Source organism: Serratia sp. CY83965 (assembly GCF_052166375.1).
In the GTDB taxonomy this organism is placed as follows: domain Bacteria; phylum Pseudomonadota; class Gammaproteobacteria; order Enterobacterales; family Enterobacteriaceae; genus Serratia; species Serratia marcescens.
Map to the genome: position 1 here is coordinate 1 of NZ_JBJNOV010000019.1, position 54873 is coordinate 54873.

58 protein-coding genes (1 of these 58 only partly in view) are annotated in these 54873 nt (G+C 60.5%); 17 read left to right on the plus strand and 41 right to left on the minus strand.

Annotated features, from left to right (window positions below):
• The 9 genes from ACJ8PL_RS23490 to fkpA all read right to left on the minus strand — a co-directional run.
• On the minus strand, positions 1-417 hold a 417-nt coding region (locus tag ACJ8PL_RS23490), incomplete at its 3' end, for a GTP-binding protein (RefSeq protein WP_154609674.1).
• Between the two features lie 70 nt (positions 418-487).
• Positions 488-2602, minus strand: a complete 2115-nt coding sequence (fusA, locus tag ACJ8PL_RS23495) for an elongation factor G (protein ID WP_028127620.1) — start codon at positions 2600-2602, stop codon at positions 488-490.
• A gap of 93 nt (positions 2603-2695) precedes the next feature.
• Positions 2696-3166 (minus strand): 30S ribosomal protein S7, encoded by a 471-nt coding sequence (rpsG, locus tag ACJ8PL_RS23500; protein ID WP_004956203.1) that lies wholly within the window; start codon positions 3164-3166, stop codon positions 2696-2698.
• Positions 3167-3262: 96 nt separating this feature from the next.
• Positions 3263-3637, minus strand: coding sequence for a 30S ribosomal protein S12 (gene rpsL / locus ACJ8PL_RS23505; protein WP_004930426.1), 375 nt, complete (start codon positions 3635-3637; stop codon positions 3263-3265).
• A 143-nt stretch (positions 3638-3780) separates the two neighbouring features.
• On the minus strand, positions 3781-4068 hold the full coding sequence (tusB, locus tag ACJ8PL_RS23510; RefSeq protein ID WP_016930327.1) for a sulfurtransferase complex subunit TusB: 288 nt from the start codon (positions 4066-4068) through the stop codon (positions 3781-3783).
• A 9-nt stretch (positions 4069-4077) separates the two neighbouring features.
• Positions 4078-4437, minus strand: a complete 360-nt coding sequence (tusC, locus tag ACJ8PL_RS23515) for a sulfurtransferase complex subunit TusC (RefSeq protein WP_016930328.1) — start codon at positions 4435-4437, stop codon at positions 4078-4080.
• A gap of 7 nt (positions 4438-4444) precedes the next feature.
• Positions 4445-4834 carry a sulfurtransferase complex subunit TusD gene (gene tusD / locus ACJ8PL_RS23520; protein WP_016930329.1) on the minus strand — a complete coding sequence of 130 codons (390 nt, stop codon included), beginning with the start codon at positions 4832-4834 and terminating at the stop codon, positions 4445-4447.
• The gene (locus ACJ8PL_RS23525) at positions 4834-5556 is read right to left on the minus strand and encodes a helix-turn-helix transcriptional regulator (RefSeq protein ID WP_004930418.1); all 723 of its coding nucleotides are present in this window, start codon (positions 5554-5556) and stop codon (positions 4834-4836) included. The genes tusD and ACJ8PL_RS23525 overlap by 1 nt, the downstream gene beginning before the upstream one ends.
• 372 nt (positions 5557-5928) lie before the next feature.
• On the minus strand, positions 5929-6768 hold the full coding sequence (gene fkpA / locus ACJ8PL_RS23530; protein WP_016930330.1) for an FKBP-type peptidyl-prolyl cis-trans isomerase: 840 nt from the start codon (positions 6766-6768) through the stop codon (positions 5929-5931).
• A gap of 356 nt (positions 6769-7124) precedes the next feature.
• On the opposite strand from fkpA, the gene ACJ8PL_RS23535 reads away from it, so the two are divergent.
• Positions 7125-7352 carry a SlyX family protein gene (locus ACJ8PL_RS23535; protein ID WP_004930414.1) on the plus strand — a complete coding sequence of 76 codons (228 nt, stop codon included), beginning with the start codon at positions 7125-7127 and terminating at the stop codon, positions 7350-7352.
• Positions 7353-7367: 15 nt separating this feature from the next.
• Here ACJ8PL_RS23535 and ACJ8PL_RS23540 read toward each other — a convergent pair whose 3' ends face one another.
• The 7 genes from ACJ8PL_RS23540 to kefG form a co-directional block, all read right to left on the minus strand.
• Positions 7368-8540 carry a MalY/PatB family protein gene (locus ACJ8PL_RS23540; RefSeq protein ID WP_049300702.1) on the minus strand — a complete coding sequence of 391 codons (1173 nt, stop codon included), beginning with the start codon at positions 8538-8540 and terminating at the stop codon, positions 7368-7370.
• Position 8541: 1 nt separating this feature from the next.
• Entirely contained in the window at positions 8542-9981 is a 1440-nt protein-coding gene (gene nhaC, locus ACJ8PL_RS23545) for a Na+/H+ antiporter NhaC (RefSeq protein WP_016930332.1), read from the minus strand.
• Between the two features lie 122 nt (positions 9982-10103).
• Positions 10104-11132, minus strand: a complete 1029-nt coding sequence (locus ACJ8PL_RS23550) for a LacI family DNA-binding transcriptional regulator (protein WP_116404060.1) — start codon at positions 11130-11132, stop codon at positions 10104-10106.
• 92 nt (positions 11133-11224) lie between these two features.
• Entirely contained in the window at positions 11225-11812 is a 588-nt protein-coding gene (gene slyD / locus ACJ8PL_RS23555; RefSeq protein ID WP_004930407.1) for a peptidylprolyl isomerase, read from the minus strand.
• Positions 11813-11924: 112 nt separating this feature from the next.
• Positions 11925-12128, minus strand: a complete 204-nt coding sequence (locus tag ACJ8PL_RS23560) for a YheV family putative zinc ribbon protein (protein WP_015379274.1) — start codon at positions 12126-12128, stop codon at positions 11925-11927.
• A gap of 14 nt (positions 12129-12142) precedes the next feature.
• Complete coding sequence (kefB, locus tag ACJ8PL_RS23565) at positions 12143-13951, minus strand: glutathione-regulated potassium-efflux system protein KefB (RefSeq protein ID WP_015379275.1); 1809 nt, start codon at positions 13949-13951, stop codon at positions 12143-12145.
• Positions 13952-13953: 2 nt separating this feature from the next.
• Positions 13954-14505, minus strand: a complete 552-nt coding sequence (kefG, locus tag ACJ8PL_RS23570; protein WP_028127618.1) for a glutathione-regulated potassium-efflux system ancillary protein KefG — start codon at positions 14503-14505, stop codon at positions 13954-13956.
• A 129-nt stretch (positions 14506-14634) separates the two neighbouring features.
• Between kefG and ACJ8PL_RS23575 the strand changes: the two genes are divergently transcribed.
• Positions 14635-16548, plus strand: coding sequence for an ABC transporter ATP-binding protein (locus ACJ8PL_RS23575; protein ID WP_016930336.1), 1914 nt, complete (start codon positions 14635-14637; stop codon positions 16546-16548).
• 3 nt (positions 16549-16551) lie between these two features.
• Here the strand turns inward: ACJ8PL_RS23575 and tauD are convergent, their stop codons facing one another.
• From tauD to ACJ8PL_RS23605, 6 genes are all read right to left on the minus strand, one after another.
• On the minus strand, positions 16552-17400 hold the full coding sequence (gene tauD, locus ACJ8PL_RS23580) for a taurine dioxygenase (RefSeq protein WP_016930337.1): 849 nt from the start codon (positions 17398-17400) through the stop codon (positions 16552-16554).
• On the minus strand, positions 17397-18233 hold the full coding sequence (gene tauC, locus ACJ8PL_RS23585; protein WP_117287521.1) for a taurine ABC transporter permease TauC: 837 nt from the start codon (positions 18231-18233) through the stop codon (positions 17397-17399). The genes tauD and tauC overlap by 4 nt, the downstream gene beginning before the upstream one ends.
• Positions 18230-18997 carry a taurine ABC transporter ATP-binding subunit gene (tauB, locus tag ACJ8PL_RS23590; RefSeq protein WP_079452452.1) on the minus strand — a complete coding sequence of 256 codons (768 nt, stop codon included), beginning with the start codon at positions 18995-18997 and terminating at the stop codon, positions 18230-18232. The genes tauC and tauB overlap by 4 nt, the downstream gene beginning before the upstream one ends.
• Before the next feature lie 9 nt (positions 18998-19006).
• Positions 19007-20002: a taurine ABC transporter substrate-binding protein gene (gene tauA, locus ACJ8PL_RS23595; protein ID WP_079452451.1), complete on the minus strand. Its 996-nt coding sequence runs from the start codon at positions 20000-20002 to the stop codon at positions 19007-19009.
• Positions 20003-20116: 114 nt separating this feature from the next.
• Entirely contained in the window at positions 20117-20899 is a 783-nt protein-coding gene (locus ACJ8PL_RS23600; protein WP_442531420.1) for a PhzF family phenazine biosynthesis protein, read from the minus strand.
• Positions 20900-20910: 11 nt separating this feature from the next.
• Positions 20911-21513, minus strand: a complete 603-nt coding sequence (locus ACJ8PL_RS23605) for a LysE family translocator (protein WP_033639232.1) — start codon at positions 21511-21513, stop codon at positions 20911-20913.
• A gap of 118 nt (positions 21514-21631) precedes the next feature.
• Between ACJ8PL_RS23605 and ACJ8PL_RS23610 the strand changes: the two genes are divergently transcribed.
• The 3 genes from ACJ8PL_RS23610 to ACJ8PL_RS23620 all read left to right on the plus strand — a co-directional run bounded on the left by ACJ8PL_RS23610 (position 21632) and on the right by ACJ8PL_RS23620 (position 23863).
• Positions 21632-22612 (plus strand): hydrolase, encoded by a 981-nt coding sequence (locus ACJ8PL_RS23610; protein WP_016930342.1) that lies wholly within the window; start codon positions 21632-21634, stop codon positions 22610-22612.
• The gene (locus ACJ8PL_RS23615; protein ID WP_004930376.1) at positions 22609-22842 is read left to right on the plus strand and encodes a YheU family protein; all 234 of its coding nucleotides are present in this window, start codon (positions 22609-22611) and stop codon (positions 22840-22842) included. Before ACJ8PL_RS23610 ends, ACJ8PL_RS23615 begins: the two co-directional genes overlap by 4 nt.
• 151 nt (positions 22843-22993) lie before the next feature.
• Positions 22994-23863, plus strand: a complete 870-nt coding sequence (locus ACJ8PL_RS23620) for a phosphoribulokinase (protein WP_016930343.1) — start codon at positions 22994-22996, stop codon at positions 23861-23863.
• Positions 23864-23901: 38 nt separating this feature from the next.
• On the opposite strand, the gene ACJ8PL_RS23625 is transcribed toward ACJ8PL_RS23620, so the two are convergent.
• A complete protein-coding gene (locus tag ACJ8PL_RS23625) occupies positions 23902-24309 on the minus strand; it encodes an OsmC family protein (protein ID WP_004930372.1) in 408 nt (135 codons plus the stop codon).
• Positions 24310-24691: 382 nt separating this feature from the next.
• On the opposite strand from ACJ8PL_RS23625, the gene crp reads away from it, so the two are divergent.
• The gene (gene crp, locus ACJ8PL_RS23630; RefSeq protein ID WP_004090925.1) at positions 24692-25324 is read left to right on the plus strand and encodes a cAMP-activated global transcriptional regulator CRP; all 633 of its coding nucleotides are present in this window, start codon (positions 24692-24694) and stop codon (positions 25322-25324) included.
• A gap of 50 nt (positions 25325-25374) precedes the next feature.
• Entirely contained in the window at positions 25375-27453 is a 2079-nt protein-coding gene (locus ACJ8PL_RS23635) for a YccS/YhfK family putative transporter (RefSeq protein WP_049300707.1), read from the plus strand.
• A gap of 16 nt (positions 27454-27469) precedes the next feature.
• On the opposite strand, the gene argD is transcribed toward ACJ8PL_RS23635, so the two are convergent.
• The 6 genes from argD to ppiA all read right to left on the minus strand — a co-directional run bounded on the left by argD (position 27470) and on the right by ppiA (position 34277).
• Complete coding sequence (argD, locus tag ACJ8PL_RS23640) at positions 27470-28687, minus strand: bifunctional acetylornithine/succinyldiaminopimelate transaminase (RefSeq protein ID WP_049300709.1); 1218 nt, start codon at positions 28685-28687, stop codon at positions 27470-27472.
• Positions 28688-28818: 131 nt separating this feature from the next.
• Positions 28819-29394 (minus strand): aminodeoxychorismate synthase component II, encoded by a 576-nt coding sequence (locus tag ACJ8PL_RS23645; RefSeq protein WP_016930347.1) that lies wholly within the window; start codon positions 29392-29394, stop codon positions 28819-28821.
• 72 nt (positions 29395-29466) lie between these two features.
• Positions 29467-30990 carry a helicase HerA-like domain-containing protein gene (locus tag ACJ8PL_RS23650; RefSeq protein ID WP_016930348.1) on the minus strand — a complete coding sequence of 508 codons (1524 nt, stop codon included), beginning with the start codon at positions 30988-30990 and terminating at the stop codon, positions 29467-29469.
• 151 nt (positions 30991-31141) lie between these two features.
• Entirely contained in the window at positions 31142-31867 is a 726-nt protein-coding gene (btsR, locus tag ACJ8PL_RS23655) for a two-component system response regulator BtsR (protein WP_282677309.1), read from the minus strand.
• Positions 31867-33552, minus strand: a complete 1686-nt coding sequence (locus tag ACJ8PL_RS23660; RefSeq protein ID WP_016930350.1) for a sensor histidine kinase — start codon at positions 33550-33552, stop codon at positions 31867-31869. Before ACJ8PL_RS23660 ends, btsR begins: the two co-directional genes overlap by 1 nt.
• Positions 33553-33707: 155 nt before the next feature.
• On the minus strand, positions 33708-34277 hold the full coding sequence (gene ppiA / locus ACJ8PL_RS23665) for a peptidylprolyl isomerase A (protein WP_015379288.1): 570 nt from the start codon (positions 34275-34277) through the stop codon (positions 33708-33710).
• Positions 34278-34630: 353 nt separating this feature from the next.
• Between ppiA and ACJ8PL_RS23670 the strand changes: the two genes are divergently transcribed.
• The 6 genes from ACJ8PL_RS23670 to ACJ8PL_RS23695 all read left to right on the plus strand — a co-directional run bounded on the left by ACJ8PL_RS23670 (position 34631) and on the right by ACJ8PL_RS23695 (position 39403).
• Positions 34631-34969 carry a PTS lactose/cellobiose transporter subunit IIA gene (locus tag ACJ8PL_RS23670; RefSeq protein WP_016930352.1) on the plus strand — a complete coding sequence of 113 codons (339 nt, stop codon included), beginning with the start codon at positions 34631-34633 and terminating at the stop codon, positions 34967-34969.
• The gene (locus ACJ8PL_RS23675) at positions 34966-36273 is read left to right on the plus strand and encodes a 6-phospho-beta-glucosidase (protein ID WP_016930353.1); all 1308 of its coding nucleotides are present in this window, start codon (positions 34966-34968) and stop codon (positions 36271-36273) included. Before ACJ8PL_RS23670 ends, ACJ8PL_RS23675 begins: the two co-directional genes overlap by 4 nt.
• Positions 36274-36343: 70 nt before the next feature.
• Positions 36344-37324 (plus strand): LacI family DNA-binding transcriptional regulator, encoded by a 981-nt coding sequence (locus tag ACJ8PL_RS23680; protein ID WP_016930354.1) that lies wholly within the window; start codon positions 36344-36346, stop codon positions 37322-37324.
• Positions 37325-37515: 191 nt separating this feature from the next.
• The gene (gene tsgA, locus ACJ8PL_RS23685; protein ID WP_004930336.1) at positions 37516-38700 is read left to right on the plus strand and encodes an MFS transporter TsgA; all 1185 of its coding nucleotides are present in this window, start codon (positions 37516-37518) and stop codon (positions 38698-38700) included.
• 110 nt (positions 38701-38810) lie between these two features.
• On the plus strand, positions 38811-39059 hold the full coding sequence (locus ACJ8PL_RS23690) for an AbrB/MazE/SpoVT family DNA-binding domain-containing protein (protein WP_049300713.1): 249 nt from the start codon (positions 38811-38813) through the stop codon (positions 39057-39059).
• A complete protein-coding gene (locus tag ACJ8PL_RS23695; protein ID WP_016930358.1) occupies positions 39053-39403 on the plus strand; it encodes a type II toxin-antitoxin system ChpB family toxin in 351 nt (116 codons plus the stop codon). The genes ACJ8PL_RS23690 and ACJ8PL_RS23695 overlap by 7 nt, the downstream gene beginning before the upstream one ends.
• On the opposite strand, the gene ACJ8PL_RS23700 is transcribed toward ACJ8PL_RS23695, so the two are convergent.
• Positions 39400-40668 (minus strand): cytosine deaminase, encoded by a 1269-nt coding sequence (locus tag ACJ8PL_RS23700; protein ID WP_207188402.1) that lies wholly within the window; start codon positions 40666-40668, stop codon positions 39400-39402. The genes ACJ8PL_RS23695 and ACJ8PL_RS23700 overlap by 4 nt on opposite strands.
• Positions 40669-40971: 303 nt before the next feature.
• Between ACJ8PL_RS23700 and nirB the strand changes: the two genes are divergently transcribed.
• The 4 genes from nirB to cysG are packed head-to-tail and all read left to right on the plus strand — an operon-like array spanning position 40972 to position 46116.
• The gene (gene nirB, locus ACJ8PL_RS23705; protein WP_442531421.1) at positions 40972-43521 is read left to right on the plus strand and encodes a nitrite reductase large subunit NirB; all 2550 of its coding nucleotides are present in this window, start codon (positions 40972-40974) and stop codon (positions 43519-43521) included.
• A complete protein-coding gene (nirD, locus tag ACJ8PL_RS23710; RefSeq protein ID WP_016930361.1) occupies positions 43518-43844 on the plus strand; it encodes a nitrite reductase small subunit NirD in 327 nt (108 codons plus the stop codon). The genes nirB and nirD overlap by 4 nt, the downstream gene beginning before the upstream one ends.
• Positions 43845-43860: 16 nt before the next feature.
• Positions 43861-44661 (plus strand): nitrite transporter NirC, encoded by an 801-nt coding sequence (gene nirC, locus ACJ8PL_RS23715; RefSeq protein WP_016930362.1) that lies wholly within the window; start codon positions 43861-43863, stop codon positions 44659-44661.
• Between the two features lie 51 nt (positions 44662-44712).
• The gene (cysG, locus tag ACJ8PL_RS23720) at positions 44713-46116 is read left to right on the plus strand and encodes a siroheme synthase CysG (RefSeq protein ID WP_049300719.1); all 1404 of its coding nucleotides are present in this window, start codon (positions 44713-44715) and stop codon (positions 46114-46116) included.
• A gap of 50 nt (positions 46117-46166) precedes the next feature.
• On the opposite strand, the gene trpS is transcribed toward cysG, so the two are convergent.
• The 11 genes from trpS to ACJ8PL_RS23775 form a co-directional block, all read right to left on the minus strand.
• Entirely contained in the window at positions 46167-47174 is a 1008-nt protein-coding gene (trpS, locus tag ACJ8PL_RS23725) for a tryptophan--tRNA ligase (RefSeq protein WP_004930324.1), read from the minus strand.
• 2 nt (positions 47175-47176) lie between these two features.
• Positions 47177-47875 carry a phosphoglycolate phosphatase gene (locus ACJ8PL_RS23730; protein ID WP_033639220.1) on the minus strand — a complete coding sequence of 233 codons (699 nt, stop codon included), beginning with the start codon at positions 47873-47875 and terminating at the stop codon, positions 47177-47179.
• Positions 47868-48545, minus strand: coding sequence for a ribulose-phosphate 3-epimerase (gene rpe, locus ACJ8PL_RS23735; protein WP_004930320.1), 678 nt, complete (start codon positions 48543-48545; stop codon positions 47868-47870). The genes ACJ8PL_RS23730 and rpe overlap by 8 nt, the downstream gene beginning before the upstream one ends.
• A gap of 51 nt (positions 48546-48596) precedes the next feature.
• A complete protein-coding gene (gene dam, locus ACJ8PL_RS23740; protein ID WP_004930319.1) occupies positions 48597-49409 on the minus strand; it encodes an adenine-specific DNA-methyltransferase in 813 nt (270 codons plus the stop codon).
• Between the two features lie 84 nt (positions 49410-49493).
• Entirely contained in the window at positions 49494-50507 is a 1014-nt protein-coding gene (locus ACJ8PL_RS23745) for an SPOR domain-containing protein (protein ID WP_442531422.1), read from the minus strand.
• 156 nt (positions 50508-50663) lie between these two features.
• On the minus strand, positions 50664-51764 hold the full coding sequence (aroB, locus tag ACJ8PL_RS23750) for a 3-dehydroquinate synthase (RefSeq protein WP_016930366.1): 1101 nt from the start codon (positions 51762-51764) through the stop codon (positions 50664-50666).
• 106 nt (positions 51765-51870) lie between these two features.
• The gene (gene aroK, locus ACJ8PL_RS23755) at positions 51871-52392 is read right to left on the minus strand and encodes a shikimate kinase AroK (RefSeq protein WP_004391482.1); all 522 of its coding nucleotides are present in this window, start codon (positions 52390-52392) and stop codon (positions 51871-51873) included.
• 349 nt (positions 52393-52741) lie between these two features.
• Positions 52742-53986 carry a DNA uptake porin HofQ gene (gene hofQ, locus ACJ8PL_RS23760; RefSeq protein WP_049300722.1) on the minus strand — a complete coding sequence of 415 codons (1245 nt, stop codon included), beginning with the start codon at positions 53984-53986 and terminating at the stop codon, positions 52742-52744.
• The gene (locus ACJ8PL_RS23765; RefSeq protein ID WP_442531423.1) at positions 53983-54342 is read right to left on the minus strand and encodes a HofP DNA utilization family protein; all 360 of its coding nucleotides are present in this window, start codon (positions 54340-54342) and stop codon (positions 53983-53985) included. The genes hofQ and ACJ8PL_RS23765 overlap by 4 nt, the downstream gene beginning before the upstream one ends.
• Positions 54335-54829: a hypothetical protein gene (locus tag ACJ8PL_RS23770; protein ID WP_049300723.1), complete on the minus strand. Its 495-nt coding sequence runs from the start codon at positions 54827-54829 to the stop codon at positions 54335-54337. The genes ACJ8PL_RS23765 and ACJ8PL_RS23770 overlap by 8 nt, the downstream gene beginning before the upstream one ends.
• Positions 54822-54873 carry the end of a PilN domain-containing protein gene (locus ACJ8PL_RS23775; protein WP_442531424.1) on the minus strand. It continues 488 nt past the right edge of the window, so 52 of the gene's 540 nt are visible here — the last part of the coding sequence; its start codon lies beyond the right edge, outside the window; its stop codon occupies positions 54822-54824. Before ACJ8PL_RS23775 ends, ACJ8PL_RS23770 begins: the two co-directional genes overlap by 8 nt.

The window sequence follows — 54873 nt, forward strand, 5'->3', positions numbered from 1 at the left end:
GTCGCATTTGTTCATGAATACGATGATGAAAGGAACGCCAACCTGACGACCCAGCAGGATGTGCTCACGAGTCTGAGGCATTGGGCCGTCAGTCGCAGCTACTACCAGGATCGCGCCGTCCATCTGAGCAGCACCGGTGATCATGTTTTTCACGTAGTCGGCGTGCCCTGGGCAGTCAACGTGCGCGTAGTGACGAGTCGGGGTGTCATATTCAACGTGAGAGGTGTTGATGGTGATACCACGAGCTTTTTCTTCTGGCGCGTTATCGATCTGGTCGAAAGCACGTGCAGAACCGCCGTAGGTTTTAGCCAGTACGGTGGTGATCGCTGCAGTCAGGGTAGTTTTACCGTGGTCAACGTGGCCGATAGTACCAACGTTAACGTGCGGTTTTGTACGTTCAAATTTTTCTTTAGACACGGCTATATTCCTTACTATAGCGCTCTCCCCTTCTGGAGAGAGCACGGGACTTTGGTTTTAACCCTGCGGCTTATTTGCCACGGGCTTCGATTACGGCCTGAGCGACGTTGTTCGGTGCATCATCATACTTCAGGAATTCCATGGTGTATGATGCGCGACCTTTAGTCAGAGAACGCAGCTGAGTTGCGTAGCCGAACATTTCGGACAACGGTACTTCAGCGTGGATCTTAACGCCAGTCACTTCAGATTCCTGACCGCGCAGCATGCCGCGACGACGGCTCAAGTCACCGATAACGTCACCGGTGTTCTCTTCTGGAGTCTCAACTTCAACCTTCATGATAGGCTCAAGCAGAACTGGTTTCGCTTTCTTAAAGCCTTCTTTAAAGGCGATAGACGCGGCCAGTTTAAACGCCAGTTCAGAGGAGTCAACGTCGTGGTAAGAACCGAAGTGCAGACGAATACCCATGTCTACTACCGGGTAACCAGCCAACGGACCAGACTTCAGCTGCTCCTGGATGCCTTTATCAACGGCAGGGATGTATTCGCCAGGAATTACACCACCTTTGATGTCGTTGATGAACTCGTAACCTTTCGGGTTAGAGCCCGGCTCCAGTGGGTACATGTCGATCACAACGTGACCGTACTGACCGCGACCACCAGACTGCTTGGCGTGCTTACCTTCAACATCGGTAATCTTCGCGCGAATCGCTTCGCGGTAAGCTACCTGAGGTTTGCCCACGTTAGCTTCAACGTTGAATTCACGCTTCATGCGGTCAACGATGATGTCGAGGTGCAGTTCACCCATACCGGCGATGATGGTCTGGTTAGACTCTTCGTCAGTCCATACGCGGAATGACGGGTCTTCTTTAGCCAGACGGCCCAGAGCCAGACCCATTTTTTCTTGGTCAGCTTTGGTTTTTGGTTCAACGGCGATAGAGATTACCGGCTCAGGGAATTCCATACGCTCCAGGATGATTGGAGAGTCTGGATCACACAGGGTGTCCCCGGTGGTCACGTCTTTCAGACCGATCGCAGCGGCGATGTCACCTGCGCGAACTTCTTTGATCTCTTCACGCTTGTTGGCGTGCATCTGAACGATACGGCCGAAACGCTCGCGCGCAGCCTTAACGGAGTTCAGCACGGTGTCGCCGGAGTTAACAACGCCGGAGTACACGCGGAAGAAGGTCAGGTTACCCACGAACGGATCGGTAGCGATTTTGAACGCCAGCGCAGAGAACGGCTCGTCATCACTTGCGTGACGCTCAGCCGGAGTGTCTTTGCCATCGTCCAGGATACCGTTGATCGCAGGAACGTCAGTTGGTGCCGGCAGGTATTCGATTACCGCATCCAGCATCGCCTGTACGCCTTTGTTCTTGAACGCAGAACCACAGGTAACCAGGATGATTTCGTTGTTCAGCACGCGCTGACGCAGAGCGGATTTGATTTCTTCCTCGGTCAGCTCTTCGCCGCCCAGGTATTTTTCCATCAGCTCTTCGGAAGCTTCCGCAGCGGACTCGATCAGGTTCTGGCGCCATTCTTCAGCCAGATCCATCATGTCAGCCGGCACGTCTTCGTATTCGAAGGTTACGCCTGCGTCTTCTTCGTTCCAGTTGATCGCCTTCATCTTCACCAGGTCGATAACGCCGGTGAATTTGTCTTCTGCGCCGATAGCCAGCTGCAGAGGAACAGGGTTGGCGCCCAGACGAGATTTGATCTGGCCAACAACTTTCAGGAAGTTAGCGCCCATGCGGTCCATTTTGTTAACGAACGCGATACGTGGCACTTTGTATTTGTTAGCCTGACGCCATACGGTTTCAGACTGTGGCTGAACACCACCAACAGCACAGTAAACCATTACCGCGCCATCCAGCACACGCATGGAACGTTCTACTTCGATGGTGAAGTCAACGTGCCCTGGGGTGTCGATGATGTTTACGCGATGCGGTTCGAACTGCTTGGCCATACCAGACCAGAAGGCAGTAGTCGCTGCAGAAGTGATGGTAATACCACGCTCCTGCTCCTGTTCCATCCAGTCCATGGTGGCAGCGCCGTCATGAACTTCACCGATTTTGTGGTTTACACCGGTGTAGAACAGAATACGTTCGGTAGTGGTGGTTTTACCGGCGTCGATGTGAGCACTGATACCGATGTTACGGTAGCGTGCAATGGGTGTTGTACGAGCCATTTGATTCCTCTATTCCTAGGGCGTTCAAGTTCAGTTAACCCAAGCGGGCCGATTTGACGCGCCCGCTTGGTTAGCATGACTACAGCCGGGTGATTACCAGCGGTAGTGGGCGAACGCCTTGTTGGCTTCGGCCATACGGTGAACGTCTTCACGCTTCTTAACAGCAGAACCTTTGTTCTCTGCTGCGTCAGACAGCTCGTTCGCCAGGCGCAGAGCCATGGATTTATCACCGCGTTTACGTGCAGCATCAACGATCCAACGCATTGCCAGAGCATTACGACGAACCGGGCGGACTTCAACTGGTACCTGATAAGTAGAACCGCCAACGCGACGCGACTTAACTTCTACAGTCGGGCGAACGTTGTCGAGAGCGACTTCGAAAGCTTCCAGGTGATCTTTACCAGAACGCTGAGCCAGGGTCTCCAGCGCGGTATAGACGATTGCTTCTGCAGTAGATTTTTTACCGTCTACCATCAGGATATTTACAAATTTGGCCAGCAGCTCAGATCCGAACTTAGGATCTGGCAGGATTTTACGTTGGCCGATTACGCGACGACGTGGCATGGAAATACTCCGTTGTTAATTCAGGATTGTCCAAAACTCTACGAGTTTATTTTGACATTAAAGTTAAAACGTTTGGCCTTACTTAACGGAGAACCATTAAGCCTTTGGCTTCTTCACGCCGTACTTGGAACGAGCTTGCTTACGGTCTTTAACACCGGAGCAGTCAAGTGCACCACGGACGGTGTGGTAACGCACACCTGGCAAGTCTTTTACACGACCGCCACGGATCAGGATTACGGAGTGTTCCTGCAGGTTGTGGCCTTCGCCACCGATGTAGGAAGTCACTTCGAAACCGTTGGTCAAACGCACACGGCAAACTTTACGCAGTGCGGAGTTTGGTTTTTTCGGGGTAGTGGTGTATACGCGGGTGCATACGCCACGTTTCTGCGGGCAGGCTTCCAGCGCTGGAACGTTGCTTTTAGCAGCCTTCACAGAGCGTGGTTTGCGAACCAGCTGGTTAATTGTTGCCATTAAAAAAGCTCCTGGTTTTTGCTTCGTACTAGCTTCGTAAACATGTGATAAATCCCCTCGTATGCACTATTGGCAAAGTACGAGGACGCAGAATTTTAGGGCTGACCAGTATGGGTGTCAAGAAATATACAACATCACTCTCATTACCAAGCCATTTGGCTGCGGTGTTGTTCAGTTAATTCAACGAAGTGATTATAGCCGACGATAGTGATTTTGTGCGAAAAATGACCAACCAATCCCCGAGCTTCCAGGTCGTCCTGCAACGCATAAAGGGATATGGGGGCGGCGAGCAGCAATTCAAGATGGGCGCTGCCGGCAAGGCCTGCAAGCACGCCGTCCTGCAACAGCAGCAGCGCGTCGCCCTCCGCCGTCAGGCGCAGCAGCGCAGGTAAGTCACATTGGTTTGGCGAATGGCTCAGGGTATACAGCATCAGAGGATCCTAAAACGTCATCACGGCGTCGTAGCCGGCAAGCTCGCGGCGCAGTTCGTCCGGCGCCAGTACTTCCGCATCCAGCACCCAATCGTTCACCTGGCTCAATCCGCGTTCCTGCAGTGAAGCCTGGCACAGATAGCACCGCTCCACGTCATACAGCGGCAGCACGCCGAAGGTGGCAATGTAATTGCGCGCCAAAATCTTTTCCGGTTGCTGGCCCGGCAACAGCTGCAATACGCCATCGCCGACAAAAAACACCCCCACATCTTCACTGAGCGCCGACGTGGCGAGCAGCGCATCCAGCCCTTCCCTGCCGCTGGCGCCGCCGTGCGGCCCATGGGTGAAAACAAAAGCGACTCGTTTCATCCTATCCTCAGAACTGTACCAGACGGTCGCAACTTAGCGACGCTTCGGCCAGGGAACCCAGCCCGCTCAGGGTAAAACCGGGCTGCAGGTTGGCGCTTGCCAGCCCCTGCTGCGCCGCCTCCCGCTCGTCGGTGACGCCGCGGCGCAACGCGGCGGCCACGCAGACGTTGAGCGCCACGCCGTGTTGCTGAGCCAGCTGCGCCCAACCGCGCACCAGGTCGAACTCATCGCTGGCGGGCGCGGTCAGCTGGTTGGCGTTCAACACCCCTTCACGGTAGAAAAAGACGCTGGAAAGCCGGTGCCCTTTCGCCAGCAGGGCCAGCGCGAACTGATAGGCGCTGCTGGCCTGCTGCGTGCCGTAAGCCGGGCCGGTGACCAACAGACAATAATCGAGCATCAACGGTCGCTTCCCAACAGATCGCCGCTCTTGAACTGGCGGATGTACAAATACACGGTGTGTTTGGAGATATTCAGGCGATCCGCCACCTGATTGATCGCATCCTTGATGTCGAAGATGCCTTTCTCATAGAGGTTGAGCACTACCTGGCGGTTCTTGGCATTATTGGATACCGAGCGATCGGCATTCACCTCTTCGATGGTGAACTCCAGCGTCTGCGCCACCAGATCGTCGACTGAAGACGCGAAATTCACCGACGACGGCACGTCCTGCGTGGCCGGCGGCATAAAGGTCTGCATGATCTGCGAGAACGGCACATCGAGGTTCATGTTGATGCACAACAAACCGATTACCCGCTGTTCGCGATTGCGAATGGCGATGGTCACCGACTTCATCAGCACGCCGCTCTTGGCACGGGTGAAGTAGGCTTTCGACACGCTGCTGTCGTCGCCGGCCATGTCGTGCAGCATGCGCAGCGCCAGGTCGGTGATCGGCGAACCGATTTTACGCCCGGTATGTTCCCCGTTGGCGATGCGCACCGCTGAGCTGTTCAAATCTTCCAGCGCGTGCAATACGATCTCGCAGTGGCCGCCGATCAACATCGCCAGCCCATCGACCACCGCTTCATAGGATTTCAGGATTTCATGATCCGTTTGAGTAAACGGACGTTCATTCAGCAAATCAAGTTCGCTGGCTTCGCTGGATAAAAGCGAATTCGACATCGAAGATACCACCCTCATAGATCGCCTGTGCCAGGGGGCGCAGCTAAAACCGCTCGGACCGGATCGCTGCCGTCGTCGGCACGCCGCAGCGCGGCTGGCTGAGAGCAGCATAAACGGCACGATGACATCCGCGGGCGAGGCGGCCGGGAACAATTTTAGGTACACGCCCTAAGGGGCAGACGCATGACTGATAAGTCAGAATTATTAGTCTAGCAAAGCGACCGGAGCAAAGTCCTTGCGTTTGCGCGTGGTATTGACGTTAAGCCCGATGCCCGGCAGGCGTCAAGCGTTCAATGGAGAGAGAGGCGGCGGCGGCCGAAATGAAAACCGCCGCGGAGGGCATCCGCGGCGGTGGCAAACAGAGCGACGAGATTATTTCGCTTTGGCGTCTGCTTTCGCGTCAGCCGGTTTTTCGGCTTTAGCGTCGGCTTTCGGCGCCGCTTTCACGTCCAGCAGCTCAACGTCGAACACCAGCGTGGAGTTAGCCGGGATGCCCGGAACGCCGGTTTTGCCGTAGGCCAATGCCGGCGGGATCACCAGCTTGATTTTGCCGCCTTTCTTGATGTGCTTCAGGCCTTCGGTCCAGCCAGGGATCACGCCGTCCAGACGGAACGACAGCGGCTCGCCGCGGGTGTAGGAGTTATCGAACTCGGTACCGTCGGTCAGGGTGCCCTTGTAGTTTACTACCACGGTGTCGCTGTCTTTCGGCGCTTCACCCGCGCCCGGTTTCTCTACCTGGTACAGCAGGCCGGATTCGGTTTTCTTCACGCCCTTTTCTTTAGCGAAGCTGTCGCGGTACTTGGCGCCTTTGGTTTCGTTGTCCTTGGCGTCCTGTTCCATCTTCGCCTGAGCGGAAGCCTTCACGCGCGCTTCGAAGCCCTGCAGGGTCTTCTCGATGTCGGCGTCATTCAGCTTGCTCTTGTTGGCGAACGCGTCCTGAACGCCGGCGATCAGCTGATCTTTGTCCAGCTTGATGCCCAGCTTCTCTTGCTCTTTCAGAGAGTTGTCCATGTAACGGCCGAGAGACGCACCCAGTGCGTAAGCGGCTTGCTCGTCGTCGTTTTTGAACTTGCCGGTGCTCGGTGCTGCCGCCGCGTCCGCTGGTTTAGCGGCTTCTGCCGGTTTGGCGGCGTCGGCTGCCATGACCTGGGTCGCATTCAGAGCAAAAGCCATGGTGGTTGCCAGAAGCGTGACTTTAAACAAAGATTTCATCCATTTCTCCAGTGTCTGAAGCAATGCCCCAAACAATCATTAGGTAAGATAACCGGGCTACTATAGCTGCCTGAAACAAAACAAAACAGTCGCACAGGTAACCAATCGAGTCAAAGTGTGACTCCCGCTTTGCCAAGAAGTTTCCCCCTGCGTGCTACTCGCATGATAAATCAGATTTTTCTTGCAGAATATTCGGCGAGGTTAGCAAAAAACGGCGTATCGAGCGTGCAACTTTTCAGCACTTTACACTGCCGATCGCAACGTTGCGCGCCGCCTGGAGAAATAGCGCGAGCAAACCCGGCGTCAGCTGTTACCATAGCGCCGAATCAGGATTTTATCGCGTCAGAGGTAGCCTCATGCACAACGCCGACATTCAACGCCTGCTACAACGGCTTGAAGAACTGGAGAGCCGTCAGGCCTTCCAAGAGCTCACCATCGAAGAGCTCAACCAGACCGTCATCCAGCATCAAATGGAAATGCTGAAGATGCGCGAACACCTGCGCATGTTGACCGACAAGCTGCGCTCGACCCAAACCTCAATGATCGCCTCGCAATCGGAAGAAACCCCTCCGCCGCACTATTGAGGGCCCGCTGTACGGTTATTTCAGGCGTGCCAGCCCTTCGACGGCACGCTCGAGATACCGGCGCGGGCACCCCAGGTTGATGCGGATAAAACCGCTCCCCTGCGGGCCGAAACCGCTGCCCATCGACGGCGCCAGCTTCGCCACCGCCACCAGCGCCTGCTGTAAGTCAGCATCGTTCAAACCCAGTGCACGGCAATCCAGCCAGGCGAGATAGGTCCCTTCAGCCTGGGTCATCGAGCACCAGGGCGCGGCGGCCGCCAGCGCCCGCTCAAACCAACGCCGATTCTCCGCCAGGTAGCCGAGCAGCTCATCAAGCCAGGCAGCGCCCCGTTGATAGGCCGCGGTCGCCGCCGTCATCGACAGCGCGTTGAATACATCCAGCCCGTGGGCGTTCAGCCGATCGACAAACCCCTGCCGCAGCCGGGCGTTGGGGATCAGGAAATTCGAAATGCGCAGCGAGGAAAGGCCGAAGGTTTTGCTGGCGGACGTCGCCGCAATCGCTCGCTCGCGATATTTCTCGTCCAGGTGCAACACCGACGTAAACGTCTCGCCGGGCAGCAGCAGATCGGCCCAAATTTCATCGGAGATCACCGTGACGTCGTGGGCATGGCAAAGCGCCATGAGCCGCTCCAGTTCATCGCGGCGCCAGCAACGGCCTGTCGGATTGTGCGGATTGCACAGCAACAACAGCGGCGGTTTACGCTGCGCCAGACAGGCAGCCAACTGGTCGAAATCGATCCGATATCCCTGCGGAGTTTCCAACAGAGGATTCTCAAGCACCTCTCGGCCGTTCATGGTGACTATCTTGGCGAACGAGCCATAATACGGCCCCTGCACCACCACGCCGTCCCCCGGCTTGCTGAGCAGTTGGATCAGCATCGCCAATCCGGGCACCACCCCTTCAATCGACGTAAACCACTCGCGCCGCAGCGGCAAGTCGTGCCGCTTGGCGAACCAGTCGATCGCCGCCTGATAGTAGGCGTCGTCGCGTTCGCTGTAGCCAAAGACGCCGTGCTCCACCCGCTGATGCAGCGCCTGTTGCACCTCTGGCGGACATGGAAAATCGAAATCGGACACCCACATCGGCAACAGTTCGCTGCCATCCAGTTGCAGATAGCGGTCGATGAAGTCCCACTTCACGGAGCTGGTGTTGTGGCGATCGATGATGGCGTTGAAATGACTCGTCATGTCAGGCTTCCTTACGCTGCAAGTCGTTCTGAGGTTGAAGTTTGGCGATACCGAAGCCGGTGAACCCATAAATCAGGGCGAACACCACCGCGGCATAACATTGGATCGCCCACGGCAGCAGATCGAGCGTGCTGACTCCCAGCGTGGTCGCCATGTAAATACCGGCGGCCGTCCACGGGATCAGCGGCTCGATAACGGTGCCCGCATCTTCGACGGTGCGCGACAGGTTTTTGTTGTCCAGCCCCATGCGTCGATAGGCGCCTTTGAACAGCTCCGCCGGGATCAGCAGCGCCAGCTTGCCGTCACTGGTCGCGCCGGTCACCAGGATGGTGGTGGCAACGGTAGCGGCGATCAGTTGACCGGTGGTGTGCACCACTTTCAGCAGCCGGCTGATGATCACCGTCAGCGCGCCGGTCAGCGTCAAAGCGCCGGCGAAGGAAAAGGCGCAGAACACCAGCAGGATCGTACTCATCATCGAGAACATGCCGCCGCGGTTCAGCAGGCGCGGCACATCGGCGACGATCCCTTCGACGTTATGGCCCTGGCTGGCGAACATCGACAGATTGAAACCGTCCATCAACGCATTCAGCCCCTGTTGCAGGCTAAAACCCTGCAGCGCGACGCCGATGGCGATCGCCAGCGCGCAGGCGGCCAGCATGACGGGGATCACCGGCCGTTTAGTCACCGCGCCCCACAGCACCAGCACCGGCGGCAGGATCAACAGCAGATTGAAATGGTACAACCCCTCAAGCGCGCTGACGATTTCGGTCACTTTTTCCGGCGTTGCCACGCTGCCCACCGCGCCGGTGTGGCCGGCGATCAGGTACACCACGGCGGCCAGGATGAAGCTCGGCAGCGTCGTGTACATCAGATGCTGGATATGGCTGTAGAGATCGGTATCCGCGACGATAGCCGCGAAGTTCGTCGAATCGGACAACGGCGAAATTTTGTCGCCGAAGTAGGCGCCGGACACCACTGCCCCGGCCGCGGCGGCCAGCGGCACGTCCAGACCGGCGGCCACGCCCATCAGCGCCACGCCCACGGTGCCGGCCGCCCCCCACGAGGTGCCGGTGCACACCGAGATCACGCTGGTGATGAAGAACGCGGCGATCAGAATGTATTGCGGGCTAATCAGCTTCAGCCCCCAATACACCATGTAAGGGATTGTGCCGCTGATCATCCAGGTGCCGATCAGGCCGCCCACGCAGATCAGGATCATGATCACCGGCATCGCCTTAGCCAGCTTGGCCACGATGGCCTCGATGATGTCATCCCAGCGGTAGCCTTGCCACCAGGCCAACGCGGCAGCGATGGCGGCGGAAACCAGCAACAGCGGTTCAATGCGCAGGCCAAACTGGCCATAGCCGATGATGAGCAGCAACAGCATGGCCACAATCGGCAGCGTCGCCAGCCCAAGGTTGAGCGTTTTCTTATTATCCATATACGGCTCCTGTTGAAGAGGGGGTACTGCAACAGCGTAATGGCTTCGGTAATCGGAGGATGTGAGCGCAGGCCACTGGCCATGTAATCGGTTTCATGAGGTGGCGTTATGTGAACCGCCTCTCATTCGCCGCGCTTGCTTTGCTCAGGCCTCTCACCATCGGCGACGGAGTCTCGCAGGATAAGTTCGGCCGAAAAGCGGTTGTTCTGCGGCGCGACGTCGCTGCCGCTGTGGATTTGTAGCGCCAGACGCGCGGCACGTCGGGCCATTTTCTCTATGGGGTAATGCACGGTGGTCAACGCGGGGTGGAGGTATTTCGCCAGGGCAATGTCGTCAAAACCGACGATCGACAGCGCTTCAGGCAACGGAACTTGCCGTTGGTGGCAGGTGCGCATCATGCCGGCGGCCATCACGTCGTTGAACGTCACTGCGGCGGTGAAGCGTTGCTCGCTGGCCAGCACGCGCTCAGCCGCCAGTTCGCCCCCTCTTTCATTAAAGGGCACGCTGATGATCCAGCTGCCGGGCACCTCAATGCCGCCGGCGGCCATGGCCTGGCGGTAACCCGCTAACCGCTGCGCGCGGTCGTCGATCGGCAGATCCGTCGTCACGCAGGCGATTCTCCGATGCCCCTGACGAATGAGCAGCTTGGTCGCCGCCTGCGCCGCCTTGGCATTGTCGAGCCAAATACAACGATTGGCGATGGCCGGCAGGTAGCGATTGATCAGCACCAGCGCGGGCGTGTGGGCGGCGTAGCGCAGCAGCTCCTCTTCTCCCATGCGCGTGACGTGCGCCACAATGGCTTCGCATCCCTGATTGATGAGAAAGTCGAGGCCGCTTTTTTCCAGTTCGGCCTGATGCCCGCCGCTGCACAACATCAAACGCACGCCGGCCTGCCGCGTGATGTCTTCCACGCCCCGCGCCAGGCGTGAGAAAAACGGATCGTCGAGGTTGCCGGTCAGCAACCCCAGCATATTGCCGCTTCTTTTCGCCAGCGCCAGCGCGGCGGCGTTGCGGTGGTAGTTAAACTCGCGCATCGCTTTCTCGACGCGTTCGCGGGTCACCGGTTCAACGTAGGCGGTATTATTGATCACCCGGCTGACGGTGGCCGTGGAAACGCCGGCGCGGCGCGCAACGTCTTTCATGGTGGCCATGGCATGTCCTGTTGTGCCGTTCGGCGCCTGGTGCGCCGCGCATAAAAAAGGGCAGCCAATGGCCGCCCTCTTGTCTCGGGATTGCGTTCTGCTTAGTGGCAGCCGCAACCGCCGTTACCGCAACCGCCTTTACCGTGGTCGTGACCATGGTCGTGATCGTGGCTGTGGCCATGACCGCCGCAGCAGCCTTCACCGTGCTCGTGGTGATGGTCGTGCTCGCCGTGTACGTGACCGTGTGCCAGCTCTTCTGCGGTCGCTTCGCGGATCGCGACAACTTCCACGTTGAAGTTCAGGTTTTGGCCGGCCAGCATGTGGTTGCCGTCAACCACCACGTGGTCACCGTCAACTTCGGTGATTTCAACCGGTACCGGGCCCTGATCGGTGTCAGCCAGGAAACGCATGCCGACCTGCAGTTCGTCAACGCCCATGAAGACGTCTTTCGGTACGCGCTGCACCAGGTTTTCGTCGTAGTTGCCGTACGCGTCGTTCGCGCCGACGTGAACGTCAAAACGATCGCCAACGTCGTGGCCTTCGAGCGCTTTTTCCAGACCTGCGATCAGAGAACCATGCCCGTGCAGATAGTCCAGCGGTGCGCTCACCGGAGACTCATCAACCAAAACACCGTCTTCTGTACGTACTTGGTAAGCCAGGCTGACCACCAAGTCTTTTGCTACTTTCATGATATCTCCTACCGTTGGCTACTAGGACGCGCACCGTTATCGGGATGCGCGCCTTTTCCGGACAGATTGTAACGGAAATCTGCCTCGCTGTACCCTCCGGGATAAAAAAACGCTACTTCGGCTGGAAAATGCCGATCACCTGCTCTTGCGGGCGAACGTGTTTTTCCACCTGTTGTTCGGTCTGGCGCTGATGGTGGCCGCACTTGACGCACTCCACCACTTCCACCTGATCCTCCCGCCATACCGCCAATGTATCCATGGCGCTACAGCTCGGGCACACCGCCCCGGCGATAAATCTCTTACGTGTTGCAGACATAGTTATGCTCCCGCTTATTCGTATTCGTCCCAGCCGTCGAACTGGCGACTTTCTTTTTGCATTTCGCGATGGAACAGCTCTTCCAGCTCGCGCCGCGCCTCTTTCACGCGGGAAATTTGCGCCACGTCGCCCTGATGCGGCGGCATCAGTTCACGCAGCATGCGCATATCCAGGCGGCGGAAATGCTGCTGGGCGCGGAAGGCCTGATGCGGGTGCATGCCCAACTCCATCAACGCCTTGCGCCCCAGTTCCAGCGCGCTGGAGAAGGTTTCGCGGCTGAACTGTTTCACGCCCGCCTGCAGCAGCTCATGCGCCTCCACGCGGCCGCGTGCCCGCGCCAGAATGCTCAGATTCGGGAAGTGCTGTTGGCACAACCGCACGATCTCCATGGTGTCTTCCGGCTCATTGCAGGTGATCACGATCGACTTGGCCTTTTCGGCGCCCGCCGCGCGCAACAGCTCCAGCTCGGTGGCGTCGCCGTAATAAACCTGATATCCGTAACGCCGCAGCACGCCGACGGCGCTGACATCGCGTTCCAGTACGGTAATGCGCATTTTGTTGGCCATCAACAGGCGGCCGATCACCTGGCCGAAACGCCCGAAGCCAACGATGATCACCTGCGGATCGTCGTCCTCTACGTACGGCGTCTCCTCGTCTTCGCCTTTGGCGTTGTAGCGGCGCGCCAAAATGCGGTCGATGGCCTGCATGAGTAGCGGCGTGGTCATCATCGACAGCGTCACCACCACCAGCAGCAAAGAGAGTTGATCCGGCTGCAGCACCTTTTGCGCGCCCGCCGCAGAAAACAGCACGAAGGCAAACTCGCCGCCCTGGCTGAGCACGCCGGCAAACTGCAGGCGCACCGAACTACGCAGGCCGAACAGCCGCGACACCCCGTAGAGCACGCCGGATTTGACCGCCACCAGCGCCAACACGCCGATCAACACCTCGGCCAGATGGGTGTAGAGCACGCCGATATTCAACACCATGCCCACCGAGATAAAGAACAGCCCCAGCAGCAGCCCTTTAAACGGCTCGATAGAAATCTCCAGCTCGTGGCGGTATTCGCTCTCCGCCAACAGCACCCCGGCGATGAAGGTGCCGAGCGCCATCGACAGGCCAAGCGTCTCCATAAACAGCGCCGAGCCGAGCACCAACAACAGCGCCGCGGCAGTGAAGATCTCGCGCACGCCGGAAGCGGCGATATAGCGGAACAGCGGCCGCAGCAGGAAACGGCCGCCGATCAGCATGCCGCCAAACGCCGCCACCTTGAGCGCGATCTTCGCCCAGTCGTCGCTGGTGCCGCCGGCGCCGGCCAGAATGGGGATCAACGCCAGCGCCGGGATCACCGCCATATCCTGGAACAGCAGCACCGAGAAACCCAGCTGCCCGCCTTCGTTGCGGTTCATGCCCTTTTCGCGCATCAGCTGCAGCGCCATGGCGGTGGAAGACATCGCCAGGCCGATACCGCCGATCACCGCCGCCTGCCAGGCGAAGTGCGTCAGGTACAGCAGTGCGCCCAGCACCGCCGCGGTGATCAACACCTGGCCGGCGCCGGCGCCGAAAATCGAGCGCCGCAGCTCCCACAGCTTGCTGGGATTCAGCTCCAGGCCGATGATGAACATCAGGAACACCACGCCCAACTCGGAGAAGTGCAGGATCTCGTCGACGTCGCGAATGAAGCCCAACCCCCACGGGCCGATGGCGATGCCGGCGATCAGATAGCCCAGCACCGCGCCAATCCCCAGACGACGAGCGATCGGCACCGTCACCACCGCGGCGAACAGGAACAGCAAAATGGCGGTCAGTAAGGTCGATCCTTCCATGATCACCGCCCTCCATGCGGCAGCGGGTGGCTCAGCCACTCCCCGTAGGCGTCCGCGTGGCTGCGCAGCACCTCCGGCTTTTGCCGCCGCGCCCAATAGACCACGAACGGCGTCAACCAGTGCATATGGCACATCCCGGCGGTCAGCTCGAACGGCCGCAGGATATCTTCCATCGGATAGTGGTTATAACCGCCGGTGCGGTAGGCGCCTTCCGGCTCGCCGGTGGTGATCACCGAGCGCCAGTATTTGCCCGCCAGCGCATTGCCGCCCACGCCGCTGGCGAAGCCGCGCGCCAGCACGCGATCCAGCCACTCCTTCAGCAGCGCCGGGCAGCTGTAGGTGTACAGAGGGTGCTGAAACACGATGACCTGATGCTCACGCAGCAGCTGTTGTTCGTGATGGATATCGATAAAAAAATCAGGATAGTGCGCGTAGAGATCGTGCACGGTGACATGTTCCAACTGCTGCGCCGGTCGAAGCAAAACCCGGTTCGCCACCGAGTCATGAGATTCCGGATGGGCATACAGCAGCAAGACCTTGGGCGGCTGCGACATCATTCCCCTCCAAAGCGTCGTCAGGGTAGCGGTTTTCCGTTACCATGCATCGCAAAGACAAAAACAGCGCGCGGTGCGCGTTCTGTTACCTTAATGATAATTTAACATACTCTGAACATACGGCGCTTTATGATTGTATTCTCCTCGCTACAAATCCGACGCGGCATCCGCGTCCTGCTGGACAACGCCACGGCGACGGTTAATCCAGGTCAGAAGGTCGGCCTGGTGGGCAAAAACGGCTGTGGCAAATCCACGCTGTTGTCACTGCTGAAGGGCGAGATCGCGGCGGACGGCGGCAGCTTCACCTTCCCCGGCAACTGGGCGCTGGCCTGGGTCAACCAGGAGACGCCGGCGCTGGACGTGCCGGCGATCGAGTATGTTATCGACGGCGACCGCGAGTTTCGCCAGCTTGAAGCCGAGTTGCAGGCGGCCAACGATCGCAACGACGGCCACGCCATCGCCACCCTGCACGGCAAGCTGGACGCCATCGACGCCTGGACCATCCGCTCCCGCGCCGCCAGCCTGCTGCACGGTCTCGGCTTCTCCAACGAACAGCTGCAAAGCCCGGTGCGCGACTTTTCCGGCGGCTGGCGCATGCGTCTTAACCTGGCGCAGGCGCTGGTGTGCCGTTCCGACCTCCTGCTGCTCGACGAACCAACCAACCACCTGGATCTCGATGCGGTGATCTGGCTGGAGCGCTGGCTGAAAAACTATCCCGGCACGCTGGTGCTGATCTCGCACGATCGCGACTTCCTCGATCCGATTGTCGACAAAATCCTGCATATCGAACAGCAGACCCTGAACGAATACACCGGCAACTACTCGTCGTTCGAACGCCAGCGCGCCACCAAATTGGCGCAGCAACAGTCGCTTTATCAGCATCAGCAAGAAAAAGTGGCGCACCTGCAAAGCTATATCGACCGTTTCCGCGCGCAGGCCACCAAGGCCAAGCAGGCGCAGAGCCGCATCAAGATGCTGGAGCGCATGGAGCTGATCGCCCCGGCGCACGTCGACAACCCGTTCACCTTCAGCTTCCGTCCGCCGGAAAGCCTGCCGAACCCGCTGCTGCGCATGGAAAAAGTCAGCGCCGGATATGGCGATAAAGTGATCCTGAAATCAATCAAGCTGAACCTGGTGCCCGGCTCGCGCATTGGCCTGCTCGGCCGCAACGGCGCCGGGAAATCGACGCTGATCAAACTGCTGGCCGGCACCCTTGAGCCGCTGAGCGGCGAGATAGGTCTGGCGAAAGGCATCAAGCTGGGTTACTTCGCCCAGCACCAGCTGGAATTCCTGCGCGCCGACGAATCGCCGTTGCAGCACCTAAGCCGCATCGCCCCACGGGTGCTTGAGCAGCAGCTGCGGGATTACCTGGGCGGTTTCGGCTTCCAGGGCGACAAGGTCAGCGAAGTGACCGAACGTTTCTCCGGCGGCGAGAAGGCGCGGCTGGTGCTGGCGCTGATCGTCTGGCAGCGCCCTAACCTGCTGCTGCTCGATGAACCGACCAACCACCTGGATCTCGACATGCGTCAGGCGCTGACCGAGGCGCTGATCGATTTCGAAGGCGCGTTGGTGGTGGTATCGCACGACCGTCACCTGCTGCGTTCCACCACCGACGATCTGTACCTGGTGCACGACGGTCAGGTCGAGCCTTTCGAGGGCGATCTCGACGACTACCAGCAGTGGCTTGTCGACCTGCAGCGCCAGGAAAGCCAGCAGGACGCACCGGAAAAAGAGAGCGGCGGCAACAGCGCGCAGGCGCGCAAGGATCAAAAACGCCGCGAGGCGGAGTTCCGTACGCAAACCCAACCGCTGCGCAAGCAGATCGCCAAGCTGGAACAGCAGATGGAAAAACTGGGCGCCGAGCTGGCGGCGGTGGAAGAGCAGTTGGCGGATCCCGCGCTGTACGACATCAGCCGCAAGGCCGAACTGACCGACTGCCTGCAAAAGCAAAGCCAGGCCAAATCCGCGCTGGAAGAGACGGAAATGACCTGGCTGGATGCGCAGGAACAGCTGGAGCAGTTAACGCAGGCGTTCGACGCCTAAGCCTCAGGCTTTGTAAAAAGGCCTATCCCCCAGAATGGTCGCGCGGTGCATGATGCGCCGCTGCGGCAGATAATCCGCGTTGGCGTAGTGCTGCGTCACGCGGTTATCCCAGATCGCCACGTCATTTTCCTGCCATCGCCAGCGCACCTGAAACTCCGGTTTGGTGATGTGAGCAAACAGGAAGTTCAGCAAAGCGTCGCTCTCCTTCGGCGCCAGATCGACGATCCGCGTGGTGAACCCTTCATTGACGAACAGCGCCTGCCGGCCGCTGACCGGATGGGTACGCACCACCGGATGCAGCAGCGGCGGGTTTTTCTGCACCGCCAGTTGCCAGCGCTGATGCTCCTCTTCACTGCCGCGATGCTTGTGCTCCGGGAACGACTTGGTGAAATCATGCTCCGCGCGCAGCCCCGCGAGCAGCGTTCTGAACGGCGCCGACAGCGCCTCATAGGCGGCGATGCCGCTGGCCCACAGCGTATCGCCGCCGGTGGCAGGCAGCGTCTTGGCCGCCAGGATCGCTCCCAGTGGCGGGTTCTCGATAAAGGTCACGTCGGTGTGCCAGTTGTCGTTGTCCGGCGGGTTGTCGTCGTGGGTATCGAGCACGATGATCTCTTCCACGTCGGTGGCGTGCGGATAGACCGGATGGATGTGCAGATCGCCGAAGCGGCCGGCCAGATCGCGCTGCTGCAGCGGCGTGATCGGCTGGTTGCGGAAGAACAGCACCTGATGCTTGAGCAGCGCATGATAAAGCTGTTCAAACTGGCCGTCGCCCAGCGGCCGGGCCAACTCGACGTTTTCCACCAGCGCCCCGATGTAAGGCCCCAGCGGGGTGATATTCAGACGTTCGTTCATTGCTGTACTCCATGCCACGGGGTCAGTCGGCGCTGCAGGGCGCGCAGCCCCAGCTCCAACCCAAATGCAATCACCGCAATCACGCCGATGCCGGCCAACACTACGTCGGTCGCCAAAAACTCACCGGCGGATTGCACCATAAATCCCAGGCCGCGCGTGGCGGCGATCAGTTCGGCGGCCACCAGCGTCGACCAGCCGACGCCCAGCCCGATGCGGATGCCGGTCAGGATCTCCGGCAGCGCACTCGGCAGCACCACGAAGCGCAGCACCTGCCAGCGCGTGGCGCCCAACGCGCGGGCGGCGCGCACCCGCACCTGCGCCACGCTGCGCACGCCGGCCACGGCGGACAGCGTCACCGGCGCGAAGATCGCCAGATAAATCAGCAAGATTTTCGAGGTCTCGCCGATGCCGAACCAAATCACCATCAGCGGCAGATAGGCCAGCGGCGGCACCGGGCGATAGATCTCAATCAGCGGATCGAGGATGCCGCGCACCGTGTCGTTCAGTCCCATGGCGATGCCCACCGGAATGCCGACAATCACCGCCGCCAGCAGCGCCACCAAAATGCGCCCCAGGCTGGCCGCCAGATGCTGCCATAGCGTGGCGTCCATAAAGCCTTGCGGGCTGGCAATGGTGATCAGTTGGTGCAGCACCTGCTGCGGCGGCGGCAAAAATAGCGGGCTGATCAGCTGCAGCGCCGTCACGCCCCACCACACCGCCAGCACCGTCAACAGCGTGGCGCCGCTCAACCAAACGTTGCGCGGCACGCTGAAACGGCGCGCCGCTTTGCCCTGCGGCTGGGCCGCGGCCTTCATAGTGGAATGCAGGCTCATAGCAAGGCCTCGCGCTGTTGGAAAACTTTGCCCAGCACGTATTCGCGCTGCGCGATAAATTCAGGATCGGACTTAATTGAGCGGCAGGCTTCGCCGTCGGCATAGCGTTGGCCGAAGTTCAGCGACAGCCGCTCCACCACCTGCCCCGGCCCCGGCGACAGCAGCAACAGCTCGCTGGCGAGGAACACCGCCTCTTCAATATCGTGAGTGATCAGCAGCACCTGCTTGCCGGTGTCGCGCCAGATGGTCAGCAGCAGCTCCTGCATTTGCTCGCGCGTGAACGCGTCCAGCGCGCCGAATGGCTCATCCAGCAACAGCAGACGCGGATCGGCGGCCAGGGCGCGGGCAATGCCGACGCGTTGGCGCATGCCGCCGGAAAGCTGCCAGATGAAGTGCTGTTCATAGCCCGCCAGCCCCACGCGCTGCAGCATCTGCTCCGCCACCTGGCGGCGCTGCGCCTTGCCGATGCCGGCCAGTTGCAGGCCGAACTCGACGTTGTCCACCACGTTGCGCCACGGCAGTAAGCCCTCATGCTGGAACACCACGCCCCGTTCGGCCCCCGGGCCGTGAACGGGCGTTCCATCCAGCGTGATGCTGCCAGCTGAAGGCTCGATAAACCCGGCGATCAAATTCAGCAGCGTGGTCTTGCCGCAGCCCGATGGGCCGAGCACCACCACCAGTTGCCCGGCGGCGATCTGGAACGACACGTCACGCAGCGCGGGCCGCCCCTGATACTCTGCTGAAAGATGATTGACGTTTAGCATCCTGCTTCCTTACGACTGCGGCGCAGCCTGCACCTGTTTCACAAAACGGTCGGTGACGTAAGCGCTGTAGTCGCTGTCGACCTGCGGGATCTTGCCCTGCTGCTTGAGGAATTCGGCGGTATCGCGGATTGCCTTGTCCACCGGCTGGCCGAGTTGGGCAACCTGATCGGCCACCGGCAGATAACGGTTCCCCTTAACCAGTTCCGGCACCTGCGCTTCCGGTACGCCGCTCAGGCGCGCCAGCGTGCTGAGATGGCTCGGATCTTTCAGCCACTGTTCCGGCGCCGCCAGGTAGGCCTTTTGCGCCTGCAGGGCGCTGGCGGCAAAGGCGGTCACTACGTCGGGATGTTTCTCGGCGAAGTCTTTGCGCACCACCCACACGTCCAGCGTCGGTGAACCCCATTCGCCCACCTGCGCGGAGTCGGTCAGCACCTTGCCCTGTTTGGCCAGTTCGTTGACCACCGGCGCCCAGACATAAGCGCCGTCGATGTCGCCGCGCTGCCAGGCGGCGGCGATGGCCGGCGGCTGCAGATTGAGGATCTTCACCTGTTCAGGCTTGATGCCCCAATGTTTGAGCGAGGCCAGCAGGCTGTAATGGGTGGTGGAAATAAACGGCACCGCAATGCGCTTGCCGATCAGATCCTGCGGGGTTTTGATGTCATTTTTCACCACCAGCGCTTCGGAGCTGCCGAGCTGCGAGGCGATGAGGAACACTTCGATGGGGAGTTTTTGGCTGGCGGCCACCGCCAGCGGGCTGGAGCCGATATTGCCGATCTGCACGTCGCCGGAGGCCAGCGCGCGCAGCACGCTGGAACCGCTGTCGAACTTACGCCAGTCGACGGTCGCGCCGGACTGTTTGGCGAAGCTGTTTTCCGCCTGCGCCACCTTGGCCGGCTCCGCCGACGTCTGGTACGCCACGGTCACGTCCACCGCGTAGGCGCTGGCCGCGCTGAGCGACAACGCCAGCAGCGCCGCGTTACGTAAAGAAAAGAGTTTGCCCGCCATGTTGCGCTCCGTTGATAAAAATCTGTTCAGTTGCTGACAGTTTTATCTGAGCGATGACGGGCGATAAAAGAATAAAAAAGTCTTCTTTATTACCTTAGGTAATATTAAAGCGGATCACAGCGCGATCGTCCCCCGCAAGAACACGTGAGCGTAGCCGCCCAGCAGCGTGCGGTCCCCTTGCAGTTCGCAGAACAGCTCGCCGCCGCGCGCCGAAATCTGCCGGGCGTGCAACCGATGGCGGCCGAGACGCGCCGTCCAATAAGGCATCAACGTGCAGTGCGCGGAGCCGGTGACCGGATCCTCACCGCCGTCGAGCGTGAAATAGCGCGAAACGAAGTCCACGGTGTCACCGGGCGCGGTGACGATGACCGCACGCCCGGTCAGCGCGATCAACGCGGGAATGTCCGGCCGCAGCGCGCGCACCTGCGCCTCGTTTTCAAGCACCACCAGCAGCGCTTTCGCCTGCCACACTTCCTGCGGCTGCACGCCCAACAGCGCCGCGAGGCCTGCCGGTTCGGCGACTTTCTGCGGCGGCCGGGCGGGGAAATCAAGTACCAGCCGCTCCCCGTCCTGCGCATCGCGCTTGACGAGCAGCTCGCCGCCGGCCGAACGGAAGCGAATATCTCGCAGCGCCGGGTTAACCGCGCTGAACATCACATGCGCCGCCGCCAGGGTGCCGTGGCCGCAAAGATCGACCTCGCGTTCCGGGGTAAACCAGCGGATGGCGGTCATATCGCCGTCATCCCAGACAAAGCTGGTTTCCGGCAGGCCGATCTCGTTGGCGATCGCCTGCAGCCGCTCCGCCGGCAGCGGCTGCGTCAGCAGGCAAACCCCGGCCGGGTTGCCGCGCAACCCTTCGCCGGTAAAGGCGACCACGTGATAATAGTTTTCCGCCATCGTTCCGCTCCTTAATGCCAAATCAGTAATACGCAGGCTGCCGTCAGCAGCCCCATGGAAACGTTGAAGATAACCCAGGCCTTTTTACTGCGCAGCAGGCGGCCGATCAGGGTGCCGAACGCCAGCCAGATAATGCCGGCGACGATGTTCACCGCCACAATGCCCAGCGCGATCGCCGCGATGGAACCGTTGTACTTATCGCCCGCCAGGCTGAAGCTCGCCACCGCGCCCAGCGCCATCAGCCAGGCTTTCGGGTTGAGGAACTGCAGCAGCCAGCCCTGATACAGCCGCACCGGCTGCGGCGGCGCCACGTCGGTTTCCAGTTTTTCATAGGCGGCGGTGGCCACTTTCCACGCCAGCCACAGCAGGTACAAACTGCCGAGGATTTTCAGGATCAGGTGCAGCGACGGGTAGATCAGGATCAGGCTGCCGACGCCGAACGCCACCAGCAGCAAAATGCTTTGCATGCCGAGCATGATGCCGACCATCAGCCACAGCGATCGCATAAAGCCGAAGTTAGCGCCGGAAGTGGTCAGCAGCAGATTATTGGGGCCAGGCGTGATGGCCGCGACCCACAGGAAGCCCAGCATCGAAAGGAATAAACTCGGTTCCATGGCACGGGTGCTCCTCACCCAAGGCGCTTTTTTGCAGTATCATTGTTAATTCTTGGTATTGAAGCTAACAGTGCGCTAGGGATCTCACAATAGCCGCCCACAACATTTTACTCAGCCTATGCCTAACACCTTTCGCCCTCTGACCGGGGCCAGTAACCCGCACCTGCAAACGCTGTTGCCGCGGCTGGTGCGCCGCCGCGTGTTATTGAAACCGCATTGGCAACGGCTGGAATTGCCCGACGGCGATTTCGTCGATCTCGCCTGGAGCGAGGATCCGGCGCAGGCGCGCGACAAACCGCGCGCGGTGCTGTTCCACGGCCTGGAGGGCAGCTTCTACAGCCCCTACGCGCATGGCCTGCTCAACGCCTGGCGCGATCGCGGCTGGCTGGGCGTGGTGATGCACTTTCGCGGCTGCAGCGGCGTGCCCAACCGCAAACAGCGCATCTATCACTCCGGCGAAACCGAAGACGCGCGCTTCTTTCTGCGCTGGCTGCGCGACCGCTACGGCGAAGTGCCAACCGCGGCGGTAGGCGTTTCGCTCGGCGGCAACATGCTGGCCTGCTATCTGGCGCAGCAAGGCGCCGACAGCCTGCTGCAGGCGGCGGTGGTGGTCTCGGCGCCGCTGATGCTGGAACCCTGCGCCTACCGCATGGAGCAAGGCTTCTCCCGCGTTTATCAGCGCTACCTGCTGGGGCAGCTGAAACAAAACGCCACCCGCAAGCTGTTGCACTATCCGGACACCCTGCCGCTCAAGCTGTCACAGCTGAACGGTTTGCGGCGCATCCGCGAGTTCGACGATGCCATCACTTCGCGCATTCACGGCTTCAGCGACGCCACCGACTATTATCGCCGCTGCAGCGCCCTGCCGCTGTTGCCGTCCATCCAGACGCCGCTGCTGATCATCCATGCGAAGGATGACCCTTTCATGACCCCTGAGGTGATCCCCGACGTCGCCGGCCTGCCGCGCAATATCGAATATCAGCTGACTGAGTTCGGCGGCCACGTCGGCTTCGTCGGCGGCACGCTGAAAAAACCGCACATGTGGCTGGAGCATCGCATTCCGGCCTGGCTTTCCCCTTATCTGGACATTCCGACGTGATTATTCCCTGGCAAGAACTGGCAACCGACACCCTGAACAGCCTGATCGAATCCTTTGTGCTGCGCGAAGGCACCGATTACGGCGAGCACGAACGATCGCTGGAGCAGAAGGTGGAGGACGTGCGCCGCCAGTTGAAAAACGGCGAAGTGGTGCTGGTGTGGTCGGAACTGCACGAGAGCGTCAACATCATGCCGCGCGGCCAGTTCCGCGCCGGGCAGGAAGAAATTTAGTGGCGCCCGGTTCTATGACTGACGGAAAAAATCAGGTAACAATGGGACATTGCAAACCAGCGCGCACCATTTTTTCCTGACATAGAGAGCGTCAACAAGAGCCACAATAATCCCCTGACGCCGGCGCATTCAACACGGAGTGACAACCACCATGTCTGCCAAACATCCCGTTATCGCGGTGACCGGTTCCAGCGGCGCCGGCACCACCACCACCAGCGTGGCGTTCCGCAAAATCTTCCAGCAGCTCAACATTCGCGCCGCCGAGCTGGAGGGCGACAGCTTCCACCGCTATACCCGGCCGGAAATGGACGCGGCGATCCGCAAGGCGCGCGATCTGGGCAGACACATCAGCTATTTCGGCCCCGAGGCCAACGACTTCGGCCTGCTGCAGCAGAGCTTTATCGAGTACGGCAAAAACGGCACCGGCCGTTCGCGCAAGTACCTGCACACCTACGACGAAGCGGTGCCCTACAATCAGGTGCCGGGCACCTTCACCCCGTGGGAGCCGCTGCCGGCGCCGACCGACGTGCTGTTCTACGAGGGTCTGCACGGCGGCGTGGTCACCGAGCACCATGACGTGGCCAAACACGTCGATCTGCTGGTCGGCGTAGTGCCGATCGTCAACCTGGAGTGGATCCAGAAGCTGATCCGCGATACCGGCGAACGCGGCCACTCCCGCGAAGCGGTGATGGATTCGGTGGTGCGCTCGATGGAAGACTACATCAACTACATTACGCCGCAATTCTCGCGCACCCACATCAACTTCCAGCGCGTGCCGACGGTGGACACCTCCAACCCGTTCGCCGCCAAGGCCATTCCCTCACTGGATGAAAGCTTCGTGGTGATCCACTTCCGTGGCCTGGACCAGATCGACTTCCCCTACTTGCTGGCGATGCTGCAGGGCTCGTTTATCTCGCACATCAATACGTTAGTGGTGCCGGGCGGCAAAATGGGGCTGGCGATGGAGCTGATCATGGCGCCGCTGGTGCAGCGGCTGCTGGAAGGCAAGAAGATCGAATAAGCGCGTTGAGCGCGGCGCCGAGCCGCGCTCCGTCTCGATTACGCCGGCTGACGGATCTCGAAGCTGTGGGTCACCGTGGCGGCCTTGTTGAGCATCAGCGCCACCGAGCAGTACTTCTCCGCCGACAGGTTCACCGCTCGCTCAACGATTTTGTCGGTCAGATCCTGGCCGGTAACGATGAAGTGCAGGTTGATATGGGTGAACAACCGCGGGGCTTCTTCGCGGCGCTCGGAGGTCAGCTTCACCTCGCAGTCGCGCACGTCGTTGCGCCCTTTTTGCAGGATGGAGACCACGTCGATCGCGCTGCAGCCGCCCACCGACATCAGCACCATCTCCATCGGGCTGGGCGCTTTATCACCGGCGTTGCCGTCCATCAGCACCTGATGGCCGGAGGCCGATTCACCCAAAAACGTTAACCCTTCCACCCATTTAACTCTTGCCTGCATTCTGGTCACTCCGGTTGATTTCTTAAAATCAGAGTACGCTTTCGCATAGAAACAGGCAACGTAACCTGATGCTAATCATGCTGAAGCGAGACAACACGAGACACCCGCCTTACTCTGTGCTACAAACAGAGCCGCAATAAATCTTTCCGGGACACTGTATTTCAGGGAAACGCCCAGAGAAAGGCTCCTTTACCGGTATGTTAACAGAATGTAGCTTGCAGCGCTTACGGCAAGTTAATATGCTAGAGCGACAGCGTATTTTTATGACACGCCTCAAAACTTGCCGGTAGCCCTCGCTCATGACTGCGGCTACAGGCGGGTTTTACAGGGAACTCTGACCCCTGTGACACAAGGCAGCGATAACAACAGAGGATAACAGCGAATGGTTCTCGGCAAACCGCAAACAGACCCTACTCTCGAATGGTTCCTGTCTCATTGCCATATCCACAAATATCCATCGAAGAGTACGCTGATTCACCAAGGTGAAAAGGCCGAAACGCTTTACTACATCGTGAAAGGCTCCGTCGCGGTGCTGATCAAGGATGAAGAAGGTAAAGAGATGATCCTGTCCTACCTCAACCAGGGGGATTTCATCGGCGAGCTCGGATTGTTCGAAGAAGGCCAGGAGCGCAGCGCCTGGGTTCGCGCGAAAACCGCCTGTGAAGTGGCCGAAATTTCCTACAAGAAATTCCGCCAACTGATCCAGGTGAACCCGGACATCCTGATGCGTCTGTCCGCCCAAATGGCGAGCCGCCTGCAGGTCACCTCCGAAAAAGTGGGCAACCTCGCCTTCCTGGACGTGACCGGCCGCATCGCGCAAACCCTGCTGAATCTGGCGAAGCAACCCGACGCCATGACTCACCCGGACGGCATGCAGATCAAGATCACCCGTCAGGAGATCGGCCAGATCGTCGGCTGCTCGCGTGAAACCGTTGGCCGTATTCTGAAAATGCTGGAAGATCAAAACCTGATTTCCGCCCACGGCAAAACCATTGTCGTCTACGGCACCCGTTAATCTCCGAAGAAACGGCGCAATCTGCGCCGTTTTTTTATCTGCTCTCTGCCATGTGGCGCCGCCTGATCTACCACCCGGAAATCAACTACGCACTGCGACAAACGCTGGTGTTGTGCCTGCCAGTGCTGTTCGGCTTGTTGATAGGCCAGCTGCAGCTCGGCCTGATGTTCTCTCTGGTGCCCGCCTGCTGCAATATCGCCGGTCTGGACACGCCGCATAAGCGCTTCTTTAAACGGCTGATCGTCGGCGGCTCGCTGTTCGCCTTCAGCAGCGTGCTGTTGCAACAGGCGCTGCTGTGGCACGTGCCGCTGCCGGCGCTGATGCTGGGCCTGGCGCTGCTGCTCGGCGTCACCGGTGAAATCAGCCCGCTGCACGCCCGGCTGTTGCCGGCGGCGCTGGTGGCCGCCATTTTCGCCCTCAGCACGGCCGGCACGGTACCTCTCTGGCAGGCGCCGCTGCTGTACGCGATCGGCACCGTCTGGTACGGCTTATTCACCTGGTTCTGGTTCAAGCTGTGGAAAGAGCAGCCGATGCGCGAGACGCTGAGCCAGCTCTACCTGGAGCTGGCGGACTATTTCGAAGCCAAATACTCGTTGCTGACCCAGCACACCGATCCGCAAACCGCGCTGCCGCCGCTGCTGGTACGCCAACAAAAGGTGATGGATCTGATCAGCCTTTTGTACCAACAGCTCAATTTCCTGCCGCACGCCAACAACCTCGAACAAAAGCGCCTGCAGCGCGCCTTTCAGGTGGCGATGGATCTGCAGGAGCACATCACCGTCAGCCTGCATTTGCCGGAGGAAGTACAAAAACTGGTGGAGCAGAGCCAGGCCGAAGCGATCATTCGCCGCAATGCACTGGTGATCGCCGGCCGGCTGCGCGTGGTGGCGCACGATATCCTCTACCATCAGCATTCGAAGCGCTTCTCCATGAGCCACGAACTGGCGGCGCTGGAAAAAATGGCGGCGCAGCATCCCGATAACCCGGTCGGCCAGTTTTGTTATTACCACTTCAGCCGCATCGCCCGCCTGCTGCGCACCCAGCATCCGCTGTACCGCCGCGACCTGATGCCCGGCCAGCACCGCCTGCCGTTTTGGCCGGCGCTGGCCAGCTATCTGTCGTTCAAATCCACCGCCCTGCGCAACGCCGCGCGGCTGGGGGTGACGCTGGCGGTCGGCAGCAGCCTGGGTGCGGTCTTCAACCTGCCGAAGCCATACTGGATCCTGCTCACCATCATGCTGGTGAGCCAAAACGGGTATAACGCCACCCGGGTGCGTATTCAGCACCGTGCGCTGGGCACGATTGCCGGACTGTTGCTGGCGGCCGGGCTGTTGCAGCTGCAGCTGCCGGAAGGAGAAACGCTGAGCATCATGCTGGTGATCACGCTGTTGGCCTACCTGGTTTCGCGCAAGAACTACGGGCTGTCGGTGATTGGCTTTACGGTCACGGCGGTTTACACCCTGCAACTGCTGGCGCTGAACGGCTCGCATTTTCTGGTACCGCGCCTGATCGATACGCTGATAGGCTGCGTGCTGGCGTTCGGCGGCACCATTTGGCTGTGGCCGCAGTGGCAAAGCGGGCTGCTGCGCAAGAATGCCCATCAGGCGCTGGAAAACGATCAAGCCGCGCTGCGGCTGATGCTGAAGCAACCGGAACCGGACGCCACCGCATTGGCCTATACCCGCATGCAGGTCAACCAGGCGCACAACGCGCTGTTCACCTCACTCAATCAGGCGATGCAGGAACCGGGGTTCGCGTCGAATTATCTGGCGGACATGCGGCTGTGGGTCACTCACAGCCAGTTCATCGTCGAACACCTGAACGCCATGACCATTCTGGCGCGCGAGCACTACATGCTGACGCCGAAACTGGCGGAAGCCTATCTGCAAACCTGTGAAATCGCGCTGCAAAGCTGCCAGCAGCGGTTGGAATACGACGGCCCGAGCAGCGGCAACAGCGGCATCATGCAACCGCCGGATCTGCATCCGGAGATGCCCGTCACCGAGATGGAACGTCATTTGCGCCGCATCCTGTCGCACCTGAACGTGATGCATACCATTTCGTCGCTGGCCTGGCGCCAGCGCCCACACCACGGCATCTGGCTCAAGCGCAAACTGCGCGATCAATAAGGGCGCGGCACGGGCTTCAGGCGTTGATCACATCCTGCACCGCCAGCTCGAACAGCGCCATGCCGGCCTCGATATCCTGCAGCTCCACCACCAGCGACGGCGCGAAACGGATCACGTTCGGCCCGGCGTTGAGGATCATCAGCCCACGCGCGGCGGCGGCGGTGAGGAAATCGCGCGCTCTGCCGTGATAATGCGGCGTCAGCTCGGCGCCGATCAGTAACCCCATGCCGCGAATGGCGGTGAAAATACCGTATTTATCGCCGATATCCTGCAAAACCTGCACATACAGCGCGTGGCGCTGTTCGATGCCGCTCAGCACTTCCGGCGTATTGATCACATCCAACGCCGCCTCCGCCACCGCGCAGGCCAGCGGGTTGCCGCCGTAGGTGGTGCCGTGAGTGCCCACCTGCATCACCGACGCAATCTCTTCGGTGGTCAGCATGGCGCTGACCGGGAAACCGCCGCCCAACGCCTTGGCGGTGGTGAGAATGTCCGGCGTCACGCCATAATGCATATAGGCGAACAGCTTGCCGCTGCGCCCCATGCCGCTTTGCACTTCGTCGAACACCAGCAGCGCCTGATGTTGGTCGCACAGCTCGCGCACGCCTTTGAGGAAGCCGGCGTCGACCGGCGTAATGCCGCCCTCGCCCTGAATCGGCTCCATTACCACCGCGCAGGTATGGTCGTCCATCACCGCTTTCACCGCCGCCAGATCGTTGAACGGCACGTGTACGATGTCGGCCGGCTTCGGCCCGAACCCGTCGGAGTATTTGGCCTGCCCGCCCACCGACACGGTGAACAGCGTGCGGCCGTGGAACGCGTTATAGAAGGCGATGATTTTGGTTTTGTAGGGGCTGTGGCGGGTGATGGCGTAATGACGCGCCAGTTTGAACGCCGCTTCGTTGGCCTCTGCGCCGGAGTTGGCGAAGAACACCCGGTCGGCAAAGGTGGCGTCGATCAGTTTGCTCGCCAGGCGCAGCGCCGGTTCATTAGTGAAGACATTGCTGGTATGCCACAGAGTCTCGCCCTGACGCTTGAGCGCCTCGACCAGCGCCGGATGGCAGTGCCCCAGCGCCGTCACCGCGATGCCGCCGGAAAAATCGATGTACTCTTTTCCCTGCTGATCCCAGACTCGGCTGCCTTGGCCGCGCACCGGCACAAACTGGGCCGGTGCATAAACAGGCAGGATCACTTGGTCAAAGGTGCTGCGACTCACTGCGGATTTTTCAGTCATTTTCGGCTCCACCCTGAAGGTTTTTCAGCGCTATCGTAATATTAGATTGAAAACATAATCACGAAATATGCATAAAAAACCAATCAAGCGCAAACGCAAAACGCCTGACGAGCGAAAAAAACGCATCGGGATTAACGGTTGAGGAAGTTATCCAGCAGCTGATGGCCCTGCTCGCTGAGCACGCTTTCCGGATGGAACTGCACGCCTTCCAACGCCAACGTGCGGTGGCGGATGCCCATGATCTCGTCGCGCACGCCGTCGCGTTCGCTCCAGGCGGTCACTTCAAAACAGTCCGGCAGCGTATCGGCTTTCAGCACCAGCGAGTGATAGCGGGTCACGGTCAGCGGATCGTTCAGGCCGCGAAACACGCCGACGCCCAGATGGCGAATGGCCGAAGTTTTGCCGTGCATCACCGCGCGGGCGCGCACCACCTCGGCGCCGAACGCCTGCCCCAGCGCCTGGTGCCCCAGGCACACGCCGAGGATCGGCAGTTTGCCGGCGAAATGACGAATAGCGGCCAGCGAGATGCCCGCTTCGTTCGGGGTGCAGGGGCCAGGGGAAATCACCAGATGCTGCGGCGCCAGCCGCTCGATATCGGCCAGCTGCAGCTCATCGTTGCGCTTCACCATCACCTCGGCGCCCAATTCGCAGAAGTACTGGTAAAGGTTATAGGTAAAGGAGTCGTAGTTATCGATCAGCAGCAGCATGTTAGGTCCGGCAGAGAAAAATGCCGCCACAGTGTACTGATTTAACCCGCCGCTGCCGACGATAATTTCCGCTTACTTTTTACGGCCGCCGGTGATCGACCCCAGCACGCCGCGCAGGATCTGGCGGCCGAGATCGCGCGCCATGCTCTTGGCGGCGGTCTGGACGATGCCGTCGCGTTTGCCGCCGCGCGGGCCGGTGGAACCGAACAGCAGTTCGTTCAAACCGTCCATCAGGCCGCCGCCCGTCTGTTGCTGCGCTTGCGCCTGCGGTTGCTGCCCCTGCTGCGCAGTGCCGACGGTGGCGAAACCGCCCGACGACAGCTTCTCGTAGGCGGACTCGCGGTCGATCATGTCTTCATAGCGGCCATACAGCGGCGACTTGTTGATCGCGCTGTTCAGCCCTTCCGCGCCGAGCATGCCCATCTTGGATTCCGGCGCGATCACCATCGCCCGCTCCACCACGTTCGGCCGGCCCTTCTCGTCGAGGAACGACACCAGCGCTTCGCCCACGCCCAGCTCGGTGATCGCCGTTTCGGCATCGAAGGCCGGGTTGGCGCGCAGGGTTTGCGCCGCCGTCTTCACCGCCTTCTGATCGCGCGGGGTAAAGGCGCGCAGCGCATGTTGCACGCGGTTGCCCAACTGGCCCAGCACGCTGTCCGGGATGTCCAGCGGGTTCTGGGTGACGAAGTAAATGCCGACGCCTTTCGAGCGGATCAGGCGCACCACCTGTTCAATCTTGGTCAGCAGCGCCGCCGGCGCATCGTTGAACAGCAGGTGCGCCTCATCGAAGAAGAACACCAGCTTCGGCTGTTCTGGGTCGCCCACTTCCGGCAGGTGCTCAAACAGCTCGGCCAGCAGCCACAGCAGGAACACCGAATACAGCTTCGGCTGATTGATCAGCTTGTCCGCCGCCAGCAGATTAATCACGCCGTGGCCGTTGGCGTCGGTTTTCATCAGATCGTTGATGTCCAGCATCGGCTCGCCGAAGAACTGGTTGGCCCCCTGCTCTTCCAGCGTCAACAATCCGCGCTGAATGGCGCCGATAGAGGCGGCAGAGATATTGCCGTACTGGGTTTGGAATTGTTTGGCGTTGTCGCCGACGAACTGCACCATGGCGCGCAGATCCTTCATGTCCAGCAACAGCAGCGCGTTGTCATCGGCGATTTTGAACACCAGCTGCAGCACGCCGCTTTGCACCTCGTTCAGATCCAATAGTCGCCCCAACAGCAGCGGCCCGAGATCGGAAATCGTGGCGCGGATCGGGTGGCCCTTTTCGCCGTAAATATCCCACGGGATAATGGTGCAGGCCTGCGGCTGCCAGTCGGTGACGCCAATCGCCGCCAGACGCGCCTGCAGTTTCTCGGAAGGCGCGCCCTCAGCGCCAATGCCGGACAGATCGCCCTTCACGTCCGACAGGAACACCGGCACGCCGATGCGCGAGAACTGCTCGGCCATTTTCTGCAGCGTCACCGTCTTGCCGGTGCCGGTTGCCCCGGTGATCAGCCCGTGGCGGTTGGCCAACGCAGGTAAAATCACCAGATCCTGCTCCGGTTTTCCGTCTTTCATCGCTTTGGCGATAATCCGTGGTTCACTCATTTTCGGTTCCTTTGACGCTGACGCGGCGCAAAACGCGCCTGTTGATGCAATAAAGCTATAAGCGCCGCGTAACCCCGTCAAGGACAAACAAAAAGGGCGCCGTCGGGACGCCCATGATGCCTGTCTTTTCAGAATCCCCCTAAGATCTGCGTCACCCCCGCAGCCCCAGTTGCTCCTTCAGCGCCTTCAAATAGCGCCGGCTGACCGGCACCGGATCGCCGGCCGACATGATCATCTCCGCCGCGCCGCCCTCTTCGAAGCGGATCTCGCGCACCTGCTCCAGGTTGACCAGATACTGCCGATGGCAGCGCACCAGCGGCGTACGGCTTTCCAGCGTGCGCAGCGTCAGCTCGGTGAAACATTCCATGCCGTCGCTGCGCACCACGAATACCCCGCTCAGCTTGGAACGGATCGCCAGCACTTCATCGAATCGCAACAGATAGATGCGGCTGTGGCCGGTGCAGGGAATGTATTTCAGGTAACCGGCGCTCTCATCCAGCGCCGTCACATCCTGCGGCGCACTGCGCTGCCGCAGGCGTTGCAGCGTCTTGCTCAACCGCATCGGCTCCGCCGGCTTCAGCAGATAGTCGAAGGCGTGCTCCTCGAATGCCTGCACCGCGTATTCGTCGTAGGCGGTCAGAAACACGATGTGCGGCATCCGGTTGGGATCCAGCATGCCGACCATTTCCAGCCCGCTGATGCGTGGCATCTGGATATCGAGAAACACCACGTCCGGCTGCAGCCGGTGGATCTGGCTGATGGCTTCGATGGCGTTGGCGCACTCGCCGATAATCGAGATCCCCGCTTCAGATTCCAGCAGGTGGCGCAGGTTGTCGCGCGCGGAAGGTTCATCGTCAACAATCAGTGCATTTAACATCAGGCGGCCCTCTCCATAGGGACATTAAGCGTAATGCGGGTGTAGGCATCCGGCCGGCAATCCACCTGCACGCCATAGCCTTCGCCGTAGCGCACGCGAATGCGTTTATCCACCAAGTTCATGCCCAGGCCGCTGCCGTCCGGTTTCGGCTGGAACAGCCCGGCGTTGTCCGTCACCTGCAACAGCAGATGCTCGCCTTCGCAGCAGGCGCCGATTTCGATGCGGCCCACGCCCAACAGATGCGAGGTGCCATGCTTGATGGCATTCTCGACGATCGGCTGCAGCGAAAACGCCGGCAGCCGCGCCGCCAACAGCGCCTCCGGCAACGATACCGCGATCTCCAGCCGATCGGCGAAGCGCGCTTTCTCTATCTGCAGGTAGGCGTTTACATGTTCAATTTCGTCCGCCAGGCTGACTTCGTCATCCGAGCGTTTGAGGTTTTTACGAAAGAAGGTCGAGAGGGACTGCACCAGATCGCAGGCGCGCTCGCCATCGCGGCGGATCACCGCTACCAGGGTATTCAAGGCATTGAACAGGAAATGCGGATTGACCTGCGCATGCAGCAGCTTGATCTCCGACTGCGCCAGCAGTTGCTTGTGGCGCTCGTACTGTCCGGCCATGATCTGCGCCGACAGCAGGCTGGCGATACCTTCGCCCAGCGTACGGTTGATGGTGCTGAACAGCTGGCTTTTCGGTTCATACAGCTTGATGGTGCCGATGACCCGCTGGTTTTCGCCGCGCAGCGGGATCACCAGCGTCGATCCCAGCTTGCAGGCCGGATTGATCGAGCAGCAGTAAGAGAGCTGATTGCCGTCGGCGTACACCACCTCGTTGTTGTCGATGGCGCGATGCGAATGCACCGAGGCGATCGGCGTGCCCGGCAGGTGGTGATCGTCGCCGATGCCGATAAACGCCAGCAGCTTGTCGCGATCGGTGATCGCCACCGCGCCGATGCCCAGCTCCTGATAAATCACCCGAGCAACCTTCATGCTGTTTTCCTGATCGAAGCCCTGCCGCAGGATGCCCTCGGTGCGCTCGGCGATCTTCAGCGCCTTGGAAGAGAAAGCGCTGGTGTATTTCTCGAACATCGCGCGCCGATCCAGCAGGATTTGCATAAACATCGCCGCGCCGACGGTATTGGCGATCATCATCGGCAGCGCGATGTGTTCCACCAGCTGCAACGCCTCGTTATAAGGGCGCGCCACCGCCAGAATGATCGCCATCTGCAGCACTTCCGCCACCAGCGCCACGCCGCCGACGAACAGCGGATTGAACAGCAGCTCGATGCGCCCCCGGCGCATGGCGATGCTGTGCACGATGCCGCCGACCAGCCCCTCGGACACCGTGGAGATCGCACAGGCAACGTCGGTCATGCCGCCGAGCGTATACCGGTGCAAGCCGCCGGTCAGCCCGACTAGAAAGCCCACGGACGGCCCGCCCAGCAGCCCGCCCAGGACCGCGCCTATCGCGCGGGTGTTGGCGATCGAATCCTGAATATGCAGCCCGAAGTAGGTGCCCATGATGCAAAACACCGAGAAGATCACGTAGCAGAGCAGCTTGTGCGGCAAGCGAATGGTCACCTGCATCAGCGGAATGAACAGCGGGGTTTTGCTCAGCAGATAGGCGATAACGAGATAGACGCACATCTGCTGCAACAGCAACAGCACCTGGTTAAATTCATACATGGCAGCAACTCATCCAGAGACAACAAAGGGCGAACGCCGGATTTCCGGTCTGGTTATTGTCTGCCGATTAAAGCATGGGGCGCGGGAGAAAACAGTGATGAAGGCAAGGCTTCGGGAGGAAGGACGGCCGACCCCGACGGGATCGGCCAAAAAATTTACGGCAGCACCTTGGCCGACAGAATCACCACCGGTTTGGTCGGCACATTCTGGTAAGGGCCGACGTTGCCGGTCGGCACCTGAGCGATCTTGTCCACCACGTCCATGCCTTTCACCACTTTGCCGAACACCGCGTAGCCGAAGTCGCGCTGGCCGTGATCCAGGAAGGCGTTATCCGCCACGTTCAGGAAGAACTGGCTGGTGGCGCTGTCCTTGTCGGCGGTGCGCGCCATCGAGATGGTGCCGCGCAGGTTGCGCAGGCCGTTGTCGGCTTCGTTCTTGATTGGCGCCTTGGTGGATTTTTGCTGCATGTCAGCGGTGAAACCGCCGCCCTGGATCATGAAGCCCGGGATCACGCGGTGGAAAATGGTGTTGTTGTAATACCCGCTGTTCACGTAATCGACGAAGTTCTGGGTGGAAACCGGTGCCTTCTGGCTGTCGAGCGCCAATTCGATATTCCCCGCCGAGGTCGTCAGCATGACGTGGGTCTCACCGGCGGCGAGTGCGGCTGGTGCCACTGCGGACAGGGAACACAGCGCGACGAAGGTCACTAAAGTACGTTTGAACATTAACGGGTCCTTTCTCTGAGAGACAAACAACGGAAAAGCGCTTTGATTCTAAAGAGCTGTATCGGCAAGTGCCAGCCATTTACCTATATTTACCCAATTACGGGACATATCCTAGGCGGCCCTGAATTTTGCTGCGGAAAGTATGGGCGCAGAAGGCTTTTTTGCCAACCGCATCACGCATTTTTTGCCCCGTGCCGCCCCGGGGCGGTTTTTGCGATCTGCCTCCCAGTTTGCACACGCATTGTCGTTACTCTATATAAATGAGAGCGCTCTCATTATAAAAAGAACGGATACTGAAGCATCCCACGGCGGCGTCGCCGCGCAACCCCTGGAGAAATGACGTGAGTGAATTGATGACTGAAGTCAGCCCCGAGTTTGAAAGCACCATCATGGAACTGCTGGTGTTCTCCGGCAGCGCGCGCAGCAATGCGTTGATGGCGTTGCGGCAAGCGCGCGCCGGCGACTTCGCCGCCGCGGCCAAACACATGGCCGAATCCAAAGAATGGGTGAAGAAAGCACACCTGATCCAGACCGAGCTGATCGGCCTGGACGAAGGCTGCGGCAAGCTGGCGATCAACCTGATCACGGTACATGCGCAGGATCATCTGATGAACGCCATGGTGATCCAGGATCTGGCCGACGACATGATCGAGCTCTATCGCCGTCAGTCGCAAACGGAGGGCCGCCAATGAGCACGCTCAAAATCGCGGTGATCGGCGGCGGCAGCAGCTACACTCCCGAACTGGTCGATGGGCTGATCCAGCGCATCGAGGAGCTGCCGGTCACCGAACTGGCGCTGGTGGACGTCGAGCCGGGCCGGCAAAAAGTGGAAACCATCGCCGCTCTGACCCGCCGCATGCTGGCGCGCCACGGGCTGGAGCAGGTGAAGGTCAGCGTGCACTTCGCGCTGGACGACGCCATTCGCGGCGCCGCTTTCGTGCTGACCCAGTTCCGCGTCGGGCAACTGCCGGCGCGCGCCGCCGATGAACGGCTGGGCCTCAAATACCAGCTGCTCGGCCAGGAGACGACCGGCGTCGGCGGCTTCGCCAAGGCGCTGCGCACCATTCCGGTGATGCTGGATATCGCCCGTCGGGTGGAAAAGCTGGCGCCGGACGCCTGGATCATCAACTTCACCAACCCGGCCGGTATCGTCACCGAGGCGGTGTCTCGCTTTACCAAAGCGAAGATCATCGGCCTGTGCAACGTGCCGATCAGCATGCATCACATGATCGCCAACATGCTGCAGGCGCCTTACGCCGACGTGCAGCTGCGGTTCGCCGGCTTGAATCACATGGTCTGGGTGCATCAGGTCACGCAGCAGGGGCGCGACGTCACCGCCAAAGTGATCGACATGCTGTGCGACGGCGCGGCGCTGACCATGAACAACATCAAGGAAGAGCCCTGGCAGCCGGACTTCCTGCGCGCGCTCGGCGCGATCCCCTGCCCGTACCACCGCTATTTTTACCAGACCCGTGAGATGCTGGCGGAAGAGATGGCCGCCGCCGGCGAGCGCGGCACCCGCGCCGAGCAGGTGATGCAGGTGGAGAAAGAGCTGTTCGAGCTGTATGCCGATCCGCAATTGAACACGAAACCGGAACAGCTCAGCTTCCGCGGCGGTTCTTTCTATTCCGAGGTTGCGCTGGAGCTGATTCGTGCTATCCATAATAATCTCGGCACGCAATTAGTGGTCAACACCGCAAACCGCGGCGCGATCCATGGCCTGCCGGACGATGCTGTGATAGAAATCAACTGTATCGTCGATGCCCAAGGCGCGCATCCGCTGACGTTCGGCCCGCTGTCGGAGCCGATGCAGGCGCTGACGCAGCAGGTGAAAGCCTACGAACGCCTGACCATCGAGGCCGCGGTGCACGGCGATCGCCGCAGCGGCTTGCTGGCGCTGATCGCCAACCCGCTGGTGGGCAACGCCAACCTGGCGCAGCCGTTGCTGGACGAGGTGTTGACGATAAACGCGCCGTATTTGCCGCAGTTCAGGTAAGCGCCTGCGCGGTATGACAGGGGTTCGGCGCGCCGAACCCATTTTTTTAGCCGTAATCAGGAGTTGGACGATGGTGACACTGGAAGATGTCGCGGCGCTGGCGGGCGTTTCGCGCGCCACCGTATCGCGGGTAGTGAACGGCGACAGCAACGTCAAGGCGCCGACCCGCGAGAAGGTTGAACGCGCCGTCGCCCAGCTCGGTTACACCCCCAACCCGGCAGCCCGCGCGCTCGCCTCCAGCCACAGCAATACCCTCGGGCTGGTGACCACGTCGTATCGTGGCGGCTTCTTCGGCGCGCTGATGGATTTCGTGCAGACCGAGGCCGAATCCCACGGCAAGCAGCTGCTGGTGACCCAGGGCCGCAACAGCGCCGAAAACGAATGGCAGGCGGTGCAACGGCTGTTCAGCCTGCGCTGCGACGGCGTGATCCTGCACGTGCGTTTTCTCAGCGACGATCGGCTGCGCCAGCTGGCGGCGGAACAACGTGATTTCGTGTTGCTCGACCGTCTGGTGCCGGGGCTGGAAGATCGCTGCGTCACCTTCGATCACCCGCTCGCCAGCCGCATGGCGACGCAGCAGTTGCTCGACGCCGGGCACCGGCGCATCGCCTGCATCAGCGGCCCGCGCGAGCGCCCGTCGAGCCGCCTGCGGCTGCAGGGGTTTGAAGAGGCGATGCAGGCGGCGAATATCGAGCCGGTGGCCTGTCTGGAGGGCGTCTACGATCTGGAAAGCGGTTACCGCTGCGCCGATCACCTGCTGCAGCAAACCGCACGGCCCAGCGCCATCTACTGCTGCAACGAAGAAATGGCGATCGGCGCGCTGCTGGCGATCAACGAGCACCGCCTACGGGTACCGCAGGATATCTCCTTGATCTGTTACGACAGCGGCGAACGCGCACCTTTCGTGCGCCCGGCGTTGAGCAGCGTACATTTTCCCATCAGCGAAATGGCCCAATACGCGGCGCGCAGGCTGATCGACCCCGCCACCCCGGCGCACCGGTTTGAGCCGACGATCATCAGCCGTGATTCCATTGTGACGGCACGCAAATAGATCACAATAATGCGTATCATCCCTTCATGGGTTGCATCAAAAAATCGACAGCCATCACAAAAAATCCCGTTGTCTGTGCTAGGATCCGCCCCCTGGTGGCCTGATCGGGACTTTTTTCTGCGTTTGCCAGGAAAAGCCAGCGGCCTTATGCCAGCGTTAAAACCTCTAACAGACATATTCAGGCCTATACAATGAATGACAGTAACCGCATACGGCTTACCTGGATCAGCTTCTTTTCGTACGCGCTGACCGGTGCTTTAGTGATCGTCACAGGGATGGTGATGGGAAACATTGCAGAGTACTTTAATCTGCCGGTTTCCAGCATGAGTAACACCTTTACTTTCCTCAACGCCGGTATTTTGATTTCGATCTTCCTTAATGCCTGGCTGATGGAAATCATCCCGCTGAAGCGTCAGTTGATCTTCGGCTTTGTCCTGATGGTGCTGGCGGTCGCAGGGCTAATGCTCGGCAAGAGCCTGACCATGTTCTCGCTGTGCATGTTTATCCTCGGCGTGGTGAGCGGCATCACCATGTCGATCGGCACCTTCCTGATCACCCACATGTATGCCGGCCGCCAGCGCGGTTCGCGCCTGTTGTTCACCGATTCCTTCTTCAGCATGGCCGGGATGATCTTCCCGATCGTCGCCGCGATGCTGCTGGCCCGCCATATCGGCTGGTACTGGGTTTACGCCTGCATCGGCCTGCTGTACGTGGCGATCTTCGTGCTGACCCTGTGCTCCGAATTCCCGGTGCTGGGCAAGAAAGGCGCCGATGCCGGTCAACCGGTCGAGAAAGAAAAATGGGGCATCGGCGTGCTGTTCCTGTCGATCGCCGCGCTGTGCTACATCCTCGGCCAGCTGGGCTTCATTCAGTGGGTGCCTGAGTACGCGACCAAGTCGTTCAACATGGACATCGGCCAGGCCGGTAAGCTGGTGAGCGACTTCTGGACCTCTTACATGGTCGGCATGTGGGTGTTCAGCTTCATCCTGCGCTTCTTCGATCTGCAGCGCATCGTCACCGTACTGGCCGCGCTGGCTACCGGCGCGATGTACCTGTTCGTCAGCACCGACAATCCGGAACACCTGGGCTACTACATCATGGCCCTGGGCTTCGTTTCCAGCGCCATCTACACCACGCTGATCACCCTCGGCTCGCTGCAGACCAAGGTCTCCTCGCCGAAGCTGGTCAACTTTATCCTGACCTGCGGCACCATCGGCACCATGCTGACCTTCGTGGTCACCGGCCCGATCGTGGCGAAAGGCGGCGCGCACGCGGCGCTGACTACCGCCAACGGCCTGTACCTGGCGGTGTTCGTGATGTGTCTGCTGCTGGGCTTCGTGACCAAGCACCGCAGCCACGGTCACGTGACGCACTAACGTCTTCGCATCAAATACATCAAGGGCGCCCGCAAGGCGCCCTTTTTTATGTACATTTTTCACACTTAATTATACATTGTTTATACGTGAACAATGGAGAGGGATTGCTCATGAAAGTCTTTATCAAAAAATGGGGCAACAGCGCGGGAATGCTAGTGCCCTCAGCGCTAATGAACGAGCTGGAACTACAGGTAGGTCAGGAAATGGACATGCAGGTCATCGATGGAGCGTTGGTCATTAAACCGGTTAAGAAACGCTATTCACTGCAGCAATTGCTCGATGGCTGCGACGGTGAAGCGCCGGCCGCCGCAGACGACAACTGGGAACACATGCCGCCGGCGGGGAAAGAAGTATGGTGAAGCGCCCCGTTTTTCAGCGCGGAGATCTTATCCGGGTCAGCCTGAATCCCGTGGTTGGCCGTGAGCAGCAAGGCGACTTTCGTCCGGCACTGGTGCTCTCTCCCCGCGAGTTTAATGCGTTGGGCATGGTGCTGGTCGCCCCTATTTCGCAAGGGGCTAATTTTGCCCGTACAGCGGGTTTCACCGTCAGCCTGAGCGGGAGCGGCACCGCAACGCAGGGCGTCATCTTGATCAACCAGGTTCGCATGATGGATCTGGCCGGGCGCAGCGCGCAATTCATTGAACGTGCCCCTGGCGAAGTCATCACCGACGCGCTGGCGCGGCTTCAGGCAATCATCGACTAGCGCCGAAAATCCACCGTCTCATCCTGCTGCAAATGCAGCGTGGTTTCCGCCGGCCGCGTTTCGGCGATCACCGCGCCCTGGCGAATCGAATAACGCACCGGCGTCTGGCGGCGCACCGCGTCGAAACCGCTTTCCGCCGGCAGGATCACCAGGTTGGCGCTGTTGCCGGCCGCCAGGCCGTAGTCGCTCAGGTTAAGGGTGCGCGCGCTGTGGTGGGTGATCAGCTTCAGTCCGTCGTCGATTTGGCCATAGCCCATCAGCTGGCACACGTGCAGCCCCATGTGCAGCACCTGCAGCATGTTGGCGGTGCCGAGCGGATACCAGGGATCGAACACGTCGTCATGGCCGAAGCAGACGTTGATCTCCGCCTCCAACATCTCCTTCACTCGGGTCACGCCGCGCCGTTTCGGGTAACTGTCGAAACGGCCCTGCAGGTGAATGTTCACCAGCGGATTGGCGACGAAGTTGATGCCGGACATTTTCAGCAGGCGGAACAGCCGCGAGGCGTAAGCACCGTTGTAAGAGTGCATCGCCGTGGTGTGGCTGGCGGTGACTTTCGCTCCCATCTCCAGCTTCAGCGCCAGCGCCGCCACGGTTTCGACGAAACGCGATTGTTCGTCGTCTATCTCGTCGCAGTGCACGTCCACCAGCCGATCGTATTTTTGCGCCAGCGCGAACGCCTTATGCAGCGACTCCACGCCGTATTCGCGGGTGAATTCGAAGTGCGGAATGGCGCCCACCACGTCGGCCCCCAGCCGCAGCGCCTCTTCAAGCAGCGCTTCGCCGTTGGGATAGGAAAGGATCCCCTCCTGCGGAAAGGCGACGATCTGCAGCGTCACCCAGGGCGCCACCTCCTGCTTCACCTCCAGCATGGCGCGCAGCGCGGTCAGCGTAGGATCGGAAACGTCGACGTGAGTGCGCACATACTGCACGCCGTTGGCGATCTGCCACTTGAGCGTTTGCCAGGCGCGCTGTTTGACATCTTCATGGGTCAACAGCGCTTTGCGTTCGGCCCAGCGCTCAATGCCCTCGAACAGCGTGCCGGACTGGTTCCAGGCCGGCTGACCGGCGGTTTGCGTGGTATCCAGGTGGATATGCGGTTCGACGAACGCCGGCAGCGCCAGCCCGCCCTGCGCATCCAACACGTCGCTGCGCCACTCCTGTCCTTCCGGCTGCGGCACCAGATGCGCGATGCGCCCCTGCTCGATCGCCAGTTGCCACAATCCTTCATGCCCGCTTAAACGCAGGTTGTCGATAAACTTCAATGGACGTTTCGCCACCCTTCACCTCTGCCGTTGCGCTGGTTTTCTTCATCATACTGGCAGCGGATCGCACTGACAAAGTCGCCGTGTCGTGCCTACCCCCTGCGTTTACTCCCTGCGGGGTAATTTACATGCAAACTGACTCGCTTCAGCTAAAGATGAATAAAATCCGCAACTTATCAAAAAACGTGAAAAATCATTCATATACCACATTGGAGGTATATGGAAGTGTGATTGATTTGCATCAATAAATTGCTCATCGGGAGGGATAAGGTAACCCTAGGAAACCAGAATTTTGAGGCAATAATGAGCAGAGTCAAACTTGCCGTCGTCGGCAATGGCATGGTCGGCCACCGGTTCATCGAAGATCTGTTGGATAAAGCAGACAAAGACCAATTCGAGATCACCGTATTTTGCGAAGAGCCGCGCATAGCTTACGATCGCGTGCACCTCTCTTCCTACTTCTCTCACCACACCGCCGAAGAGCTGTCGCTGGTGCGCGAAGGCTTTTACGAAAAACACGGCGTGAAGGTGCTGATCGGCGAACGCGCTATCACCATCAATCGCGACGAGAAGGTCATCCACTCCAACACCGGCCGCACCGTCTATTACGACAAGCTGATCATGGCCACCGGCTCCTATCCGTGGATCCCGCCGATTAAAGGCTCGGATAGCCAGGACTGCTTCGTTTACCGCACCATCGAAGACCTGTACGCCATCGAAGCCTGTGCGCGCCGCAGCAAACGCGGCGCGGTAGTCGGTGGCGGGCTGTTGGGGCTGGAAGCCGCCGGCGCGCTGAAAAGCCTGGGGGTGGAAACGCATGTGATCGAGTTCGCTCCGGTGCTGATGGCCGAACAGCTCGACCCGATGGGCGGTGACCAGCTGCGCCGCAAGATCGAGCGCATGGGCGTCAAGGTGCACACCGGCAAAAATACCCAGGAGATCGTCAACGGCGGCGGCACGGCGCGCAAAACCCTGCATTTCGCCGACGGCAGCCTGCTGGAAGTGGATTTCATCGTGTTCTCCACCGGCATCCGCGCCCAGGACAAGCTGGCGCGCCAGTGCGGGCTGGAGATCGGCCGCCGCGGCGGCATCGCCATCAACGACAGCTGCCAGACGTCGGATCCGGACGTGTACGCCATCGGTGAGTGCGCCGCCTGGCGCGATCGCACCTTCGGCCTGGTGGCGCCGGGATACAAAATGGCGCAGGTGGCCGCCGATCACCTGCTGGGCCGCGAAAATGGCTTCCAGGGCGCCGACATGAGCGCCAAACTGAAACTGCTGGGCGTGGACGTCGGCGGCATCGGCGATGCCCACGGCCGCACCGAAGGCGCCCGCAGCTACGTTTATCTGGATGAAAGCAAAGAAGTCTACAAACGCATCGTGGTCAGCGCCGACAACAAAACCCTGCTCGGCGCGGTGCTGGTGGGCGACACCAGCGACTACGGCAACCTGCTGCAGCTGGCGCTGAACGGCATCGCGTTGCCGGAGAACCCGGACGGCCTGATCCTGCCGGCTCATGCGGGCAGCAAACCGGCCATCGGCGTGGATTCGCTGCCGGAAAGCGCGCAGATCTGCTCCTGCTTCGACGTCAGCAAAGGCGACATCATCCAAGCGGTCAACAAAGGCTGTCACACCGTGGCGGCGCTGAAGGCCGAAACCAAGGCCGGCACCGGTTGCGGCGGCTGTATCCCGCTGCTTACCCAGGTGTTGAACGCCGAGCTGAGCAAGCAAGGCATCGAGGTCAACCATCACCTGTGCGAACACTTCGCCTATTCGCGCCAGGAGCTGTTCCACCTGATCCGCGTCGAAGGCATCAAGTCGTTCGAGGCGCTGTTGGCCAAATACGGCAAAGGCTACGGCTGCGAAGTCTGTAAGCCGACCGTCGGCTCGCTGCTGGCCTCGTGCTGGAACGAGTACATCCTCAAGCCGCAGCATACGCCGCTGCAGGATACCAACGACAACTTCCTCGGCAATATCCAGAAAGACGGCACTTACTCGGTGATCCCGCGCTCCGCCGGCGGCGAAATCACCCCGGACGGCCTGCTGGCCATCGGCCAGATCGCCAAGGAGTACAACCTGTACACCAAAATGACCGGTTCGCAACGCATCGGCATGTTCGGCGCGCAAAAAGACGACCTGCCGGCCATCTGGCGCAAGCTGCTCGCCGCCGGCTTTGAAACCGGCCACGCGTATGCCAAGGCGCTGCGCATGGCGAAAACCTGTGTCGGCAGCACCTGGTGCCGGTATGGCGTCGGCGACAGCGTCGGTTTCGGCGTCACGCTGGAACATCGCTACAAAGGCATCCGCACCCCGCACAAAATGAAGTTCGGCGTCTCGGGCTGCACCCGTGAATGCGCCGAAGCGCAGGGCAAGGACGTCGGCATCATCGCCACCGAGAACGGCTGGAACCTGTATGTCTGCGGCAACGGCGGCATGAAACCGCGCCACGCCGACCTGCTGGCCGCCGACCTCGATCGCGAAACCCTGGTGCGTTACCTCGACCGCTTCATGATGTTCTATATCCGCACCGCCGATAAGCTGCAGCGCACCTCGGTGTGGCTGGAAAGCCTGGAAGGCGGCATCGATTACCTGCGCAAGGTGATCGTCGACGACAAGCTCGGCATCAACGCGCAGTTGGAAGCCGAGATCGCCCGCCTGCGCGACGCGGTGGTCTGCGAGTGGAAAGAGACCGTCGAGCACCCGGAAACGCAGCTGCGCTTCGCCCACTTCATCAACAGCCCGCTGCGCGATCCGAACGTGCAGGTGGTGGCCGAACGCGACCAGCACCGCCCGGCCCGCCCTGACGAGCGCATTCCCGTCACCCTGATCGATACCGAGGAGAGCCACGCATGAGCCAGTGGATTACCGTTTGTCCCGTCGCCGACATTCTGCCCGGCACCGGCGTGTGCGCCCTGATCGGCGATCGGCAGGTGGCGGTGTTCCGCCCCTATGCCGACGAACAGGTGTTCGCCATCAGCAATATCGACCCGTTCGCCCAGGCCAGCGTGCTGTCGCGTGGCCTCATCGCCGAACATCAGGGCGAACTGTGGGTCGCCAGCCCGCTGAAGAAACAGCATTTCCGCCTGTACGACGGCCACTGTCTGGAAGATGACAACCGTTCCGTTGCCAGCTTCACCAGCCGGGTGGTCGACGGCATCGTGCAAGTCGCGGCATAACCTTTCGGGAGGCAACATGTTTACCGATACGATCAACAAATGCGCCGTCAACGCGGCGCGCATCGTCCGCCTGGCGAAGGAGAGCCCGCTCGGCTTCTGGATTAGCTCGGCGATGGCGGGCGCCTACGTCGGCCTCGGCATCATCCTGATCTTCACCCTCGGCAACCTGGTCGACCCAAGCGTGCGGCCGCTGGTGATGGGCGCCACCTTCGGCATCGCGCTGACGCTGGTGATCATCGCCGGTTCCGAGCTGTTCACCGGCCATACGATGTTCCTGACGCTCGGCGTCAAGGCCGGCACCATCCGCCAAAGCCAGATGTGGGCGGTGCTGCCGCAAACCTGGCTCGGCAACCTGCTCGGCTCGGTGCTGGTGGCGCTGATGTATTACTACGGCGGCGGCAGCCTGCTGCCGGTGGATACCAGTCTGGTGCACAGCGCCGCGCTGGCGAAAACCACCGCGCCGGCCGAGGTGCTGTTCTTCAAGGGCGTATTGTGCAACTGGCTGGTTTGTCTGGCGATTTGGATGGCGATCCGCGTTGAAGGCGCCGCCAAGTTCATCGCCATTTGGTGGTGCCTGCTGGCCTTTATCGCCTCGGGTTACGAACACTCCGTCGCCAACATGACGCTGTTCGCCCTCTCCTGGTTCGGCAACCACAGCGAGGCCTACACCCTCGCCGGCATTGGCCACAACCTGCTGTGGGTGACGCTGGGCAACATCCTGTCCGGCTCGGTGCTGATGGGCCTGGGGTATTGGTATGCCACGCCGCGCGCCGAACGCCCGCTGGCGGCGAAAGCCGCCGCACGTCAGACCGCCTGAGTTTTCGGGGGCGCATTTCGCCCCCCACCCTGATGACCCCGAGGAGTGCCGATGGACTACCTGCCGATTTTCTGCCAACTGCAACATAAAGCCTGTCTGCTGGTCGGCGGCGGCGAGATCGCCGAACGCAAGGCGCGCCTGCTGCTGGACGCCGGCGCGGCGCTGACCGTCAACGCCCTGGACTTCACCCCGCAGTTCCGCCTGTGGGCGGAAGAAGGCCGGTTGACCCTGGCAGCAGGCGAATTCAGCCCAGCCCTGCTGGCGGAAAAATGGCTGGTGATCGCCGCCACTGACCGGCTGGAGGTCAACGCGCGGGTATACCAGTGCGCCAACCAGCAACGGGTGTTCTGCAACGTGGTCGACGATCCGAAACGCGCCAGCTTTATCATGCCGTCGATTATCGATCGTTCGCCGATCATGGTGGCGGTGTCCTCCGGCGGCAAAGCGCCGGTGCTGGCGCGGCTGCTGCGCGAGAAGCTGGAAGCGATGCTGCCGCAGCACCTCGGCAAGCTGGCTCAACTGGGCGGCTCGCTGCGGCAGCGGGTAAAACAACGCTTCAGCGGCCTCGGCGCACGCCGTCGCTTCTGGGAAAGGTTGTTCGCCCACGATCGGCTGGCGCAATCGCTGGCCAACGGCGACGCCGCGCTGGCCGAACGCCAGCTCGAGCAGTTGTTCAGCGAACAACGGGAAGATCGCGGTGAAGTGGTGCTGGTGGGCGCCGGGCCAGGCGATGCCGGTTTGCTGACGCTGAAAGGGCTGCAACAGATCCAGCAGGCCGACGTGGTGGTTTACGACCGGCTGGTCTCCGAAGAGATCATGACGCTGGTGCGCCGCGACGCCGAGCGCATCTTCGTCGGCAAACGCGCCGGGCACCACTGCGTGCCGCAGGAACAGATCAACCAAATCCTGCTGCAGCAGGCGCTGCAAGGCAAACGCGTGGTACGCCTGAAGGGCGGCGATCCCTTTATCTTCGGCCGCGGCGGCGAAGAGCTGGAGACGCTGGCGGACGCCAACGTGCCGTTCTCGGTGGTGCCTGGCATTACCGCCGCCTCCGGCTGTTCCGCCTACAGCGGCATCCCGCTCACCCACCGCGACCATGCGCAGAGCGTCCGCCTGGTGACCGGCCACGCCAAGGCCGACGGTGGATTGGACTGGGCGACGCTGGCCGCCGGGCAACAGACGCTGGTGTTCTATATGGGGCTGTCGCAAGCGACGGAAATCCAGCGCAGGCTGATCGCGAACGGACTGCCGGCCGCCACGCCGGTGGCGCTGGTGGAAAACGGCACTTCTTGCCGCCAGCGGGTGATCGAAGGCGAACTCCACCAACTGGGCGCCTTGTCCCTGCAGGCCGCCAGCCCCAGCCTGATCATCGTCGGCAGCGTGGTCAGCCTGCGCAGCAAGCTCAATTGGTTCGCCAGCGAGGAATCGCCCGCCAGCCTGGCGCAAATGGCGTGATACCGACGTAAAAAAAGCGGCCTAAGGCCGCTTTTTTATTTGCGCCGGCGTTACGCCTGCGGCGGTACGAAACCGACGGCCTGATAGACCTTCGCCAGGGTTTCCTGCGCGCGCGCGCGCGCCTTGGCGGCGCCGTCGCGCATCACCTGCTGCAGATAGGCTTCGTCGTTGCGGAAGCGGTGGTAGCGCTCCTGCAGCTCAGCCAGCATGCCGGAGACGGCTTCCGCCACCGCGCCTTTCAGGTGGCCGTACATCTGGCCTTCGAACTCGGCTTCCAACTGCGCGATGCTCTTGCCGGTCACGCCGGCGAGGATATCCAGCAGGTTGGAGACGCCCGCCTTGTTGACCACGTCGTAACGCACGACAGGCGGCTCTTCCGAGTCGGTCATTGCGCGTTTGATCTTCTTGGTCACCGCTTTCGGATCTTCCAGCAGGCCGATCACGTTGTTGCGGTTGTCGTCCGACTTGGACATCTTCTTGGTCGGCTCCTGCAGCGACATCACGCGCGCGCCGGATTTAGGAATAAACGGCTCCGGCACTTTGAACACGTCGCCGTACAGCGCGTTGAAACGCTGGCCCACGTCGCGGCTCAGCTCCAGGTGCTGTTTCTGGTCTTCGCCCACCGGCACCTGGTTGGTTTGATACAACAGGATATCCGCCGCCATCAGCACCGGATAGCTGAACAGCCCGGCGTTGATGTTCTCGGCGTAGCGTGCGGATTTGTCCTTGAACTGCGTCATGCGGCTCAGTTCGCCGAAATAGGTGTAACAGTTCAGCACCCAACTCAACTGCGTATGCTCAGGCACGTGCGACTGCACGAAGATGGTGCTTTTTTCCGGATCGATGCCGCAGGCCAGATACAGCGCCAGCGTATCCAGCGTGGCCTTGCGCAGCTTCTCGGCGTCCTGGCGCACGGTGATGGCATGCAGATCGACGATGCAGTAGATGCAGTCGTAGTCGTCCTGCATCTGCACCCACTGACGCAGCGCACCCATGTAGTTGCCGATGGTCAGTTCGCCGGACGGCTGCGCGCCGCTAAATACGATGGGCTTACTCATGTTTAAATTTCCTGATTCTCTAAAGATGACAGCCCAAGAGCGGGCAACAAATCGGCGAAGCGCTCCAACACCCGATCGGGGTGGCTCAGGGCGATCGATTCACCGTAGTTATAACCGTAGGTAAAGCCGACGCTCGGACAACCGGCGCCCTGCGCGGCTTGAATATCGTTGCGTGAATCGCCGACGAACAGCAGCTCATGCGCGCGCAGCCCAAGCTTGCCGAGTACCAGGTACAACGGCGCCGGGTGCGGTTTCTTTTCCGTCACGTCGTCGCCGCCGATCACCAGCGAGAAATAGTCGCCAATGCCCAACGATGCCAGCAGCGGCGCCACGAACGGCGTCGGCTTGTTGGTCACCAGCGCCATCGGGTAACCGTGCGCGGCCAGGCGGGCCAGCGTCTCTTGCACCTGTGGGAACAGACGGCTGCCGCTGTCGACGGTCTGCGCGTAGAAATGGTCGAAGCGTTCACGCAGCCGGCTGCACTGCGCCGGCGTGCCTTCCGCCTCCGCCCAACGCAGCGCGCGCTGCACCAGCACGTCGGCGCCGTTGCCGATCCAGGTGCCGACCCGTGCCTCACCCGCTTGCGGCAGGCCCGTCTCTTCCAGCGCCATATCGATGGCGGCCGCCAGACCCGGCGCGCTGTCGACCAGCGTGCCGTCCAGATCGAAGGCCAATGCGCGGATCGCGCCGAAATCAGCCATGGGTAACCTTCGCCAGCTCGCTGCGCATTTCGTCAATCACCTTGCGGTAGTCCGGCTGGCCAAAGATGGCGGAACCGGCGACGAACATATCGGCGCCTGCGGCGGCGATTTCGGCGATGTTATCCACCTTCACCCCGCCGTCGACCTCCAGGCGGATATCGCGACCGCTGTCGTCGATCAGTTTGCGCACCTGGCGCAGCTTGTCCAGGGTGCCGTGGATGAACGACTGGCCGCCGAAGCCCGGGTTGACCGACATCAGCAGGATCACGTCAATTTTATCCATCACGTAATCGAGGTAGCTCAGCGGCGTCGCCGGGTTAAACACCAGACCGGCCTTACAACCGTGCTCTTTGATCAGCTGAATGGTGCGATCGACATGTTCGGAAGCTTCGGGGTGGAAAGAGATATAAGACGCGCCGGCCTTGGCGAAATCTGGCACGATGCGATCTACCGGCTTGACCATCAGATGCACGTCAATCGGCGCGGTAATGCCGTAGTTGCGCAGCGCTTCGCACACCATTGGACCGATGGTCAGATTGGGCACATAGTGGTTGTCCATGACGTCGAAGTGCACCACGTCGCCGCCTGCGGCCAGCACGTTAGCGGTATCTTCACCTAACCGGGCAAAATCTGCCGACAGAATGGACGGGGCAATCAAAAACTTTTTCATCCGCTTCTCCAAACGTAGGGTCGAGTTGTTATGCGCCGGGGTGCCCCCGGCTTAGCGATACAGCGCCAAAAGCTCGTTCACTTTACTGCGGCCGAGAATGTTGCGGCTGATTGTGCGGCGCGCTTTCACCACATACAGCGCAGCATGCTGGTACCAGTCGCGCGTCAGCTCGGTATCGTGATTGGAGATCAATACCGGTACCTGGCTCTCTACCGAGAGCTGGTGCGCCAGATGCGCCAGGCTCTGCTGATCGGCGATGCTGAAGCTGTTGGTGTGGTAAGCGGTAAAATTCGCCGTCGCCGACAGCGGCGCGTAAGGCGGATCGCAATACACCACGGCACCGGCCACGGCCTTCGCCATGGTATCGCGGTAATGCTCGCAGACAAAAGTGGCATTGCGCGATTTTTCGGCAAACCAGTAGAGCTCTTCTTCCGGGAAGTACGGTTTCTTGTACCGGCCGAACGGCACGTTGAACTCGCCGCGCAGGTTATAGCGGCACAGGCCGTTATAGCAGTGACGGTTCAGGTACAGGAACAGCAGCGCCCGGCGGTAAGGCTCGGTGCTAGTATTAAACTCTTCTCTCAGCAGGTAAAACTGATCCGAGTTATTGAATTCATCGGCGAAAAGCGTGCGGGCATCGCGCACGAAGTCATCCGTGCGCAGCTTAACGATGTTATACAGGTTGATAAGATCGCTATTGATGTCGGCGAGAATGTAGGCGTCGTAATCCGTATTCAGAAAGACGGATCCCGCACCCACGAAGGGCTCGATTAAGCAGTCTCCCGCCGGCAGATGGCGACGAATCTCATCTACCAGCGGGTATTTTCCACCAGCCCATTTTAAAAAAGCGCGGTTTTTCTTCATGCCGTCAATTAGCTACTTATACAATTCAGAGCGGCGGATTGTACTCTGTTTCAGACAGCACATCAGCGCACAAATTTAAATGATTTATTTTTTAAGATCTTGCTGCACTTGGTGTACAGGTCGGACCCACGGTTTTTTCGCCTGCACATCCGCCGGCAACGAAGCAATGGCGCGCTTCGCTTCTGCGGAAGAAGCATAGTTGCCGCTCACCAGCACGAACCACGGCTTGCCGTCACGCTTGGTGGCGTACACCAGGTAATTCTGCAGTTTCTGCTGTTTGGCGTAGGCGTTCAGCGTATCGGAACGCGAAGCGCTGCTCAGTTGCAAGGTATAATGGCTGCCCGGCGCAGACTGCAGAGAGCTGCCGCTGCTGGCGACCGCTCCCGCTTTCGCGGTGGAAGACGGCTTGGCCGGCGGCGTATACACCGTGGTCGGTGATTTATGCTGCGTTGCGGTCGGTTTGGCGGCGGCGGTTTTCGCCGGCGTTTTATGCTGTTGCGGCGCGGTTCCCTGCACAGGACGCGTCGCTTCGCGCGCTGCGGCACCGCTCATCACCGTCGCCGGTGCGGTCGGCAACGTCGACGCTGCGCCAGTCATGCCTTGGGTCGCCGCATCCACCTGCCCCTGCTGCTGCGACAGCGCATCCGCCATGTTGCCCGGCAAATCGACGCGCTGCTGCGCACCGCCCTGCTGAGGCTGCGTTTGCGCTTCGGTCGGCGTGCCGGAGATCGGCGGAACGCTGACGTTCTGCGGTTGCTGCGGCTGAGTCGCGCTCACGCCGTTGTTATCGTGGGTATCCGTCGTGCCGCCCGGCACGCCGTTGTTGGCGGTGGTCAGCGACGAAGAACCGGACAGGTTGATATCGCGGGCTCCGCCGTTTTGCGCGCCGTTCTCCTGAGCCGCTTCATGTTTGGTCGGCGCCTTCAGGGCTGAACCGATGCCGATAATCAGCAATAGCAGCACCAAAATGCCGATGCCAATCATCAAATGTTGGCGCGAAACGGCGAAGCGCGGCGCGGCGGCCGGCTTGCGCGAGCGCGTAGGGCGACGATCGCTGCTATCAGGTCTGAGATCGTCTTCCGGTTTAAACTCGTCCATCTGAAACCCTCCAACTAGAGGCAAAAGCCCGCCACCGTAGATCTACCGTGGCACGGGCAGATTAACCCGATGATGGCAAAGCGACACCCGTCGTGCTCTGCTCACTGTATTAATATAGATGCAAATGGCGGCTAAGCCACTGTTACTTAGTCCGATTTAATTACTCGCCCGCTCAGGCAGGCAGGCGGCGATCGACGCCAACACCAGCTCATGCCCTACGCCGCCGCGCACTTCCGCCGCACCGATCGCGGTCGGCAGCACCAGACGCAGTTCACCCGCCAGCACTTTCTTGTCGCGCAGCATGTGCGGCAGATAGGATTCCGGCGTCATTTCCTGCGGCCCGCAGACCGGCAAGCCGGCGCGCAGCAGCAGCGTTTTGATGCGCTCGATGTCTTCAACGGAGAACTGGCCGAGACGGTGCGCGGTTTCCGCCGCCATCACCATGCCCGCAGCCACCGCTTCGCCGTGCAGCCATACGCCGTAGCCCATTTCGGCTTCGATGGCATGGCCGTAAGTATGGCCAAGATTCAGCAAGGCTCGCAGGCCGCTTTCGCGTTCGTCGGCGGCCACAACCTCGGCCTTGAGCTCGCAGCAGCGGCGGATACAGTAGGCCAACGCCTGCATATCCAGCGCCATCAGCGCATCGATGTTGTTTTCCAACCAGACGAAGAACTCGCGATCGAGGATGATCCCGTATTTGATGACTTCTGCCAGGCCGGAAGAGAGTTCACGCGTCGGCAACGTTTTCAGGCAATCCAGATCAACCACCACCGAAGCGGGTTGATAGAAAGCGCCGATCATGTTTTTGCCGAGCGGGTGGTTGACGGCGGTCTTGCCGCCCACGGAAGAGTCCACCTGCGACAACAGCGTGGTGGGAACCTGAATGAAGCGCACGCCGCGTTGGTAGCACGCGGCGGCAAAGCCGGTCAGATCGCCGACAACGCCACCGCCGAGGGCGATCAGCGTAGTATCGCGCCCGTGCGGTTTTTCCAGCAGCGCCGAAAACACCTGCTCCAACACCGCCAGAGATTTGTACTGCTCACCATCAGGAAGGATCACCTGATCCACCACGACGCCGCCCTGCTCCAGCACCTGCCGGACACGCTCCAGATAAAGCGGCGCCAGGGTCTGGTTGGTGACCAACATCGCTTGCTCACCCGCCTTCAACGGCATAAAAGAAGCCGGATCGTTGAACAATCCGGCGGCGATGGTAATCGGGTAGCTGCGCTCCCCAAGCGTTACAGTAATTCTCTCCATGTCGCGCTCAGTTCTCTGTATGGTGCGGCGGTGGTTGATCCCCGCAACTGCGGGGAACACAAATCAGTTCTCCGCATTGGCCGACGGCGAACGCGGAAAGCGGCAATCAGTTGCTTTCCAGCATGTTGATGATCTGGTTGGCAACCACTTTAGCGCTCTGATCGTCGGTGCGGATGGTGACATCGGCAATCTCTTCATACAACGGATTGCGTTCTTTCGCCAAGGCTTCCAGCACTTCACGCGGCGGAGAATCGACCTGCAGCAGCGGGCGTTTTTTATCACGCTGGGTACGAGCAAGCTGCTTCTCGATCGTGGTTTCCAGATAGACCACCACGCCGCGCGCGGACAGACGGTTGCGCGTTTCGCGCGACTTCACCGAACCGCCGCCGGTCGCCAACACAATCCCTTGTTTTTCCGTCAGTTCATTAATGACTTTTTCTTCACGATCGCGGAAACCTTCTTCCCCTTCCACGTCGAATACCCAGCCCACGTCAGCTCCGGTACGTCGCTCAATTTCTTGATCGGAGTCGAAGAACTCCATATTGAGTTGCTGAGCTAACTGACGGCCAATAGTGCTTTTGCCGGCACCCATAGGCCCAACCAGAAAGATATTGCGTTTCTCTGCCATGTTTTTCGGTATTACTAAGACAATTCGTTAATGTTAACCCGCCCCGCCAATCAAATCAGCGGCGGGACCTAAACTGAAACCTCATGAGCGATAGTGCGAGATCAGACGAAAAATTATCTCAACACTCTTGGTAGTTTGGCAACCGAATAAATCGCAATCCACGCCGCGGGAGGGAAACCATATGTTTTTAACGGCGTCTTGACGCTAACAAAAAACCTCGGTGCTCAATTCGGTAACCCTTGTAAGCTAAATCGGCCGCAGCGTCAAACGCAGATCCCCCCAAGGGGATAAAAAAGTGTATCTGCTCATCAACTTTAGGAGATTTGCCGCCCAGCCGACAGGCGGCCGCTTATCCCTTAATCAGAGTCGGCGTAATGAAGATCACCAGTTCGCGTTTTTTCTGTTGTGCGCCGCTTTGCCGGAACAAGCCCCCCAGCAGTGGCGCATCCCCCAATCCCGGCACCTTGTCCGCCGTCTTGCCGCTATGCCGTTGAAAAATACCGCCGAGCACCAGGGTTTCGCCGCTTTTCACCGTGATCTGCGTCTTAATCTCTTGTTTATCGATGGTCAATGCCTCACCCGCCCCGCGGCTGATGGCGCGCCCCGGCATATTTTGGCTGATGTGCAGCGTCAGCGTGATGCGCCCGTCCGGCAACACTTTCGGCGTCACCTCCATGCCCAGCACCGCCTCTTTGAACTCGATGGCGGTCGCACCGCTGGCGCCGCTCGACACTTCATAAGGGATCTCCGTCCCCTGTTTGATGCTGGCGGTTTGCAGGTGCGCCGTCAGCAGGCGCGGACTGGCGATGATCTCCACCTGATTCTCCTGCTCCAGCGCCGTCAGCTCGAGGCTCAACAAACGCCCGCTGATGCGCGCCAGATGAAAACCGGCGTTCACGGCGCCGCGTTCCAGCGGCAGATTGACACCGACATTGCCCGGCCGCAACGGCCGCGCCGGCCTGTCGTCGGCCGCCAACCCCCAACGCACGCCAAGCTCACGCAGGCTTTCGCGGTTGATGGTCACGATATGCGCCGCCAGTTGCACCTGCGCCAGCGGCGCGTCCATTTCCGTTATCCGCTTTTTCAACTGCGTCAGGATTGGCGCGGTGTCGCGCAGCAGCAACGTATTGGTGCGTTTATCCGCCAACACGCTGCCACGCTCGCTCAGCAACGCGCCGCGTTGGGCGTTGAGGCTTTCGGCAATTTCCGCCGCATCGCCGTTCTGTAACGTCAGGGTCAGGCTGTGCAGCGGTTGCCGCTGCGCCAACGCCTCTCGCTGCTGCCTTTTTTCCTGCGCGTCCGGCTCCGGCGAGATCAGTATCACGTTGCCTTCCCGCGTCATCGCCAGTTTGCCCATGCGCAGGGTCAACGCCAGCGCCTGAGGCCAGGGCACATTCTCCAGCCGCAGAGTCAGGTTGCCGCTCACGCCGGGCGCGGCGATCAGGTTCATCTGCCGATAATCCGCCAACGCCTGCAGGATGACCGTGACCGGCGCATCCTGAAATTCCAGGGAAACCCGCTGCTTATCCTGCGCCTGCGCGGTGCCGAGCGTCAGGCACCACAGCGCCACGCCCAATCCAGCACATCCTTTCATGGTTTGCCATCCTTGTTGTCCATCATGAGCGAGACGTCGCCCTGGCTCGCCGGGCAATCCGGTTCGGCCGTCAGCGCCGTTAACGTCAAGCTACGCGCCTGCACCTGCGTCACCTGCCAGCGCTCGGCCAGCACCCGTTGCTGCGGCCGCAGGCGCAACCATTTTCCCGCCGGCGTCACCACCCAGCCATAGCGCAGCGTCGGTTGCCCGATGACGCCTTTCAGTCGCCAGCTCGCCGGCGACGCCTCCGTTTGGGCACAAGCAGACATCGGAAGCGGCGCAAACGGGTCGCGCGGCTCAGCGCATAATGCCCATGGCCACAGCAGCCACCACCAACGGCCGGGTCTTTTACTCATTGGGCTGATCCTCGGCGGCATCCTGCAAAACCAACCGCGCCGTCATGCCAAGGGACGGCGTCTCCACGCTCAGTTGCTCGAGGCGTAAATCGGCGGGCAGCGCCTCCAGCAGCGCCAGCAAACCGGCGTAGTCAATGCGCAAGCTCAGCGTTTGCCGCGGCGGTTTTTCCTGCCGCTGCCAGCGCAACAAGGCGCCTCCCGCCCGTTGCAGCACGCTCGCCAGATCGCCGTTGGTGGACGGAGGAAGCGGCGCCGCCGGGATAGCGGTTTCCGGCACCTCGTCCAGTTGGCGTTGCACCATGGCGATCTGTTGCAACAGGCGCTGTTGCCGCTCCCCCGCGCTTTCCCGCTGACGCCATTCGTCTTGCAGCATCCAGCCACCGCCCAACAGCGCCAACGTGCCGATACCCAACCCTTGCGACAGCAGCAATAGCCAGCCCGGCAAGCTCAGCCAGAGGCGCAGCCCGGATGACAAACGGTTATCCATCACGCCCCCACTGCGCCGCCAGATGAAAGGTGTACAGGCCGTCG

What these genes read in the sequence shown, in the direction of transcription:
- nirC (WP_016930362.1), top strand. Translation starts at nt 43,861, where the DNA reads ATGTTTACCGATACGATCAACAAATGCGCCGTCAACGCGGCGCGCATC.
- ACJ8PL_RS23645 (WP_016930347.1), bottom strand. Translation starts at nt 29,394, where the DNA reads ATGCTGCTGCTGATCGATAACTACGACTCCTTTACCTATAACCTTTAC.
- aroB (WP_016930366.1), bottom strand. Translation starts at nt 51,764, where the DNA reads ATGGAGAGAATTACTGTAACGCTTGGGGAGCGCAGCTACCCGATTACC.
- ACJ8PL_RS23745 (WP_442531422.1), bottom strand. Translation starts at nt 50,507, where the DNA reads ATGGACGAGTTTAAACCGGAAGACGATCTCAGACCTGATAGCAGCGAT.
- tauC (WP_117287521.1), bottom strand. Translation starts at nt 18,233, where the DNA reads ATGAGCCTGCATTCCACTATGAAGGCCGCGGCCCAGCCGCAGGGCAAA.
- tusD (WP_016930329.1), bottom strand. Translation starts at nt 4,834, where the DNA reads ATGCTCGATTATTGTCTGTTGGTCACCGGCCCGGCTTACGGCACGCAG.
- dam (WP_004930319.1), bottom strand. Translation starts at nt 49,409, where the DNA reads ATGAAGAAAAACCGCGCTTTTTTAAAATGGGCTGGTGGAAAATACCCG.
- rpsG (WP_004956203.1), bottom strand. Translation starts at nt 3,166, where the DNA reads ATGCCACGTCGTCGCGTAATCGGCCAACGTAAAATCCTGCCAGATCCT.
- tsgA (WP_004930336.1), top strand. Translation starts at nt 37,516, where the DNA reads ATGAATGACAGTAACCGCATACGGCTTACCTGGATCAGCTTCTTTTCG.
- aroK (WP_004391482.1), bottom strand. Translation starts at nt 52,392, where the DNA reads ATGGCAGAGAAACGCAATATCTTTCTGGTTGGGCCTATGGGTGCCGGC.
- ACJ8PL_RS23605 (WP_033639232.1), bottom strand. Translation starts at nt 21,513, where the DNA reads ATGGAACCGAGTTTATTCCTTTCGATGCTGGGCTTCCTGTGGGTCGCG.
- nirD (WP_016930361.1), top strand. Translation starts at nt 43,518, where the DNA reads ATGAGCCAGTGGATTACCGTTTGTCCCGTCGCCGACATTCTGCCCGGC.
- ACJ8PL_RS23770 (WP_049300723.1), bottom strand. Translation starts at nt 54,829, where the DNA reads ATGGATAACCGTTTGTCATCCGGGCTGCGCCTCTGGCTGAGCTTGCCG.
- ACJ8PL_RS23575 (WP_016930336.1), top strand. Translation starts at nt 14,635, where the DNA reads ATGATTGTATTCTCCTCGCTACAAATCCGACGCGGCATCCGCGTCCTG.
- ACJ8PL_RS23540 (WP_049300702.1), bottom strand. Translation starts at nt 8,540, where the DNA reads ATGACGAGTCATTTCAACGCCATCATCGATCGCCACAACACCAGCTCC.
- ACJ8PL_RS23670 (WP_016930352.1), top strand. Translation starts at nt 34,631, where the DNA reads ATGACTGAAGTCAGCCCCGAGTTTGAAAGCACCATCATGGAACTGCTG.
- tusB (WP_016930327.1), bottom strand. Translation starts at nt 4,068, where the DNA reads ATGCTGTATACCCTGAGCCATTCGCCAAACCAATGTGACTTACCTGCG.
- ACJ8PL_RS23560 (WP_015379274.1), bottom strand. Translation starts at nt 12,128, where the DNA reads ATGTCTGCAACACGTAAGAGATTTATCGCCGGGGCGGTGTGCCCGAGC.
- ACJ8PL_RS23600 (WP_442531420.1), bottom strand. Translation starts at nt 20,899, where the DNA reads ATGGCGGAAAACTATTATCACGTGGTCGCCTTTACCGGCGAAGGGTTG.
- crp (WP_004090925.1), top strand. Translation starts at nt 24,692, where the DNA reads ATGGTTCTCGGCAAACCGCAAACAGACCCTACTCTCGAATGGTTCCTG.
- ppiA (WP_015379288.1), bottom strand. Translation starts at nt 34,277, where the DNA reads ATGTTCAAACGTACTTTAGTGACCTTCGTCGCGCTGTGTTCCCTGTCC.
- ACJ8PL_RS23650 (WP_016930348.1), bottom strand. Translation starts at nt 30,990, where the DNA reads ATGAGTGAACCACGGATTATCGCCAAAGCGATGAAAGACGGAAAACCG.
- kefG (WP_028127618.1), bottom strand. Translation starts at nt 14,505, where the DNA reads ATGTCGCAGCCGCCCAAGGTCTTGCTGCTGTATGCCCATCCGGAATCT.
- ACJ8PL_RS23635 (WP_049300707.1), top strand. Translation starts at nt 25,375, where the DNA reads ATGTGGCGCCGCCTGATCTACCACCCGGAAATCAACTACGCACTGCGA.
- ACJ8PL_RS23525 (WP_004930418.1), bottom strand. Translation starts at nt 5,556, where the DNA reads ATGTCGAATTCGCTTTTATCCAGCGAAGCCAGCGAACTTGATTTGCTG.
- ACJ8PL_RS23660 (WP_016930350.1), bottom strand. Translation starts at nt 33,552, where the DNA reads ATGTATGAATTTAACCAGGTGCTGTTGCTGTTGCAGCAGATGTGCGTC.
- fkpA (WP_016930330.1), bottom strand. Translation starts at nt 6,768, where the DNA reads ATGAAATCTTTGTTTAAAGTCACGCTTCTGGCAACCACCATGGCTTTT.
- tusC (WP_016930328.1), bottom strand. Translation starts at nt 4,437, where the DNA reads ATGAAACGAGTCGCTTTTGTTTTCACCCATGGGCCGCACGGCGGCGCC.
- hofQ (WP_049300722.1), bottom strand. Translation starts at nt 53,986, where the DNA reads ATGAAAGGATGTGCTGGATTGGGCGTGGCGCTGTGGTGCCTGACGCTC.
- tauB (WP_079452452.1), bottom strand. Translation starts at nt 18,997, where the DNA reads ATGCTAAACGTCAATCATCTTTCAGCAGAGTATCAGGGGCGGCCCGCG.
- argD (WP_049300709.1), bottom strand. Translation starts at nt 28,687, where the DNA reads ATGACTGAAAAATCCGCAGTGAGTCGCAGCACCTTTGACCAAGTGATC.
- rpe (WP_004930320.1), bottom strand. Translation starts at nt 48,545, where the DNA reads ATGAAAAAGTTTTTGATTGCCCCGTCCATTCTGTCGGCAGATTTTGCC.
- ACJ8PL_RS23765 (WP_442531423.1), bottom strand. Translation starts at nt 54,342, where the DNA reads ATGAGTAAAAGACCCGGCCGTTGGTGGTGGCTGCTGTGGCCATGGGCA.
- kefB (WP_015379275.1), bottom strand. Translation starts at nt 13,951, where the DNA reads ATGGAAGGATCGACCTTACTGACCGCCATTTTGCTGTTCCTGTTCGCC.
- fusA (WP_028127620.1), bottom strand. Translation starts at nt 2,602, where the DNA reads ATGGCTCGTACAACACCCATTGCACGCTACCGTAACATCGGTATCAGT.
- trpS (WP_004930324.1), bottom strand. Translation starts at nt 47,174, where the DNA reads ATGAGTAAGCCCATCGTATTTAGCGGCGCGCAGCCGTCCGGCGAACTG.
- ACJ8PL_RS23695 (WP_016930358.1), top strand. Translation starts at nt 39,053, where the DNA reads ATGGTGAAGCGCCCCGTTTTTCAGCGCGGAGATCTTATCCGGGTCAGC.
- tauA (WP_079452451.1), bottom strand. Translation starts at nt 20,002, where the DNA reads ATGGCGGGCAAACTCTTTTCTTTACGTAACGCGGCGCTGCTGGCGTTG.
- rpsL (WP_004930426.1), bottom strand. Translation starts at nt 3,637, where the DNA reads ATGGCAACAATTAACCAGCTGGTTCGCAAACCACGCTCTGTGAAGGCT.
- ACJ8PL_RS23680 (WP_016930354.1), top strand. Translation starts at nt 36,344, where the DNA reads ATGGTGACACTGGAAGATGTCGCGGCGCTGGCGGGCGTTTCGCGCGCC.
- ACJ8PL_RS23610 (WP_016930342.1), top strand. Translation starts at nt 21,632, where the DNA reads ATGCCTAACACCTTTCGCCCTCTGACCGGGGCCAGTAACCCGCACCTG.
- ACJ8PL_RS23690 (WP_049300713.1), top strand. Translation starts at nt 38,811, where the DNA reads ATGAAAGTCTTTATCAAAAAATGGGGCAACAGCGCGGGAATGCTAGTG.
- cysG (WP_049300719.1), top strand. Translation starts at nt 44,713, where the DNA reads ATGGACTACCTGCCGATTTTCTGCCAACTGCAACATAAAGCCTGTCTG.
- slyD (WP_004930407.1), bottom strand. Translation starts at nt 11,812, where the DNA reads ATGAAAGTAGCAAAAGACTTGGTGGTCAGCCTGGCTTACCAAGTACGT.
- ACJ8PL_RS23625 (WP_004930372.1), bottom strand. Translation starts at nt 24,309, where the DNA reads ATGCAGGCAAGAGTTAAATGGGTGGAAGGGTTAACGTTTTTGGGTGAA.
- btsR (WP_282677309.1), bottom strand. Translation starts at nt 31,867, where the DNA reads ATGTTAAATGCACTGATTGTTGACGATGAACCTTCCGCGCGCGACAAC.
- tauD (WP_016930337.1), bottom strand. Translation starts at nt 17,400, where the DNA reads ATGAACGAACGTCTGAATATCACCCCGCTGGGGCCTTACATCGGGGCG.
- ACJ8PL_RS23675 (WP_016930353.1), top strand. Translation starts at nt 34,966, where the DNA reads ATGAGCACGCTCAAAATCGCGGTGATCGGCGGCGGCAGCAGCTACACT.
- ACJ8PL_RS23535 (WP_004930414.1), top strand. Translation starts at nt 7,125, where the DNA reads ATGCACAACGCCGACATTCAACGCCTGCTACAACGGCTTGAAGAACTG.
- nirB (WP_442531421.1), top strand. Translation starts at nt 40,972, where the DNA reads ATGAGCAGAGTCAAACTTGCCGTCGTCGGCAATGGCATGGTCGGCCAC.
- nhaC (WP_016930332.1), bottom strand. Translation starts at nt 9,981, where the DNA reads ATGGATAATAAGAAAACGCTCAACCTTGGGCTGGCGACGCTGCCGATT.
- ACJ8PL_RS23550 (WP_116404060.1), bottom strand. Translation starts at nt 11,132, where the DNA reads ATGGCCACCATGAAAGACGTTGCGCGCCGCGCCGGCGTTTCCACGGCC.
- ACJ8PL_RS23730 (WP_033639220.1), bottom strand. Translation starts at nt 47,875, where the DNA reads ATGGCTGATTTCGGCGCGATCCGCGCATTGGCCTTCGATCTGGACGGC.
- ACJ8PL_RS23620 (WP_016930343.1), top strand. Translation starts at nt 22,994, where the DNA reads ATGTCTGCCAAACATCCCGTTATCGCGGTGACCGGTTCCAGCGGCGCC.